The sequence below is a fragment of the Pseudoalteromonas sp. S3431 genome, from assembly GCF_000690035.1.
In the GTDB taxonomy this organism is placed as follows: Bacteria; Pseudomonadota; Gammaproteobacteria; order Enterobacterales; family Alteromonadaceae; genus Pseudoalteromonas; species Pseudoalteromonas fuliginea.
Map to the genome: position 1 here is coordinate 1 of NZ_JJNY01000059.1, position 57,671 is coordinate 57,671.

Sequence of the window (57,671 nt, forward strand, 5' to 3'; positions counted from 1 at the left end):
CCAAACATGCGCTGCCCAATGGGTTCTTTCTAGGGACGATTAACTCTTTGTTGCTCGATTCTTACTTAGCCCACTAGGTTACAAACCTCGCGCCGCGATTTAATCACCCCTAGATTGAACGAATTTCAATCTAAAAGGTCAGTAGGCCCTAGGCAAAGATATCTTGATTAGTATAATTAGTTAAACTCGAACTTATTTGGAAATAAAGATGTCTGTATTAGTTGCTATCACAGGGCGAGATAACAAAAAATTAATGGCGCAATTAAAAATACGGTTACCTAATGTATGTATAGAAGAGTGGCCAGATTGCCAGAGTTTGGATAAAGTCGACTTTGTACTTGCTTGGAAAGCCCCGCAAACAATGTGGTCACAACTTCCTAATTTAAAAGTTGTCTCGTCTTTTGGTGCTGGAGTTGACAGTATCGATTTAGCATTATTACCTAGTAATGTTGAGGTTGTGCGCATTGTTGATACTCAGTTGGCAGAGGATATGGCTGAATATGTACTTGCTCATGTTTTAGCGCAAAAGTTACGTTTTAAAGAGTATTTTATTAAACAAAACCAGCAAAGTTGGCAGCCAAAGCGTGCTTATAGCTATAAAAATGTTGGTATTTTAGGGTTTGGTGAGTTGGGCAAGGCGTGTGCAAAAAAGCTTGTTAGTAATGGCTTTCTTGTAAGTGCATGGGCGCAAAGAGAGAAAAAGGAAGTTAATGTTGAAATGTTTTATGCTAAACAAGGCCTTAATAAAATGCTTCCTAATATCGATTATCTAATTTGTTTATTGCCACTTACACAAGAAACTACCGGTATAATTGATCGCACATTATTATCAAAGCTTCCAGTCCATGCAGGACTCATTAATGTTGCCCGTGGGGAGCATGTTATTGAGCAAGATTTATTAGATGCTTTAAATACAGATAGCTTACGAGTAGCTACTTTAGATGTTTTTGAGCAAGAGCCACTCGCAATCGACCACCCATATTGGCAGCACCCAAAAATAACACTGACGCCTCACTGTGCCGCATTATCTGATTTAAGAAGTGTTATTGAGCAAATAGCAGAAAATATTGAATGTTTAAGGCAGGGTAGTAAACTTAATAATCTAATAGATAGAACGAAAGGTTATTAATGGATAGTTAAATAATTTAACAAACTACTTGTTAACACTTGTAATTTTTATTATTGTTGTTAGGTATTCTCATTAATAAAAACAATAAAGAGGGTGTTATGAAGACGAATCAAGGTGGTGTGAAGTTAAGTTTAATTGTTATTTCGATTATTGTATTGGGTGTATCTGCTTGGTTTAATCAACCGACTGTTCTGTAATTACACAATGCCACAGTCAATTATTTAATTTTGCTGTGGTTATTTCTAAATTTTTGCTTTTTTATCGTTTCCATAAATACTATTTAACCTAAACTTTGGTTAAGAGATTACTTAATCGACTGAAACCTTCGGGCCTATTGCAAGTAAATCCAACGCAGTTAGCGCTGAAAATAGCTGCCTGAGATCGATTTATTATCCAGAGCCAAGTTATTTCCTTAGAATTACCCACTCACATCTAGGTAGTACCAATCCGCAATAATACTTAATCAATTTGAGGGATTAAATCTGACCTAACTGCGTTAAATATTTCTGATATACGACTGCACGGATGCAGGAGCAATTAGTGATAACAACTAAATAACGAAATTATTGCCTTGTTATTGGCACGGTTTTCTTACCTCAAAATACATCACTTAATTAAGCTAATAGGTATAAGAATAAAAAATTCATCGTCTAATTTTTGTATCGAGCGTTGGATGTGGGCGAGCAAGCAATCCATTATACAAATTCAGCCTTAAAAGAGTAAACACGGCCTTACTCACCCAAAATTTCGCTAATGACAATAATTTTTCTAAATTTATGATGTTTCCGAGAACCTTTCTATTTTTGCAATAAAAAGCCCAGCAATGCTGGGCTATAAAATAATCTAAGGGAAAGTTGTTAACTTTGAGTTACATTGAACTCTCCAAATGTATAAACTTTGAACAAGTAAAAAGTATTTATCAGCACCAAACTCATATTTGAAATAACACTCGACGACATAAGATCTAAGCTAAAAGATAAAAATAACAAACCACATGCACTAATCGCGGCAACGCGTAGCAGTGTTATCTGGTTAATAAAGAATGCACCTAAACCTAGTGCAAGTAGTATCGTGTTTAAAAGCCAATCTAGCTCGTTTAGCATGGTCGTTTCAATAGTTCAGTTGTAGAAAAAAGGAGCGCCATTATGTTGATATTTTGCGCACCTTTCAACCAAGTAATTTTAAATTTTCAGATTAGTTTTTTTAATGCTAAAAATAACTTCCAATCGCTGCAAATAAACCATGATCTGCTATGACTTGATACTTTTGACAGTTATTTAAACTTTCTGGATTAGTACATAAATAAAGGGACTTTCGTCTAGAATCTAATTGTGGGTGCAAGTTTGAATCTATAATGGTAGCTCCGTAGCCAAATACACCAGGCCAATAAATGCTTTCGCTTACCATCCCTAATTTTTTATAGGTGAGTAATGTCGGCTTTGGAAACGTTATTATTATTAATAGAGCAATGCTTAAAGTTATTATTAAACCTTTTTTTGACTTAGTTTCTTTGCCACCTTGGCTAGAAATAGTCGGACTTTGAGTTTCACTTATTGCGCCTTGCGATGCTGTACGAGGCCTACGTTGTTGTACTTGCTTTTTTTTGGCAGGCGTTTTTCCAAGTAGTGTTTGTTTTTTTTGTGTTTTTGACATAAAGCAGATCTGGCCTTTTTGGTGTAGGTCTCTATAATTAAATGAATAAATTTATATACCAATATAATAACGTAAATTTGGCTTGTAGCCTATGAGGAATGAAGATGAATACGCAGCTATCAATTTTAATTGTAGATGACGTTAGCACTGTACGCAGCTTTTTAAGTCAAACGCTGATGCATTTAGGGATAGATAACGTAAAGGAAGCATCTACCGCCTCACAGTGTATTAGCGAGTGCCGCGCTGCAAAATATAATATCATCTTTTTAGATATTGAATTACCTGATGGTGATGGTAAAGAATTAATTGCACAAATAAATGAATTAAGCCCTGAGACTAATGTTGTTATGGTATCGGCTCATTCGGGTATAGAGAATGTAAAAGATGCGATAGATAAAGGCGCTAAAGGTTTTGTGGTTAAGCCATTCACTCCTAAAAAAATAGCGGCAATGCTTAAGAAGTTCTATCCAGATTTAGAAAACGTGTAATTATGTAATTAAATTTTAAATAAAAAAAAACCGGCAAAAGCCGGTTTTTTATATTCTATCAAAAACAAATTATAGAGCTTTAATCTTAGCTGCTATACGGCTCTTATGACGAGCTGCTTTGTTTTTGTGAATTAGACCCTTAGTTGCGTAACGGTCTAGGATAGGTGTAGCAACAGAAAAAGCTTGCTGTGCAGCTTCTTTATCGCCCGCTTCAATAGCAACAATTACTTTTTTGAAGTAAGTGCGCATCATTGAACGACGGCTTGCGTTGTGCTGACGGTTTTTTTCGCTTGTGATAGCGCGTTTTTTTGCAGACTTGATGTTAGCCAAGGTTTGCTCCTAACAATCTTAAAATAAAGCTTAAATTAAAGGCCGTGGAATATGCCTGTTTCAATCATGAATGTCAATTTAAATTTAACAATCCAAGAAAAACTGCACCATATAACGAGCATCAATTTGCCGCTTTAGCAGTTAATACAGACATTGTAACAAAGCACAGACCCCCAGCCTAGTGCTTTAAAGCGATTTATAAAAAAGACTGTGGCATAATCGCCTCTCTTAGGGATTTTTGAGTAGGTTTAAGGTGTCAAAAGGTTTATTTCGCTCCGGTATGATAGTTAGTTGTATGACTATGATATCGCGTATTTTAGGGCTCGTTCGAGATGCTGTCGTTGCCAATTTATTAGGTGCAAGTGCAGCGGCTGATGTTTTTTTATTTGCTAACCGTATTCCTAATTTTCTACGTCGTTTATTTGCAGAAGGGGCGTTTGCACAAGCATTTGTACCCGTGTTGAGTGAAATTAAAGAGCAACAAGGTGACGACAAAGTCAGGCTTTTTGTTGCACAAGCGGCAGGTACATTAGGAACCATTTTATTGATTGTCACTATTATTGGTGTTGTTGCCTCCCCTGTTATTGCAGCATTATTTGGTACAGGTTGGTTTATAGATTGGTGGCAGGGAGGGCCTAATGCCGAAAAATTTGAACTTGCAAGTTCATTACTTAAATTTACATTCCCTTATTTATTTTTTGTAAGTTTAGTGGCGCTTAGTGGTGCAGTCATGAATGTGTATAACCGTTTTGCTGTTGCTGCATTTACACCTGTTTTACTCAATGTTTCTATCATTACGTGTGCCATTTTTTTACATGATAAATTTAGCGTCGGGGCTTATTCTCTCGCAATTGGCGTATTTATTGGTGGCGTTGTACAGCTTTTGTTTCAACTTCCATTTTTATACCGTGCAAAAATGTTGGCGCGTCCGCGTTGGGCATGGCAAGACGAAAACGTAAAAAAAGTACGAAAACTTATGCTACCGGCTTTGTTTGGTGTCTCTATTAGTCAAATTAATCTGTTGCTAGATACCATGATTGCGTCATTACTGATGACGGGCTCAATTGCATGGCTTTATTATTCAGACCGCTTAATTGAATTTCCGCTGGGTTTATTTGGTATTGGTATTGCGACAGTTATTTTACCGGCGCTTTCTAAACTACATAGCAGTAAAAAAAGTAGCGACTTTCAGCATACTCTCGATTGGGGAGTGCGTTTTGTTATCTTTTTAGGCCTACCAGCAATGATAGGTTTAATGATCATCAGTCCACTTATTATTACTGTATTGTTCGATCACGGTGCATTTAAAGAAGACAGTATTGATCATGTCAAAGCAGTAAGCCTAGGCGTAGTCGCATATTCAGTAGGGCTTGTAAGTTTTATGCTAATTAAAGTACTGGCTCCTGGCTTTTACGCTCGCCAAGACACTAAAACGCCGGTGCGTATTGGTATTATCACCTTAGTACTTAATATGGTGTTTAACATTATGCTGGCTCCTTTCATTGGTTATTTAGGGTTAGCACTTGCTACTTCGTTATCGGCTAGCTGCAATGCATTTTTATTATACAGGCAGCTTAAAAAAGAAAATGTATACCAGTTTTCATCAACGAGCATGCGCTTTACACTTAAGTGTGTTGTTGCAAGTGCGTTTATGGGAGCTGTTACATGGTTTGTGAGCAGTTACTATTATTGGGCTACATGGAGCTTTACACATCAGGTAATGTTATTAATAGCATTAGTGGCTTTGGCAGGTATTAGTTACTTTGCAATGCTATTTTTGATGGGCGTTAGACTAAATACGATAAAAAGTGTAGCAATTACTGAATCAAATTAAAAAAAAGATTATAATCGGCAACTCTGCGACTTTAATTAATTTTTAGTCGTAATTAATAACTCGCTAAACAAGGCATTAGGTGGCATGGAGTTAATTAGAGGTATACACAATATTCGCCCGCACCATTTTGGTTGTGTGTTAACTATTGGTAATTTTGACGGTGTTCATTTAGGCCACGCAGAAGTATTAAAAGGTTTACTTATTGATGCTAAAGCACATAGTTTGCCAAGCACTGTAATGCTGTTTGAGCCTCAGCCACAAGAGTTTTTTGCTAAAAATAATGCCCCAGCACGGCTAACGCGCTTGCGAGATAAGCTACGTTTGCTAAGTGATTTAGGTATTGAGCGAGTTATTTGCATTAGCTTTAATCAGCAATTTGCAAACATGCATGCTGAGCAATTCGTTAATGAGATTTTGATTAAAAAGTTAGGTGTTAAAGCACTTACTGTTGGTGATGATTTTAAGTTTGGTAAACAGCGCCAAGGTAACTTTGCTTTGCTTGCTAGCATAGGAACGCAAGCCGGCATGGACGTAAAAAGCACCGCGAGCTTTCGTCAATTAAATGCTAGAGTGAGCAGCACTTTAATACGAGATGCTTTAGCATCTGGTGACTTAGCGAGTGCTAAAATAATGCTTGGTCACGATTATGCTATTTCTGGGCGTGTTATACATGGCTGGAAAAGAGGACGCGAACTCGGTTTTAGAACAGCAAATATTGCCCTAAAACGCCAAGTGTGTCCTGTTAACGGAGTGTTTGCAGTGCAAGCAACGATTGCAGGAAAACAGATTTTTGGAGTTGCAAATGTAGGTAATAAGCCGACATTCAATGGAACTCGTGCATTATTAGAAGTTCACCTTTTTGATTTTGCACAGGATATTTACGGACAATTTATGCATGTGGAGTTAATAAAAAAACTTCGCGATGAGAAAAAATTCGAGACATTAACACAATTAACGGCGCAAATAGCAACTGATGTTGCTGCCGCTAAGCAGTGTTTTGGTTTAAATCAGGTAGCCGATAGAGACGGAATGTAGGATAAATGAGCGACTATAAACATACTTTGAACTTACCGGAAACACCGTTTCCAATGCGTGGCAATTTGGCACAACGTGAACCAAAAATGCTTAAAGCATGGTATGAAGACGACCTATACGGTCAAATTCGCAGCGCTAAGAAAGGTAAAAAGACCTTTATTTTGCATGACGGCCCTCCGTATGCAAATGGCGACATCCATTTAGGCCACTCAGTTAATAAAATATTAAAAGACATTATTGTTAAGTCTAAAACATTATCTGACTTTGATTCACCATTAGTTCCTGGTTGGGATTGTCATGGTTTACCAATCGAGTTAATGGTTGAGAAAAAAGTAGGCAAGCCGGGCGTAAAAGTAACCGCGAGCGAGTTTCGTGAAAAATGCCGTGCATACGCTAAAAAACAAGTTGAAGGTCAAAAAGTTGATTTTAAACGTTTAGGCGTATTTGCAGATTGGGATAAGCCTTACTTAACAATGAACTTTGACTTTGAAGCGAATGCAATTCGTGTACTTGGTCGTATTATTGAAAAAGGTCATTTGCATAAAGGTGCTAAGCCTGTGCATTGGTGTACAGATTGTGGTTCTGCATTAGCAGAAGCAGAAGTTGAATACCAAGATAAGCAATCTCCAGCGATTGATGTGCGTTTTACATTTGTTGATCAAGATGCTGTTGTGAGTGCATTTGATTTGGCTGATGGTCATAAAGGTGAAGGCAGTGTTGGTACTGTTATTTGGACAACAACACCGTGGACGCTTCCTGCAAACCGCGCTGTGGCTGTGCATGCCGATTTAGAGTATGCGTTGGTACAGGTTGAAGATGAAGGCGTACAACAACGTCTAATTTTAGGCTCTGAGCTCGTTAAAGATGCTATGGACCGCTTTGGTTTTAATCACTTTCACGTACTAGGGTATGTAAAAGGTGCTGCGCTTGAAAACTTGCAAGTAGCCCATCCTTTTTATGATTTTAATGTACCAGTGATTGTTGCTGAACACGTAACGACTGATTCAGGTACTGGTGTTGTACATACCGCACCTGGGCATGGTCAAGAAGATTTCGTGGCTGGTTTAAATTACAACCTTGAAGTGGCTAACCCTGTTGGTGCAAATGGTGTTTATTTACCAGATACCGAACTTTTTGCAGGTCAGCACGTATTTAAGGCGAATGCGAGCGTAATTGAAGTATTAAAAGAGCACGGTGCGCTTATGCATCATCATGCGCTTACGCATAGTTACCCACACTGTTGGCGTCATAAAACACCAATCATTTTCCGTGCTACACCACAATGGTTTGTAAGCATGGATCAGGCTAACTTACGTCAAGATTCTTTAAAAGAAATTAAAAACACGCAATGGTTACCAGAGTGGGGCGAAAGCCGTATTTCTAACATGGTTGAAAGCCGCCCAGATTGGTGTATTTCTCGCCAGCGTACTTGGGGCGTGCCAATCGCGTTGTTCGTTGACAAAGACACTGGGGCACTTCACCCAAATACACAAGAGCTAATTGCTCAAGCAGCAGCGCTTGTTGAAAAGTCTGGTATTCAAGCATGGTACGATTTAGAACCAGCTACATTACTTGGTGAAGAAGACGCCAAGCAATACATGAAAGTGCAAGATACGCTAGATGTATGGTTTGACTCAGGTGTATCGCACGCTTGTGTTGTAGACGCACGTGAAGACCTAGTTGGTCCAGCTGATTTATACCTTGAGGGGTCTGATCAGCATCGTGGTTGGTTTATGTCATCAATGATGACATCTGTTGCTATTAATGGTCATGCGCCATACCGCCAAGTATTGACTCATGGTTTTACTGTTGATGAAAATGGCCGCAAAATGTCTAAGTCACTAGGCAATGTTATTTCACCACAAAATGTGATGAATAAACTAGGTGCCGACATTCTACGTTTATGGGTTGCCTCTACCGATTACACGGCAGAAATGACTGTGTCGGATGAAATATTTAAACGTTCAGCCGATCGTTACCGTCGCATTCGTAACACCAGCCGTTACTTGCTTGCTAACCTAAATGGTTTTGATCCAAAAACTGATCAAGTAGCTGTTGATGATATGGTTGAGCTTGATAAGTGGATTGTTGGCCGTGCTGCTCAGTTACAAGACGAGATTTTAGCCGCGTACGACAGCTACCAAATGCTATTAGTAACGCAAAAGCTAATGAACTTCTGTACGGGTGAACTTGGTTCGTTCTATTTAGATGTTATTAAAGATCGTCAATACACAGCTAAGAGCGACAGCCATGCACGTCGTTCTTGTCAAACAGCGCTTTATCATATAGCAGAAGCAATGACGCGTTGGATGGCCCCTATTATGAGCTTTACCGCACAAGAAATTTGGGAAGCTTTACCGGGTGAGCGTAGTGACTACGTATTTACATCAGTTTGGTATGATGGCTTACAAGCACCAACAAATAGCCAATTTAGTAACGATGACTGGTTAGAAATTCTAACAGTACGTGACGAAGTAAACCGCTTATTAGAAGCTGCACGTAAAGAAGAAGTCATTGGTGCAACACTTCAAGCAACGGTTAATTTATTTACGAGTAAAGAGCTTGCCGCTAAGTTAAATGCGCTTGGTGATGAACTGCGTTTTGTATTGTTAACATCAGCGGTAAATGTTACTGAAGTTGATAGCCAGCCTGCTGATACACAAGCTACCGAAATTGAAGGTTTGTTCATTAGTGTTGCTGCAACAGATGCTGCTAAATGTGAGCGTTGTTGGCATTACAGTGAAGATGTAGGTGTTGAGCCTGCTCATCCTGAAATTTGTGGTCGCTGTGTAAGTAATGTTGATGGCGAAGGTGAAAAGCGTCAATTCGCTTAGGAGTTATTCTTAGTGAGCAAACTAGCCCAAAAAAGTGGTTTAGTGTGGCTTTGGTTGAGTCTATTACTTTTAGTAATAGACTTTGCCAGTAAAACACTTGTTGTAGGGACAATGGCTTATCAAAAGTCGATAAATTTACTCCCTGTTTTTAGTATTACTTATGTGCATAATTATGGTGCTGCTTATAGCTTTTTAAGTGAAGCGGGTGGTTGGCAGCGTTGGTTTTTAAGTGCAATTGCCATTGCTATTAGTGCTTTGCTTGTGTGGTGGCTAAAACGTTTACCTGCAACAAACAAAGTACTATGCGGTGCCTATGCGTTGGTACTTGCAGGCGCTATTGGTAATTTATACGATCGTATTGCGTATGGTTATGTAATCGACTTTATTCACGTATTTTATAAAGACTCACATTTTCCTGTATTCAATATTGCTGATTGCGCTATTTGTATTGGCGCAGCATTATTGTTATTTGACGCCTTTACCGGTGAGAGTCCGAAGGAGCATAAAGCATGAGCCAAGCTGTAATTGGTGAAAACTCGCAAGTTATTTTCCATTTTTCTATTAAATTAGAAGATGGCTCTGCCGCCGACTCTACCAAGGTGCACAATAAACCTGCTAAGTTAACAATGGGCGATGGCAGCTTAACGGCAAACTTCGAAAAGTGTTTATTAGGGCTAACTGCAGGCGAAAGTAAAACGTTTGAATTAGAACCTGAAGATGCGTTTGGCCAGCCAAACCCTGATAATATTTACTACGTTGATCGCAGTAAGTTTGGCCCAGAAACACCAGCTAAGGTAGGTGCAATTATTGCGTTTACTCAACCTGATGGGACTGAACTTCCAGGTTTAGTACGTGAAGTGCAAGGCGAGTCGGTAACGATTGATTTTAATCACCCTTTATCTGGTCAGCGTTTAACGTTTGAAGTTGATATTATTGAGGTAGAAGGTTAATGGAAATATTATTAGCTAATCCACGCGGCTTTTGCGCTGGTGTTGACCGTGCTATTAGTATTGTTGAGCGCGCTCTCGATATTTTTGAAAAGCCAATTTATGTTCGCCACGAAGTAGTTCATAACCGCTATGTAGTTGATGGGTTAAAAAGCCGTGGTGCGGTTTTTGTTGAAGAGCTTGATCAAGTACCTGACGACAGCATTGTTATTTTTAGCGCACATGGCGTATCGCAAGCTGTTCGCAGCGAGGCTAAACGCCGTGACTTAAAAGTATTTGATGCAACGTGTCCGCTTGTAACTAAAGTACATATGGAAGTTACACGTGCCAGTCGAAAAGGTATTGAGTGTATTTTAATTGGACACCATGGTCACCCTGAAGTAGAGGGAACAATGGGACAATATGATAACTCAGCCGGTGGTATTTACCTTGTTGAAACTGTTGACGATGTAATTGCGCTTAATGTAAAAAATGCTGAAAACCTTTTTTATTGCAGCCAAACGACGCTTTCTGTTGATGATACCGCTGATGTTATTGATGCACTACGCAATAAGTTTCCATCAATTGACGGACCTCGTAAAGATGATATTTGCTATGCAACGCAAAATCGTCAGGATGCTGTTCGTGACTTAGCAGACAAAGTTGATGTGCTATTAGTTGTTGGCGCTAAAAACAGCTCTAACTCTAATCGCTTACGTGAACTTGCAGATAAAATGGGCACAGTTGCTTATTTAATTGATGATGCAACTGATGTGCAAGAACAGTGGGTTTCGGGTTCTAAATCAGTGGGTGTTACTGCGGGAGCCTCTGCGCCAGAAGTACTTGTACAACAAGTTATAAGCCGATTAAAAGATCTTGGTGGTACGCAGGTTGTTGAAAATCCAGGCGAAGAAGAGAATATAGTATTTGCTGTTCCTGTAGAGCTACGTTAATTTAAAATTTAGATTATAGGAGAGTCGTTATGAGCAAGTCACTTCAAAATGATGGTTTGCTTTTTTCGGCTCTTTTTAATGAGCGAGGCGTACTAGCTTCGCTTATTGTTTCTCAAGTTATTGCTATTGTTTTAGCCTTTGCACCCAATGTAGAAGGCGATATTTGGCTTCGACTTGGGATCATTAGTTTATTTTTACATTTAATTGTTTTAGTCGGCACTTCTTCTTTATATTTTTGTCGTTTTTTTTTACAGAACCGTACTCAAGCTTTTCAGTTAAGTCTATTTTTTGCCTCTTTTTTATTATCTACATGCATTTTTAGTATCTTATTTTCCCATTTTGCTTTTGATATAGATGATACAAAGAACCTAATTTATTTTACACTTCGCAATTGCATTATAGTGGCTTTGCTGGCGGCTTTATTCGTCCAATTTTTATTAATTCATTTTGAAAAAGAGCAGCAAACTAAAGCGCTTTCTCGAGCTGAGCTTGATGCCTTGCAAGCTAGAATACGTCCTCATTTTTTATATAATAGTTTAAACACTGCTGCAGAGCTTACTCATCATGATGCCGATGCGGCAGAGCAGGCTATTTTAGCATTAGCCGCCTTATCGCAGGCTGCAATGCACTCAGGAAAAAATGTATCTCTTGACGATGAAATAACACTGAGTAAGCAATATATAGCACTTGAAACATGGCGTTTTGGTAACCGCTTAAGAGTTGATTGGCAAATACCCAATGAACTACCTGCATTGAGTATTCCTTGTTTAACACTGCAGCCATTAATTGAAAATGCGGTATGCCACGGCGTTGAAACAAGTGAGCATGGTGCAGAAATAAAAGTAGAGCTGCATATTACTACCGGCTATATAACCATGATTGTATCTAACCCCATAGTAATTTCTAATACTCAAACTAGGCCTAATAACGGCATGGCGCTTGAAAATATTCGCCAGCGATTAAATATTTATTATAAAAATAAAGCGCAGCTAACAATTACTAGTAAAAATGATGTGTTTAGGGTCAAGGTCGTGATCCCTAAGCTAATTGAGGGCAGTGTATGAATGTACTCATTGTTGATGATGAACCTCTTGCGAGATCGCGCTTAATTCGTTTGTTAGCACACGACAAAAGTATAGTTGTACAAGGTGAGGCAAGTAATGGTAATGAAGCCCTAATACTTGCTAAAAAGCAAACGCCAGATTTAATTTTTTTAGATGTTGATATGCCTGGAATGAATGGTTTACAAGTTGCTAATGAGCTCAATAGTTTAATTCTACCTCCAGCAATTGTTTTTATAACTGCTCACCCTGAGCATGCCTTCGATGCTTTACAATTAAGCGCAGCGGGTTATTTAGTTAAACCTATTTCAGAGCAATCATTGCAAAAGGTGCTTAAGCAAGTCGGGCGTTTAAACAAAGTGCATATTCAAAAACAGCAAAATGTAAAAATTTCTTATCAGCTAGCTGGTACTCTACGTAGCGTTGATATAAAAGATGTTTTGTACTTTAGTGCAGAAGAAAAATACACCAAAATGGTATTTTTAACTGGAGAAGCTTTACTAGAACAAAGTTTAAAGCAGTTAGAATTACTCTATCCAGCGTATGTTTTACGAATTCATCGTAATACATTAGTTAATAAAAAAAGGGTTATTGCTTTGCATTCGCAAGGGAGTAGTCATCACATGATTGAACTTAAAGGGAGTCGCGAGTTACTGCCTGTTAGTCGTCGTGAGCTCAAGGCTGTCAAAAGCGCGCTTTGATTTTATACCTCTTAAATATATTCTGTTAACCGCTTATCAACAAATTTAACCGCCTATCGTAGTATTGATTGAACATTACCATTTAGCAGATAAACTAATAATTAGATAATTTTCATTTGGTTTTTTTATGCAATCTTACTCTCCTTCTTCCAAAAAAGGTTTTACACTGATAGAAGTGCTTATTGCATTTATTATTCTCAGCTTTGGTTTGTTAGGTGCTATCGCACTACAAGCTAAAGCAAAGCAAGCAAGTTTTGATTCAATGCAGCGCGCTGCGGCTGTAGCGCTTGGCAACGATATTATTCAACGTATTCGTGCTAATGATACGTCTCAATTAGGCACACTCTATAAACAAACGTTTAATAGCCAAACCGCTATGAAATCGACAACTACTTGTTTTAGTAATTCATGCAGTTCAGCACAAATTGCGCTGTTGGATATTGAACAGTGGAAACGAGCTATACGCGCTCGCGAAAATACAGGAACGCTGGATGGGGCCACTGTATGTATAAACCCTTCAGCTATTGGTGGCTCAGGCGGTAAAGCATTCAACTTAGAGGTTGTTGTCTCGTGGCAAGGCAGGCAAGAATTTACCGCTAATAAAGCGACGGGCGATATTAAATGCGGGACAGCAGATAAACGACGCCGTCTAGTTGTTTTGACCAGCTATATTTATCTTAGGAGCTAAGCATGAAACAAAAAGGGTTTACACTTATAGAAGTCATGATCTCTCTTTTTATTGGTGGTCTTGTACTTGGTGGTGTCATGTTTACCTACATAGGTATGAAAGTAACAACTCGAGATACTATGACAATAGGCGAGCTGCAAGAGTCAGGTCGCTTAGCTATAAATATAATGCAACGAGATATTGAGCAAATTGGGTTTTGGGGAACATTTTATGATGATTCATTTTCGTCAGCGAACACGACGACATTAGCAACACCTAATGCAGCAAACGATTGCCTTGAAGGCTTAAATAACGGCAGTTTCCCAGATCTTTCCAGTACCACTAACTTTCGCACTATTTATGCCAAAACAGCGGGAGCCGTAAAAGAGCTTAATTGCGTAACTAATCCAATAGGTGGAACGGATATCCTGCAGCTTAAGTTTTTACAGGGTGATCCAATTACAGTTAAAGCGGGCAGTAATGAAACACAAAATAAAGAAAATTACTTTATAGCAGAGCAAGAGCGTGCACAATTTGTGCGAAATATTGTTGATCCAGCGACGCTAAATGTTAATGCGACAGTGTGGCCGTATAGTCACCATGTTTATTATATTTCTAATCAAACCTATACGGTAAATAATAATAAGTTAACGGTTCCTGCATTAATGCGTAAACGTTTGGTTGACGATGCTATGAAAACCGAAACAATAATGGAAGGGGTCGAAAACATGCGTTTTGTTTTTGGCTTAGACACAACAAATGATAGTCGAATAGATATGTATAAGAGCATTGATAATATGGCTCCAGCCGATTGGGAAAATCGCAAAGGAATTTTAACTGTGCAAGTATTTTTATTGATACGGGCCCTGCAACCTGATGCAGACCTTAGCATTAAAAATCAAACATACACGTTAGGCGAAGATGCAGATAATAGAGAATTACAATTTACAGATAATTTTAGGCGAACTGTTTTTACAACGACTATTCGATTAAATAACGTTGGGGAAAATTTATGGCGCATTTAATGAAATCACAAATCAAGCAACAAGGTGTTGTACTGATTACTGCTTTGATAATGGTAATTGCTGTCACGGGTATTGCGGTAACATTAATGAGCAGTAGCAGTATTGATATTAAAATTACGAATGCAGCACAAGAGCGCGAAGTAGCTGAAAATGAATTGATAGGCGAAGTACTTCGCGTGATTGCTGAGGAAGCAAATAAAGGTGCGGCTAATCAGTTCTTCTTGTCACCCGAGGAAGTCACTAAAATAGCTGACGAAAGCACCGATGGAATGCTTATTGCTGAACATAATGGTATGCCAAGTAAAATGATTAACTTAAATAAAGGCGCACTTAATCTGGAGTGTCCCAGGTGCTATAGCTGCACAAAAGGGGTTGCTTGCAATATGATGCAAGTATCAACAACAATAGAGTATGGCTCTAAAAGCAAACATCAGTTAACCATTGTTACCGGTATTGCTCAACAAATGGCTAGTACAGGCAAAGGAATTTAAAATGAGACTTAAATTAAATAAATTATTTGCTGCATCTCTAGGGTTAACAATGAGTGTACCGGCTACCGCTGAGGATATAGAGCTCTACGTGAATCATAATATTAACGTGGATGAAAAACCACGTGTGCTGCTTATATTTGATACATCGGGAAGTATGGCGTTTTCATCAAGTTCGGGTAATGATTGTGGGTACAGTAATAATCTAAGACGCTATATATTATGCTCGGATAGTCGCCTAGGTGCGGCACAATATGCGATGAATAAAGTTATAGAAGATAACGATAATATTGACTTTGGTTTAATGCGTTTTAAAGAGACTGATGGCGGTTATATTATAAATGGCTTGGGGAAAGACCCCTCTGTGGTTAAATCGTCAATCGCAAATTTACCAGCGGATGGTGGAACGCCGCTAACAGAGACACTCTGGGAAGCCTATTTATATATTACAGGGCAAAGTGTGAGCTATGGTTTGGGAGCAAGCGAAGTTGAAAGAGATACCAGTGTTGAAGATATTGTAACGACTCAGATAGAAAAAGAGCATTGCTATTGGACTGGTTGGGGGCGAAATCGCAGAGAGGTTTGTTATAACTATTATGATACACAAACTACTTATACGTATGTTTCTCCATTTAATGACAGCGTAGAGGAAGCGAAGCGTTGTGATAACTCAGTAAATATTATTTATATGACTGATGGTGATCCGTCAGGAGATAATGATAGTGATAGCGTAATTAGTGATGAGCATAAGAAGTACTTTGGGCAAGGCCTAAATTGGAGTACTGATAGTTATTACAGTAGCTATTTACATCAGTTGGCTAAAGTTATTCATGGTACGAGTAATGTAAAAGTAGATTTGTATCCAGCGACTCCTGATATTCACGAGACAGGGCGTCTATACACAATAGGTTTTGGTTCTGGAATGAGTGCTAAGGGGCAAGAGCTTTTAGTTAAAGCTTCGTCATTAGGTGGTGGCGAAAACTTTCCAGCCAGTACCCCAGATGAATTATCTAAGTCACTAAATAAAGCAATTTCTAAAATTCGAGAAGTAAATGATAGCTTTTCATCGCCATCTGTAGCGAGTAATAACGTCGATCAAACTCGTAGTCGAAATGCTATTTATTTCGCTATGTTTTATCCTGAAATAGGTACTAGGTGGAAAGGAAACTTAAAAAAATTAAAAGTTTCTGGTAGCCGTATTATTGATTCAACGAATAAAGCGGCGCTTGATTCGGATGGTTTGATTGATGATGATGCAAAAACCTATTGGTTACCAAGTGATCAGTCAGCTGATGGAAGTTTGGTTGCAGAAGGTGGTGTAAATTATCACTTAAGTTCACTCACTGGCAGTGATGCTTTAAAAAGGCGGAATCTTTATACAAATAAGCAAGGAAGTATTGTTGAATTTAACACCACGATTGTAAGCGAGATACTTGATTCATTAGATGACAATCCGATTACTTTAAGTAGCTCTGATATTAAATGGTCTATGGGCATTGATGTTGATGATGAAAACGGTGATGGCGATAGAACAGATCAAAGAGGTAATATTTTTGGTGACCCCCTGCATTCTAAACCGATAGCGATAGATTACGGCAATGATGATATTCGTATTCTAATAGGCACTAATGCTGGATTTCTGCATATGTTCAAAGATGATGATGTTAATAATGAAGTGAGCGAAAGTTGGGCATTTATACCTTCTGATCTATATGACATTATTAAACCTCTTCGCAATAATGAAACCGGTAAACTGTATGGTATGGATGGGCCGATTAGTGTTTATTTTAATAATAAAAACCTAAATGATAATGGCTTAAATGATGGTGTTATTGATGCAAGTCAAGGTGATCAAGTCTGGGCTGTAGCAGGTATGCGACGTGGTGGTAAAAACTATTATGCACTTGATATTTCAGACCCCAGTGAGCCAAAAAAGTTGTGGGCACAGCCGATCGAAGGTGGTAAAGGTGATTTTAAAGAATTAGCTCAAACGTGGTCAAAGCCACAGATTGCTTACATAAAAGCATTTGGTGATAAGCCGTTACTTGTGTTTGGTGCAGGGTATGATACGAATAAGGATGCGGCTATTCGAAGTAAAGATAATATAGGTAGAGGTATTTATATTGTTGAAGCTGAAACAGGAAAAAGAGTATGGGCGCTCACCCCTGATATTAATGGATTTGAGGGCGAACACAGTATTGCTGCTAATGTTTCTTTACTTGATTCTGATTACGATGGATACATTGATAGAATTTACGCATCTGATACTGGAGGAGATATATGGCGTATTGATATGCCAGGAGACGATGTAAATAAATTTAGTCACTTTAAGTTTGCTGAATTGGGGAGTAGTCAAGCAACAGAAGATAGACGCTTTTTTTATAACCCATTAATAGTAAGAACGATGTTTAGCAAAGTTTCTGAAGTGACTGTAAATGGTAAAAAAGTTATAACTCGGCTAGATACACCCTTTGATGCTGTGGTATTGGGGAGCGGTAATCGTTCGAAACCGAATGATACCAATGAAAAAGATCAATTGTTAATGATTCGAGATGAAAACACGGTAACACGAACGTTTACAACAAATACACCAGATGCGATTAAACTAGCTGATTTAATGCCGATGAATTTAGACCCTTTTGGTAATGCATTAAATGATGTTGATAAATTTGTCGACTTAGAAGTAGATTTAGCTGGATTCAAGGGCTGGCACTATGAATTAGGCACAGGTGAAAAGTCATTAGCTGCAGCTGCCGTTGTAGGTGGTGTTGCTTATTTTTCATCATTTAAGCCAGCTTCAGATACGTCAACTGAAAACCAATGCTCGCTTAGTGGGGGAGGAGGTTCTTTATATGCATTCCATTTACACTACGGGACGAAAGTGTATGACGAATTAAAATTTTCCACGAGTTATGATGTACCCGATACAGCACAGCTTTATTTTGGCGAAGGAGAATCTTGTGTGGATGAAAATAATAATGGTAAATGTGATGCAGAGCCTATTCTGGATGAAAATGACCCTACACCACCAGATATCATTGATACAGACATAGATGTTAAAATGGAAAGTCAGTTCTATTTAATTGGCCCTGGCATCAAAGGCGAAAATGCTGAAAATCCAATGAAACCAGTCGAGATTGTAGGGCCTGGGTTAAATGTTGTTGATGGTAAGATTAAGTTAGTTAATGATGTTCAACCTATCGGCTTTGGCTTCAAAACGCAGCAAACTTATATTTATAAGCGTGAAGAAAATGACGAAATCAAAAATTAAGGAAAAATAGATGAGCAATAAACAAGGTGGATTTACGTTAATTGAGCTAATGATAGCTGTTGCTATCGTTGGTATATTAGCTTCAATAGCATTACCTAATTACACTGAGTATGTTAAGCGCACTTCGCGTGCTGAAGCCGCTGCGGCATTATTGGATGCGGCAAATAAAGAAGAGCAGTTTTTTGTTGATAATAGGGAATACACAGAATCGTTTGATAACCTTGGTATTAATAATAAAACAGAAAGTAAACATTTTGAACTCAGTATCGAAGTTAAACAAACGAATACGTTTACCATTAAAGCAAAGCCCATAGGTGGCGCAGTAAAAGGTGATGGTGATTGTACTGAACTATCTATTACTGATATTGGCTTAAAGGGTGCAAAAGGTACTAAAGGAGCTACTGACGTTGACTATTGTTGGGGTCGGTAATTATTAGTTAACCTGAACTTTGGATAATAAATCTATCTCAAGCAGCTATTTTCAGTACTGACTGCGTTGAATTTACTTGCAATAGCCCAGCTATTGCAAGTAAGTTAGCCTTGTTTTCACTGAAAATCTCTGGCTAGAGAAAATAGATTTAAACATCACTATGATTAAATACGTTAGTAAACCTCTTAACCAGAGTTCAGGTTAGTTACTTTTTTGACATATATCGGTTGATTTAATTCGTATTCGACCCGTTTGACTTACTGACAAGGCAAGCCCTTCAAGATTTGCCTTGTCGCTATTTGGACAATAGATAAAAGTGCCATTTTGAAAGCCATTTAGTGAACCGTCAGGCCTAAAAGTTATTGCATCACGAGGGTATTTTAAGCTATCTGCATCATGAGTATGTTCAAATGTACTCAAAAGTAGTTCATCGTTATTTAGTGTAGTGGATTTATCATTATCGATAAATAAAGAGATTCGACCGTCCCAATCATCTTTCACACATTCCTTTTCTTTTAACGTACATAGCGTAACGTAGGTGCTATTTTCGATTGCATACAGCCGTGCGTAGTTAATATTACGATGTAATAGGTTAACTTGATTGTCGGCACGATTTAAGGCTAAAAAATCTGAAAAGAACCATATTGAAAGCTGACTGATGATAGCAATGATTGATAAAGCCACCATTAACTCTATGAGAATTATCCCTAATATTTTGTTTGAACGTGTTTTAAACCTCATCCCTGAAGCCTTAAATCAATCTAAATGATTAATTTAGTCTAGTAAATAATCAGAATATGACAAATTTAATTAGTGTGTTTTTTAATCACATTTTTCTGTGGTATCTCCTAGATAAAAGGCTGTTCCTGATTGAGAAACTCTGAGCGCTTTATTGTTTTCAGTACCGTTATTGGGGCAAAAGATAAAGTCGCCTGGATTAGTCGTGATACGACCGCTGGTATTAAAGCGCAGCATTTTTTCATTTCCAGTGTATTTTAATTTATCTGTAGAACTAATTTTTTCCATTGCTCTAAAAATAGTGTCTGTTTTTCTATTAAATTTACCATTGTTATTTTTATCAACAAATAATGCTATTACCGAATCGCCTTGCCATGTGTTTTGACAATTAAAGAATTTATTTTCGCTTATCTTATTTAATGGTCCAGGGCATAGCACCATTATTTCATCAGTACTTGCTGCTTGAGAACGTGCATAGCTAATATTTCTTTTCAACTCTAACAAAAAATTTTCAGCCCTATTTTCTTCAAGCATGTCGCTACTGTTCCAAAAGGCAATAGAAGCAATAATACCCACAATAGAAACAGTGACCATTAATTCTAGAAGGGTGAATCCGTTTTGTTTATTGTTCATATTAATCTCATTACTGCGAGTTGTTTAAGTATAGCTATTTTTATTTGGTAAATTATACCATGGTTGATTGTTTTATCACCGTCATTCAATTGCTTTGTTTGCTATGAACTCTATGATTGTCTAAAATCGAAGCATCTGAAGCTTTAAAAAAGTAGTTAACATGAAAAAAATAGAAGCAATTATTAAGCCTTTTAAACTCGATGATGTACGTGAAGCATTGTCTGAAGTAGGTATCAATGGAATGACCGTAAGTGAAGTTAAAGGTTTTGGTCGCCAAAAAGGGCACACTGAGCTGTATCGTGGTGCGGAGTATATGGTTGATTTTTTGCCAAAAGTAAAATTAGACATCGTACTTGGTGATGATGATGTTGAACGTGCTATAGAAGTTATCGTTAAAACAGCGCAAACAGGAAAAATAGGTGACGGTAAAATATTTGTCACTGATGTTGAACGTGTCGTACGGATCCGAACAGCAGAAGAAGATGAAGACGCGATTTAACGTTTTAATTAATACAGGGCCTGTTTATACCAACCTGCATAAATCTTTGATCAATTTAACGAATTAAATTGCACTATAACGTCGTTAAAAATTTTTTATTTACGACTGCATGGATGCAGGAGGTAGAGCAATGCAGGGAGCAATTGCCGAGAACAACTAGATACAAAAATTTTTGCCTAGTTCTAGCGTAATTTTCTTAACGTTAAATAGACCCCATATATAAGCAGATTGGTATTACCTTTCAGGTTTAAAATTTGTTCTATTTAGGGGGTTTAATCGCGGCGCGAGGTTTGTAACTTAGTGGGCTTGGTAACTGCCCCTGTTTGATGCTATTGGCTTACATCCGTGAGAAAACAAGTCAAAATTGAGCAAAGATCCCGTGTCCTGCACACACCCCTAATAAAAAACCCCAGCTAATTACTTAGCAGGGGTTTGTGTATAAGAGGCAGCTTACAAGCGCTTTTTCTATTTGGTTCTATTATTCAGTTTTCGCGTTTGCTTTGCATGTTTGCTAAGTTCAGTTAACCCTAGTTTGTCGTAACTTTTTTCCATCATTTCAAGTGCAGGGTCTAAATAGCTGCTTTGTGAATAATGCTCAACAACAAATTTACCACGATTAGCTGCTGCTAAATAAGCTTCACGTTCGTAATAGTAAGTCGCTACTTTTAATTCGTAACGTGCCATGCGGTTTAACAGCCACACCAAACGACGTTTAGCTTCTGGTGCATAATCACTATCTGGAAAACGTTTAACCAATGTTGATAAATCGGTAAATGCAACACGTGTTCGGTTTGCATCACGGTCAGCTCTATCTACACCAAAGTATTCTTGAAATGCATTTTTGTCTGCTTTGATGTTTACCAAACCACGCATGTAATACATGTAATCTAAATCTTTATGATTTGGGTTGAGGCGTATAAAGCGATCGACTGTTGCTAATGCTTGCTCTGTATTACCCGATTGATAATGCGCATACACTAAATCCATTTGTACTTGCTTAGAAAACGGGCCAAATGGATAACGAGAATCTATTGCACTTAGAAGCTCAATTGCACGTGCATATAAACCAGAATCTAGTGTTTCTTTTGCATCTTCATACAAAGCTTGTGCTGATCTGTTTGGTACACGTTGAATATCTTCTTGGTCAGGCGCAGACGAACAAGCGCCTAAACTAAGTACAGAAACTGAAAAAACAATGGCAAATGCACGTTTCCCTATTTTATTTATCATTTTATTTGTTACCTTCGATGTCTTCGGCTAGGCCAAGTCGGTAAAACCGAGTAAACTATACGTATTATATTATGCTTTTATTAAAAGCGATTCTAACCCAGTCGAGCAAAGCTTGCACTGGTAAATTGGGTAAAGTTACTAATGACAGAGCAAATTTCTCTTCAAGCCGAGGTTCCAACTGACTTAGGTGGTAAACGTCTAGACCAAGTATTAGCGCAATTGTTCCCTGATTATTCACGTTCACGTATAAAAACATGGATTTTGGATGATAAAATTACTGTTGATGGCGAAATATTAAACACACCACGTACTAAGTTATTAGGTGGTGAGCTTCTTAATGTTGAAACAACTATTGAAGCACCGCGAGAATACCTTGCACAAAACATCGATTTGAACATAGTTTATGAAGACGATCATATTTTGGTAATTAATAAACCAATGGGGCTTGTGGTTCACCCTGGGGCGGGTAATCCTGATGGCACAGTATTAAATGCGCTATTACATCACTACCCGGAAATTATCAATGTTCCGCGAGCTGGTATTGTGCACAGGTTAGATAAGGATACGACCGGATTAATGGTTGTGGCTAAGACGATCCCTGCACAAACGCATTTAGTGACAGCACTACAAAAACGTGAAAACTTCACGCGTGAATATGAAGCACTTTGTAATGGAACCATGACCGCTGGTGGCATGATTGAAAAGCCTATTGGTCGCCATGCGACACAGCGTACACACATGGCTGTTCATGAAATGGGCAAACCTGCTATTACGCATTACCGTGTGGCTGAAAAGTTTCGCGCACATACTCGCTTACGTTTGCGCTTAGAAACCGGTCGTACACACCAAATTCGTGTTCATATGGCTTACTTAAATCACCCATTAATAGGTGATCAGTCTTATGGCGGCCGTCCGCGTCCACCAAAAGGTGCAACTCCTGAGTTATTTGAGCTACTTCGTAGTTTTAGACGCCAAGCTCTCCACGCGGTTAAATTAAGCATTGCTCATCCTATTACGGGTGAAATGATGACATGGCAAGCGCCTATACCTGATGATATGGTTGCTATGACGCTAGCCCTACGCGAAGACACCAAAGCTAATCCTGATATAGATAGATAGTGCATTTATTATCAGCGACATGGCAAAACCTTCATAATGTAGGTACGTTAAGTACTACATGTGAAGGTGGTGTTTCTCAAGTCCCATTTAAAAGTTTAAACCTTGGACTTCATGTTGGTGATAATAAAGAGTACGTATTAAAAAATCGCGCATTGTTAAATACGCATATTCCAAAACCAGCGGTATGGCTAAATCAAGTTCACAGTAACAATGTTGTTATTGTTGATGAGCATTTTGACTTCACTGAGTTACATAATGCTGATGCTCTTTATACACAACTAATTGATCAACCACTTGCTATTATGACTGCTGATTGCCTTCCCATATTATTAAGTAGTAATGATGGCAATGAAGTTGCGGCCATTCACGGAGGGTGGCGAGGGTTAGAGCAGGGTATAATTAAAAGTACTCTTGATTGTTTTGATGCAAAGCATGAGGATATCAATGCATGGTTAGGTCCTGCTATTGGTCCAAATAAATTCGAAGTTGGCTCAGACGTTTTTGAGCTATTTCAAGCACAATCATCTCTTTTTGTTGAAGCGTTTAAACTACATACTAACCACAAATACCTTGCCGATATTTATAATATTGCTCGTATATTACTAAATAAATCAGGTATAAAAAAAATTACAGGGGGAGAGTACTGCACTGTTTCTCGCAAAGACCTGTTTTTTTCTTATCGTCGTGATGGCCAAACTGGACGCATGGCAAGTTTGATCTGGCGCAAGTAATTTATCATTGTTGTGATTATATTTTCTGCTACACCTTGAACAAACGCCTAAACATACCCATTAATTAAGCAATTAGATTATTTGATAGGTAAACCCTTATGCGTTTAGATCGATTTACAAGTAAATTTCAATCTGCGCTTTCTGATGCGCAATCGCTGGCACTTGGCCGCGATCATCAATTTATTGAACCTGTACACTTAATGTACTCATTGCTTCAGCAAAGCGGGTCAAGTGTTCGAGCGCTATTTGCCCAAATAGGCATAAGTGCAGACGAACTCAATACCAAGCTCTCCCAAGAAATAGAAAAGCTATTTAAAGTAGAAGGGGTCGGCGGTGATGTTCAACTGTCCAATAACATGGTGTCGCTTATCAACTTATGCGATAAATATGCGCAAAAGCGTAAAGATAAATACATCTCTAGTGAATTATTTGTACTTGTTGCATGTGATGATAAAGGCCCGCTTGGGACTATTTTTAAAGCGTTAAATATAACTGCCACCAAAGTTGAGAGTGCGATTAAGGCGATTCGTGGAGGTCAAAAAGTTGATGATCCAAATGCAGAAGAAACACGCCAAGCATTAGAAAAGTTCACCATTGATTTAACTGAACGCGCTGAGCAGGGTAAGCTTGACCCTGTTATAGGCCGTGATGATGAGATTCGCCGTACGATTCAGGTTCTGCAGCGCAGGACTAAAAACAACCCTGTACTAATAGGTGAGCCTGGCGTTGGTAAAACAGCAATCGCTGAGGGCTTAGCGCAGCGTATTATTAATGGTGAAGTACCAGAAGGATTAAAAAATAAACGCGTACTATCACTTGATTTAGGCGCGTTAGTTGCGGGTGCTAAATACCGTGGCGAATTTGAAGAACGTTTAAAATCAGTATTAAATGAATTGGCTAAAGAAGAAGGCCAAGTCATTTTATTTATTGATGAAATACACACCATTGTGGGGGCAGGTAAAAGTGACGGCGCCATGGATGCGGGCAATATGCTAAAACCAGCATTAGCGCGAGGTGAATTACACTGTGTTGGCGCAACCACGCTTGATGAATACCGTAAATACATAGAGAAAGACGCAGCGCTTGAACGTCGCTTCCAAAAAGTACTCATTGAAGAGCCTTCAGTCGAGGATACCATTGCTATATTACGCGGCTTAAAAGAGCGATATGAGTTACATCATTCAGTAGAAATTACAGATCCCGCGATTGTTGCTGCGGCGCAGTTATCTCACCGCTATATTAGTGATCGTCAATTACCAGATAAAGCGATTGATTTAATAGATGAAGCGGGTTCTTCAATTCGTTTGCAAATTGATTCAAAACCAGAGTCATTAGATAAACTCGAACGTCGTATTATCCAACTAAAGTTAGAAGATAATGCACTAGCGAAAGAAAAAGACGAAGCAAGCCAAAAACGCCGAGCTGAAATGCAAGAGTTGATCACCGACCTTGATGGGCAATATCGTGAGCTAGACGAGATATGGAATGCTGAAAAAGCATCACTTCAAGGCACGCAAGTAATTAAAGCAGAGCTTGAACAAGCGAGATTAGATTTAGACGTAGCGCGAAGGGCAAGTGACTTACAGCGTATGTCAGAGCTGCAATACGGGCGTATCCCTGAACTTGAACGAAAACTTGATTTAGCCTCACAAGCCGAAATGCAAGAAATGACTCTGCTTAAAAACCAAGTCGGTGAGGATGAAATAGCAGAAATACTCTCTCGCTGGACCGGTATACCGGTATCGAGAATGCTACAAGGTGAGCGTGAAAAGCTACTGCAAATGGAAGATAAGTTACACAGTAAGGTAATAGGCCAAGATGAAGCTGTTGTTGCTGTTTCTAACGCAATACGCCGCTCTCGTGCCGGACTTGCTGATCCTAACCGTCCGATTGGCTCATTTTTATTTTTAGGCCCAACGGGGGTTGGTAAAACAGAGCTAACTAAAGCACTGGCTGGTTTTATGTTTGATACCGAAGATGCCATGGTGCGTATCGATATGTCTGAGTTTATGGAAAAACATTCAGTTGCGCGTTTAGTTGGAGCACCTCCTGGTTACGTGGGTTACGAAGAGGGCGGTTATTTAACAGAAGCTGTTCGTCGTAAACCTTACTCAGTTATATTGCTTGATGAAATAGAAAAAGCACACCCTGATGTATTTAATATCTTACTGCAAGTATTAGATGATGGTCGTCTAACCGACGGACAAGGTAGAACCGTTGATTTTAAAAATACCGTTATTATTATGACTTCAAACCTAGGCTCAGATATTATTCAAGAGCAGGCTGGAAATAATGATTACACAACACTTAAAGCTAAAGTGATGGATGTATTAATAAATGAATTTAGGCCTGAATTTATAAACCGTATAGACGAGACGGTGGTATTTCATCCATTAGCTAACGAACATATCAAAGAGATTGCTGATATTCAGTTAATGAAATTACGTGAGCGTTTAACTGAAATGGGTTACTTACTGGAAATAACAGACACTGCGCTTGAACGCATTGCAGCAAGTGGTTTTGATCCCGTTTATGGCGCGCGTCCACTTAAACGTGCGATTCAACAAACCATTGAAAATCCACTCGCGCAAAAGTTACTCAGTGGTGATTATCTACCTGGCAGTGTTATCATTATTGATGCAACCGATGAAGGTCTAGTATTTACAAATCGCTAATCAATAGAAGTTAAATATATAAAGCCGCTACCTAAAGTGACACCCAATAGTTGGACATTCCAATTATTGTGGGCCACTTCAATCAGCGGCTTTTTTATAGGTGCTAATTTAAACTTTAAACGTAAGTAAAAGGTCATTTACTTTACGAGAACCTTCAACCAGCTCTGCTGCACCTTTTGCGACATTAAAACTTAAATTGAGATTTTCGTCACCAAACCCCTTAATCTGCGATACATTATTACCAATATCATTACTAACTACCTGTTGCTCTTCTGCTGCAGTCGATATTTGAATTGCTAGCTGAGAAATCTCACTTATTTGAACAAAAATACCATCAAGTTCGATCTGAGTTTTAGCGGTTGTATCTACGCAAGTATCGGCTTGAGTTTTAGTGCTCTGCATTACTTTAGACCAGCTAAATAAGGTATCTTGTATTTCTTTAATTGAGCTATGGATTTGTGTTGTTGCATTTTGAGTCCTTGACGACAGGGTTCTTACTTCATCTGCTACAACGGCAAAGCCTCGGCCATGTTCGCCTGCTCTTGCTGCTTCTATTGCTGCATTTAATGCCAGTAAGTTTGTTTGATCCGCAATCCCTTCAATTTCACTCATCACTTGACCTATTTTATCAGCCTCAGAAGCTAAGCTGCTTGCGGTTGTCGCGGCTTGTTCCACCTGTGTTGCTAAATCAGACACCATGATACTGTTTTCGGCAATATGATTTTTAATATCAGAGCAGCTTTGGTGAGTGAGGTTTACTTTATCTGCTGTTTCTGTGGTGCTATTTGATATTTCACCAATTGTTGAGCTCATTTGTGCCATAGCTGATGCTATTTGTTCTAAACGCTCACCTTGTGCCGCAATACCTTTTTCAGTCATCGCGGATTGTTTATCTAAGTCGGTCGCAATGTTATTAAAGCTTAATGTTGAATCTTTCATACGACCCAATACAGTACGTAATTTTGCACTGATCATTTGTTCTCTGTAATCACTTATACTATGCGGGTTATAGCCGCTATAAATATAACGAGATACCGAATCAGACTTAGCTTTTTGATCACGTAATATTTTAGGTGTCACAATTAGCTCTTCATAATTAAGAGCAATGACTAAACAGCAAATAAATAAGTTTATTAAGGCAATGCTTAGCGAACCAAATAGAGCAATATAAATTAGCCATAGTAATACGCATACAAAGCTGATGCTTTGTCTTCTTGTTGTTTGTTCTTTGAGGCTAAATAGTGACTTACCCGCATTTATTTTATTATATAAGTCTTGTGCTTGTTGTTTTAGTTGTTGGCTTGGTTTTGTTCTTACAGATTGATAGCCAATAAGCTGACCATGTTCAAAAATAGGCGTTACAAATGCATCAACCCAATAGTAGCGGCCATCTTTACAGCGATTTTTTACCATACCTCGCCAAGAATGGCCTTGTTTTAAGATCTCCCACATTTCTTTAAATGCTGCTTTAGGCATATCAGGATGACGTACTATATTATGATTTTTTCCTATGAGTTCTTCTGAGGTGTATCCAGCGATGATACAAAATTCTTGATTAACATAAGTTATTACTCCCCTTAGGTCAGTCGTAGAAACAAGTTCTTGTGACTCATCAAAATGGACTTCTTCATTTTTTAAGCTTTTATTATTGCGCATTGTATTTTTTATCATCCTTTATCGTTGGCGTCATTATATTGCTTGTTAACTACAAAGCAAAAAAACAAAGTATTTCTTTAGTACTTATAATTTAAATTTCATATTTTTATGATCTACATCAAGTAATTGAATTGTTAGGCTGATTATTAAAAGTTAGGTGAGCCAATATCGTGTAAGTGCCGGTCTATTTATTGATGAAATTTAATCTTTACTCTGAACGCAGATTAAAATGAATCGACTGCAAGTAGATTCAACACCGTAAGTACTGCAATGAGAGATTTTGAGTCGTGTGAGTCTTCCGTTTTTTAGGTTAAATACCCATGCAAAAAAATTGTATAATACTAAGAGCGGTGGCAATATTAGGGTTTACTGTATGATGCCTGCCATATCAAACGCATATCCAAATTGGATAAATGATAATTAATTTTGAGAAATTGTTTTGTTCTTAGCAATTTAATCTTGAGTCTAGGTAATTAGCCCCCATAACCCTATGATTAAGCCACGTGGCCCGAGGAAGCATTTTTGACAACACATGATTTAACAAATACGCTAAACGCGTTATCAGCAAATGAGCATAAACACGCAGTTAAAGGCATTAAGCGTGGTATTGAGCGAGAGTCGTTAAGAATAAAAAACGATGGTGTTATATCAGCTCAAGGGCATCCTAAAGGGGTTGGAAGTGCATTAACTAATGGGCATATCACCACTGATTTTTCTGAGTCTTTGCTTGAGTTCATTACCCCTGTTAGCGAATCGTCTATACAGACACTTAAGCAATTAAAAGATTTGCAAAAATTCACTTTAGAAAAAATGGGCGATGAATTGCTGTGGCCTATTAGCATGCCGTGCTTTATTGAACATCAAGATGATATTGTATTAGCACAATTTGGCAGCTCAAATACTGGTCAAATGAAAACATTATACCGTGAAGGGTTAAAAAATCGTTACGGTAGTATGATGCAAGCAATTGCAGGCGTACATTTTAATATTTCTTTTCCTGACACACTTTGGCAATCAATTCATTCACTAAAACAAAGTAACGCCAGTTTACAAGATTTTATCTCTGATGGTTATTTAGCACTGATCCGTAATTTTAAACGCGAGCTGTGGTTAATAAGTTATATGTTCGGTGCATCTCCGGCGCTATGTAATTCATTTTTACAAGGTCGCAAAACCGACTTGCCATTTAAAAAATTAGGGAAAGGTACACTTTATTTAGAAGTCGGTACTGCACTTCGTTTAGGTAATCTGGGGTATACAAATAGCGCACAGTCATCATTGCGCGTAATGTATAATTCACTAGATGAATATGTAGCGGGTTTGAAAAAAGCGATCAATACCCCATCTGAAATCTATAGCGATATTGACGATTATACGAGTGAAGCTCCTAAGCAGCTTAATAAAAATATTTTGCAAATAGAAAATGAATTTTACTCACCAATTCGCCCTAAACGAAATGCTAAAAATGGTGAAACGCCGACAGACTCGCTGCTTAGAGCTGGCATTGAGTATGTAGAAATTCGCGCATTAGACGTAAACCCTTTTAGCGAAGTGGGTATTGATATAGAGCAAATTCACTTTTTAGATGTATTTTTAACATATTGTTTATTAAAAGATTCAGCTCCAATGGATTGGAAAGAACAAGCACGTAGTACTGAAAACCTCGACACAGTAGTAAATCAAGGTCGAGAAGAAGGACTAATGCTTAACTTTAATAACGAAGAACGAAGCCTGCAGTCGTGGGGGGGCGAAATATTTACCCAGCTAACGGATGTTGCTAAATGGATGGATAATGCTTACGGTGTTAATTATTACTCAGATACTATAAAGCGTATGGCAACGTGGATTGATAACCCCGCACTAACTTACTCGGGACGTTACGTTTCACAACTAAAAGAATCTGGTTTAGATAACGGGCACTTCGCATTAGCATTAGCTAATAAGTATAAAAAAAGTCATGCTGAAACTGACTATAGTGAGTTTTTAAAGCCTTGGCTGGAACAACAAGTTATAGAGTCTAATGAGGCACAAGTGGCAATTGAGCAAGCGGATACGCAATCGTTTAAAGCATTCTTAGATGCATATTTTGCCAGTAAGTAAGTTTAATGCCCACTATTTTTAGACAAAAAAACGCAGCCCAAGTTGGCTGCGTAAATACTTTTCAGGGATGAAACAATGCTGTACTGCTGCATTATAAAATCAGACCCACACTTTTTATAAAAGTTCAGTGAGATCTAAAAACATGAAAAAAAATGCACTAATGTTATCTCTAGCTATTACTCTTGCGGGGTGCGCTACAGCACCACCAAAGCAACCGAATGATATTTGTAAGATTTTTAAGGAAAAATCCGATTGGTATTTCGATGCAAGAGACGCTCAAGAAAAGTGGGGTTCACCTAAGCATGTATTAATGAGCATGATGTATCAAGAAAGCTCATTTAAACACGATGCAGCGCCACCAATGGAATACTTTTTGTGGATAATTCCAACTGGGCGTGCCAGTGACGCTTATGGTTATTCGCAAGCAAAGACTCCTACATGGGCAGATTATATTCGCGAAACAGGTAATAATGGTGCTGATAGAGATGACTTTGATGATGCAATAGATTTTATGGCATGGTTTGTTTATAAAACGCATAAAGTGAATGGTATTTCTAAATGGGATGCTTATGCGCAATATCTTAATTATCACGAAGGCTGGGGCGGATATAAGCGTGGTACTTATAAAAAGAAAAAATGGCTAATGGGCGTCGCAAATAAAGTTAAACACCGAGCTAGTCGCTATGGCGCGCAATTAAAGCGTTGTGAAGAAGAGCTTGATAAAGGATGGTTAGAGCGATTATTTAGCTAATTAATCTGAATTCTGGATAATAAATCTATCTCGAGTAGCTATTTTCAGCGTTAACTGCATTGAATTTACTGAAAATCCCCTAACCAGAGTTTAGGTTAATTATTTTCATTACTAAAAAAGGAGCCAATTTGGCTCCTTTTTACTTTAACGAGTTCGTTTATTGGGATGTATTTTTACCTGTTTAATCATGTTCTCTTTTACTTCAAGTACTTCAACAGGGTATCCCGCAATACGTAAACTAATATTTGCATCAGGAATATCTTCTAAATATTCAACAATTAAACCACTCAATGTTTTAGGACCGTCAAGTGGGAAATCCCAACCCATTTCTTTATTTAAATCGCGTACGTTAGCACCGCCATCCACAATACAAGAACCATCAGTTTGGGTTGTTACTTCTTCGCTCGGAGTGCGTGTTTGTGTTGTTGTAAAATCGCCAACCACTTCTTCTAAAATATCTTCAAGGGTTACTAGGCCTTGAATATCACCGTACTCATCAACGACGAGGCCAATACGTTCTTTAGATAATTGGAATTTTAAAAGTTGAGTATTAAGGGACGTACCTTCAGGAATAAAGTAAATTTCACGTACAGCACGTAGCAGCGAAGGTTTATCAAACTGCTCTTTTGTAAGAAGCCTAAGCGCATCGCGTGAGTGAATAAAACCGACGGCATCATCTATGTTATCTCTGTATAACAACACACGGGTATGTTGTGCATGAGTTAACTGGCGGCTAATTAGTTTCCAATCATCATTTATATCTATCGCCACAATTTCGTTACGTGGGATCATGATATCTTCAACGGTTACTTGTTCTAAGTCTAAAATTGAGGTGAGCATGCTTTGGTGGCGTGCAGGAATAAGTGCGCCTGACTCATTGAGTACGGTTTTTAATTCTTCTTTACTCATACTGTGTTCGTCTATTTGAGCGGCGCTAATACCAAATAATCGCAGTATTCCGTTGGTCATCCAGTTAATAACAACGACAAAAGGGAATAGAATTTTTAGTAACCCTTTAAGTATTATTGAGCTTGGAAAGGCCACTTTTTCAGGATAGAGGGCAGCAAGGGTTTTCGGAGTTACTTCGGCAAATATAAGCACGACTAAAGTTAACACACCCGTTGCTATAGCAATACCAAGGTCACCGTAAAGGCGAATGCCTATAATCGTAGCCACTTGGGCTGCTGCTATATTAACAAGATTATTACCGATTAAGATTAAACCGATGAGCCTATCTGGACGGCTAAGTAATTTACTGACTCGTTTAGCTGCACGATGATCCTCTTTAGCGAGGTGTCGCAAGCGTATACGATTGATTGACATAATTCCGGTTTCAGAGCCGGAAAAGTAAGCAGAAAAAAGCACCAAAAAACCTAAAATGATAAATAGGGTACTTGTCGATATGTCGTCCAACGATGGATCCTTTTCTTATAAATCAATGCGTATTAAGCTAGAGTGAGCAAGCAGAGTCAAGTTAAAACTTATTTAGTATTACTTCTTGTATGAAACGGCTGCCAAAATAAGCAAGTGTGAGGATAAATGCAGCAATCATAATTGTAATAACGACCGGTTTTCCTCGCCAACCTTTTTTCATATGACCTAATGCAACAACAGCAAAAATTACCCACGCGATTAACGACAGTATCGTTTTATGGATAAACTCTTTAGCAAACATCCCATCAAGAAATAAAAACCCTGACAATAATGCAAAAGTAAGAAGGATTGTCCCTAAGTTTAAAAGTTGGTAGAGCTGGCGCTCAACAACCATCAGAGGGGGTAAATGACTGTGTACAATTGCTAAATCTTTTCGTTTTAATCGTTTATCGATAAAGTAAAACTGTACGCCATATAGGGTAGCAATAATCAAAATACAGTATGCGAGTAAAGAAATAGAGATATGTGTCACTAAACCTATTTCAACATTTATACTTTGCAACAAAAGATGGTGCGGTATAAATAAACTAGCGATAGTTAGAAGTGCTGCGAAACCGTAAACAACCGGAAGTAATAGGGTCGCCGGAAACTTTAATGACACGGCTGTGACAGATACAACAATAACCCAACAGGTAAGTAAAGAGACATTAACGATACTTAAATCTTGACCATCGGATCGAAACACTGAATTCACTAACAGCAGCATGTGCGCCAATATAGCAACCGTACTTAATATTACAGTTACTTTCTGGCTAGGGCCTTGTTGATGAAACAGTCGTGATAGCACGTGAGACGTTGCTAACACATAAAATAAACTGGCAATAATAGTTAAACTAATAATCAGCATTGTGCTTGGGCCACTTAATTTGAGTCAAAAAATCCTTGTTGTTATATTGGCATTGTATTTTATAGCAAAGCAAATGGATAGACCTTAAAAAAAGAAACTCAACTAGCGGCACTTGAACACTGTATTGTCCGGCACCATTTACGGTATACTGTTTTTAATTCAAATTTAATAATATCAATATCCTTAATTGGATGGCTAAATAAAAAAGCTGTGTAATTAGATTGATATAACGTCTTATCGGAACCGATACATGTTTGAGAACCTCCAAGAACGATTAGGTAAAACCTTAAAAAATATCAGTGGTCGTGGCCGCCTAACTGAAGACAACATTAAAGACACTCTTCGTGAAGTGCGTATGGCTTTTTTAGAAGCCGATGTGGCGTTGCCAGTTGTTCGTGACTTTGTAAAGCAAGTAAAGGAACGTGCAGTCGGTGTTGAAGTTACAAAAAGCTTAAGCCCAGGCCAAGTATTTGTAAAAATAGTACGCGAAGAGCTTGAAAAAGCGATGGGTGAAGCAAACGAAGAGCTAAGCTTAAACGCGCAACCGCCTGCGGTTGTAATGATGGCTGGTCTTCAAGGTGCAGGTAAAACAACCAGTGTCGCAAAGCTTGCAAAATTTTTAAAAGAGCGTAAGAAAAAATCTGTACTAGTAGTGAGTGCCGACGTATACCGTCCTGCGGCAATTAAGCAGTTAGAAACGCTTGCTGCTGAAGTTGATGTTGATTTTTTCCCAAGTGATATCTCGCAAAAACCTGTAGATATTGCAACAGCAGCTATTTCTCATGCAAAAAAGAAATTCATCGATGTAGTACTTGTTGATACCGCAGGGCGTTTACATGTCGATAGTGACATGATGGACGAAATTAAAGACCTTCATAAAGCAATCAACCCAATTGAAACATTATTTGTTGTTGATGCAATGACAGGTCAAGATGCGGCAAATACAGCTAAAGCATTTGACGAGGCATTACCACTTACCGGTGTTATATTAACAAAGACTGATGGTGATGCACGTGGTGGTGCGGCTTTATCTATTCGTCATATCACAGGTAAGCCTATTAAGTTTATGGGTGTTGGTGAGCGCACTGACGCACTTGAACCTTTTCATCCTGACCGTATAGCGTCACGTATTTTAGGCATGGGTGATGTACTTTCATTAATCGAAGAAGTCGAGATGAAAGTAGATAAAGAGCAAGCTGCCAGAGTTGCTGAAAAAGTATTTAAAGGCGCAGGCTTTACCCTTGATGATTTTGCGGATCAACTAAAGCAAATGAAAAATATGGGTGGCATGATGTCGATGCTCGATAAGCTCCCTGGTATGTCTAACTTACCAGATGCAGTTAAAGGTCAAATGGGTGATAAAACATTTATCCAAATGGAAGCTATTATTAGCTCGATGACTAAAAAAGAGCGTGCACGCCCAGAAATTATTAAAGGTTCGCGTAAAAAACGTATTGCAGCTGGCTCAGGTACACAGGTACAAGAAATTAATAAGTTGCTTAAGCAATTTACGCAAATGCAAAAAATGATGAAAAAAATGAAAGGCAAAGGCGGCATGACCAAAATGATGCGCGGTATGAAAGGCATGTTACCTCCTGGAATGATGGGCGGCGGCGGCCCTAAATTTTAAATATTAGCCTTTAGCTATTTTTGAAAGAATAAATAAACGACAAAAAAGGAGCAAATAGCTCCTTTTTTATTGAATAAATTATGCGTGTAATACCTCATAAGCTCTAATTTTCAGTTGAGATCACGGTTTAACCTACTAAACTGCCTTTTTGCTGCACTTCTTACTTGCGTTATTGCCAAAAACTCGTACAATTCCCCAGCTCCCCATTCTGGGGAGTAAATCTTATTAATGAAAACAGTCAATCTTTATAGAGGACGGTATGGTAACTATTCGTTTGCAACGTGGTGGCGCTAAAAAACGCCCTTTCTATCAAATTGTGGTTGCGGATAGCCGTTTCTCGCGTGACGGTCGCTTCATCGAGAAAGTAGGCTTTTTTAACCCAATTGCTTCAGGTCAAGAAGAAAAAATTCGTTTAGATTTACCACGTGTTGAACACTGGGTAGGTCAGGGCGCATCTCTTTCAGATCGCGTAGCTAAGTTAGTAAAAGACGCTCGTAAAGCGGCTTAATAGGCGTAAGTGTAACCATGAGTCAAGAGAACACCTCATCAATAATTGTCGTAGGAAAGCTCGGTGCCCCATATGGTATAAAGGGCTGGCTTAAGGTACATTCATTTACTGATGATCCCATAGGGATCTTCGATTTCAGCCCGTGGTTGATAGGGCAGCAAGGTAAATGGCAGTCCTTAGAAGTGGTCGACTGGCGTCGCCACAACAAAGGCTTTATCGCTAAATTTGCGCAAATAAACGATCGAGACGAAGCAATGGCTTATACCCATGCAGAAATTTCGATGGATTCAGTGCAATTACCTGAACTCCCGCAAGGTGAGTTCTATTGGCGAGATCTCATTGGCATGTCGGTTGTAACTGATAAAGGTTATAGCTTAGGCATTGTTGATGACCTGATGGAGACAGGATCAAATGACGTACTAGTTGTGAAAGCAAATAGTAAAGATGCATTTGGTCAAGCTGAGCGTTTGATTCCTTTTTTAACTGATTCAGTTATTAAAGAAGTTAAATACGACGCAAGAGAAATTACCGTAGACTGGGATCCTGGGTTTTAATGACGCAAACTAGTTCATTATGGGTAGGGGTGATAAGCCTTTTTCCAGACATGTTTGACGCTATTACAGACCAAGGTGTTACCGGTCGCGCAGTAAAAAATGGCTTAATTGATTTTAACTGCTGGAATCCGCGAGACTACGCTTTAGATAAGCATAGAACCGTAGATGACCGTCCTTACGGGGGCGGACCGGGTATGTTAATGATGGTTGAACCATTAAAAAAAGCGATTGCCGAAGCTAAAAAAGCTGCTGGTGATGGTGCTAAAGTAATTTATATGTCCCCGCAAGGGCGCAAACTTGATCAGCAAGGCGCTAGCGAACTCGCTAACGCTAAAAAACTGATTTTGATTGCCGGTCGCTATGAAGGTATAGATGAGAGAATAATAGAATCATATGTTGACGAAGAATGGTCGATTGGTGATTTTATTTTGAGTGGAGGTGAACTACCTGCCATGACATTAATTGACGCAGTAGCGCGATTAGTGCCGGGTGTGTTAGGTCATAACCAGTCAGCGGAACAAGATTCATTTTCGGATGGCTTGTTAGATTGTCCACACTATACACGACCAGAAACATTGGACGACAAACAGGTTCCTGCTGTATTACTCAGTGGTAACCACCAAGAGATAGCAAAATGGCGGCTTATGCAGTCATTAGGCAGAACTTGGTTACGACGTCCTGACTTGTTGCATAACCTAGCTCTGACTGAGGAGCAAGCGGTATTACTCGCGAAATTTCAGCAAGAGTACCAAAAAGCTTGTGGCTAGAAGACAGTTACACCTAGGAAAGTGAGAAACATAATGGCAAAAGTAAACCAAAATATTATTAAAGCGCTTGAAGATGAGCAGCTTAAAACAGACGTACCTGCATTTGGCCCTGGTGATACAGTGGTTGTACAGGTAAAAGTAAAAGAAGGTGCTAAAGAGCGTCTACAGGCCTTTGAAGGTGTTGTAATCGCTAAGCGTAATCGTGGTCTTCACTCAGCATTCACAGTTCGTAAAATCTCGAACGGTGAAGGCGTTGAGCGTGTATTCCAAACGCACAGCCCTCTTATTGATAGCGTAACAGTTAAGCGTCGCGGTGCAGTTCGCCGTGCTAAGCTTTACTATCTACGTGAGCGTTCTGGTAAATCTGCACGTATTAGAGAAAAACTTAACTAATACGCGCTGTTTATCAACGCAAAAAAACGGGTTGCATCCTTCGGGTTGCAACCCGTTTTGGTTTTAGAATATTATTTTCTCAATTCTTAATTCTCAATTCTTCATTAGTAAAATTTCCGCTTTAGCCTTTTCTCAGTTACCTGATCCTGTTAGTATTTATCGTATTGATTAGTTTACTTTTATGTAAATTTATATTTACGTTATTTGTTTTTTTAAGGTGGGATGAACGTGGCTGACATAAGTGATTTAGCACAGCTAAGAGAGGGTATAGATGAATGCGACGCACAACTTGTTGCCTTACTTGCTAAACGTAACGGTATTACGCAAAAGATTGGTGAGATAAAACAACAAACAGGCGCGCCTTTACATGCACCTGAACGTGAAGCAGAGCTATTAGCAGCAAGACGACAAGAAGCAATCAATCAAAATGTAAGCCCAGATCTCGTTGAAGATATACTAAGACGCATGATGCGAGAAGCCTATCAAAACCAACAAGCAAAACTTGCATGTGCTGCGCCAGAGCTTTCACCTATTGTTATTGTGGGCGGCCAAGGTGCCATGGGTCAGTTATTTGCTCAGCAGTTTATTCGCTCAGGTTACAACGTTAAAATTTTAGATAAAGATCAGCAAAACGAAGCGCAAGATATTTTAAAGGGTGCCAAGCTAGTAATGATCAGTGTGCCAATTAACGCATTGGGCGCTGTAGTAGCTAAGTTACCTAAACTAGATGATGATTGCTTACTCGTTGATATTACATCGGTAAAGCAATCACCTATTAAAGCACTAAAAGCCGCGCACAGTGGCCCTGTAGTTGGTTTGCATCCTATGTTTGGCCCTGACATATCACACTGGGTAAAACAAACAGTCGTTGTATGTGAAGGGCGAGATCACCAAGCCGCAAAAGGATTATTAGAGCAATTACAGGTTTGGGGTTGTCAGCTTGTTGAGCTTGACGCAAAAAAACACGATGAAGCAATGCAAATTATTCAAGTAATGCGTCATTTAACAACCTTTGTCTACGGACAGTTTTTAGCAAAACAAAGCCATACACTTGAGGAACTACGTAGTTGTTCATCACCTATTTATCAACTTGAATTAATGATGGTAGGGCGTTTATTTGCTCAATCACCTGAGCTTTACTCTGATATTATGCTAGCGCAGTTTGATGATGTAGAGACTTTACTCGCGCAGTATCAAGATACCTTTGCTAACACATTAGAAAAATTAAAGGCGGGAGATAAAGCAGCACTTATTGATTCTTTTGCGCAGGCTAAAGTTTACTTTTCTGACTCGACAGAACACTTTTTAACGCAAAGCAGAAGCTTATTAAATAAAGCGAATGATTCAAAAGTGCTAGATTAATATTTGTTATACCGTTTGCTTAGATATGGGGGGGGGAATCCCTCAAATTGATTAAGTATTATTGCGGGTTGGTATTATACAGATTAGCACTGGTTAACTAAAAGGGCCTATATCGGCCCTTTTTGATTTATAAAATTGCTTATTGAGTATTCACGCTTACTGCCTGCAATGACTCGCTTTGGTAGCATCCTAAAATACGTACATATTGGGTGTGCTCTTTAAGTTCTTCTAGCGCTTCTTTTACTTGGCTATCCGCTAAATTTGCTTCTAAATCGACATAAAACACCTCTTCCCATGGGTTACCAGGCATTGGGCGAGACTCCAGTTTAACTAAATTAATCTTATGCTGTTTAAAAATCATTAACGCGTCAGCAAGCGACCCCGCTTGTTGTTTTGTAGACATGATCAAACTGGTCTTAGTTGGAATTTGATTCGAAACTTGCAGTGGTTTGCGAGCAACGACAATAAAGCGGCTATGGTTTTCACTTTGATTAGCAAGATTAGTTTTAATAACTTCTAACCCTACGTTTTTCCCTGCTTGCGCTGAACCAATTGCAGCACTCATTGGCGTATTTAGTGCCGACTGCAGCGCGCTTGACGTTGAGTCACAGGTTTCGTGTTGTAACTCACCTAAGCCTTGTAAAAAACGACTGCACTGCGCAAATGGTTGAGGGTGGGCGAATATTTTTGTTAATTGGCTTAGTTCTGTATTAGGTGTCGCTAATAAACAATGTTCAACGCTGTGTGTTACTTCACCAACAATAGATACTTGTGCGTGTTGGAGTAAATCAAACACCTCATTTATACTACCCGAACTGGTATTTTCAATAGGTAATAAACCAAAATCAGCTTGGCCGTTTTCTACTTTACCTGTTATTTCGTCAAACGATGTACAACCAATTTCAACTAATTTACCAGGGCGGCGGCTAAAGTATTTATGACATGCTAGCTGGCTATAAGAACCCTGACCACCTAAGTAAGTTACACGATGTGTTTCACTAAGGGCATCTGGATTAAGGTTTTTTTGTAGCATAGCTTGTTGGTGTAAAACAGAATCTTCCAAAATAGTTTGAAAAACATTATTTACGTAATAAGCATCTAAACCTAGTGATTTACCATAACCAATCAGTTTCTCTAAAAGTGCGAGTTCACGTGCTTCATCGCGAATTGGTTTATTATTAGCAATTTTGTATTCAACCACACCATGGCTAATGCGGCGGCGCTTGGCGAGCAACACAAGTAAATCTGAATCTATTTCATTTATGTCGTGTCTTAATGTATTTAATACATCATTGGTCATTTTGGTTTCCTCATTCCAAAAAACAAGCTGTTATTATGCAGCAGAAATAAAAAAGCCTCCCGGTTGGGAGGCTTTACTATTCGATTGATTTTATCTCACAAACAGGTCAGCCTCTTTTATATAAAGAAGCTAAAAAACGAAAAGGTAGTGTGAGAACAAATAATATTCATCATTACAATGTATGGAGAGTTACCATTAATGTCAACAGACAGTTATGCGAAATAATGAGTTAACTATAAATTTAATATTTATCGTTCTATTTTTTTAGAGATAAACTATAAAAAATTTATAATTACGAAGCGGATCTGGTATATTTCGGCTACTGGTTAAAAATAATAACAATTACTAATAAGGTTGACCTGTGGTGTATCGACGCCCTCCATCGCGTTTTGGTGTTAACTCACTAAGTGTAAAATTATCATTGCTAATATCTGCAATTTGTTTAATTGCGGGCGTGTGTGCGGCTGCCTTAATGCTCAAGTCAGAAGAAAAGCAACTTGTTTTTGAAGAGCACGAAGTACTTAAAGGTTCAACAGAGTTACTTGTTAAGCAATTTGATGGATTGATTAAAAGCAAAGTTAATACCGCAGAGCAGGCCAATAAAGTTGTTGCAGAGCAGCTGTTCTCTACACAAGTTTCAATTGATCTTAAAAACAGGTCTCAGTTACAGTTTAACAGTGATGGTACAATCCGAAGTGCGTCTGCTGATGGTTTATCAGCAGCTTATTTACCGCAAGAGAGTTACTCACCTTTTTATAAGCAATTAATTAACGACTCAGAATCATTATGGCGAATTATCTCCCCAACAATTATTAATGATTTTTTTAATTTTTACTTAATTACTAAAGATAACTTTATACGGATATCTCCGCCTAATTGGGCACTAAATGCACCCGCCGGATTTAAGTTCACTAAAGGGCCTACATTTAATTATGTTCAAGGAAAAACTAACCCAAGCCGTGAACCAACGTGGTCAAATGTTTACTACGATAAAGTTTGGCATAAATGGGTTATTAGTTTATTAGTTCCGATTTATGTCGATAATGAGTTTTTAGGTGTAACAGGCAATGATATTGCGCTTGATACGCTTATATTTCAGTTGCCTGTGGGCGACAAAGAAAAACATTTATTAGTATTTGATAGCAAAGGGCAGTTGTTAGCGCACCCAGAAGTAAGTTCGAGCTTATTAGCCAGTTACGGGAGTAAAGGTAAAGTACTTAAAACCTACGACTTTGTTAACCAAGAACTACAATCGATTATTAGTGATGCAACTAAAAGGAAGTTACCTGAATACGCGAATTCATTTAAGCAAAATGGTGAAGCGCATATTATTAATATCCGTAAAGTAGAAGGTTTAGATTGGTATATTGGTGTCTATAAAAAACGTTCATCGACGCTCTCAGCTCTTCAAGAACTGAAGCTTAAGTTTTTTGGGTTATTCATTCTATATGCGATTTTAGTTGCTTTATTGCTACATCAAGCACTTTATCAGCTTGTTCTTCGTCGCCTTCATACTTTAGTTTATGCAGTGACAAACTTTGGCCAAGGGAAGTTAACAACTGAATTTCCTGAAGAAAATAAAGATGAAATTGGCACATTGAACGGCTCATTTAGAGATATGGCAGTAGAAATACGCAAACTCATTGATGGCCTCAATATGCGTATTACAGAAAAAGAAATAGCAGAAAAAGCAGCTAATCGTTTATCCAAAGCGGTTGCATTTTCTGGGACTGGTGTTGTGATCACCGATGAAAACTTCTTTATAGAATATGTAAACCCTAAAATGCTTGAGATGACAGGGTATCAAGAAAGCCACTTTAGTAGAGCGCCATTGTTAAGTATTATTGCCTCCGAAATGGCCATTTTGGTTGAAGACATAGACATTGATCTGAGAAGTCGTAACTATTGGCGTGGTGATACACTTATTCAAGCTTTAGATAAACAACCCATTTGGGTTTCGCTAAGTGTTTCTCCAATTCGCGAGGACGGTGGAAAAATAACAAGTTATGTTGCGTCTGCGCAAGATATTTCATTTGTAAAAGAAAGTCAGCGTAAAATGGAGCAGTTAGCTTATTTTGACACGTTGACTGGCTTAGCAAATAGAACGTTTTTTAGAATGCAGTTACGCAAATCGATGGCACTTGCAGAAAGAGGGCATTATGCCTTTGCACTATTTTACTTCGATTTAGATGAGTTTAAACGTATTAACGACACACTAGGGCACGATGCTGGGGATCAGTTGTTAATAGAGGTGGCAAATAGGCTCAAAAAACGTTTAAGAGCAGAAGATACCATTGCTCGATTAGGCGGAGATGAGTTTGCGGTTTTACTCAGTGGTATTGAGCATCAAGAGCATGCTACCGATGTTGCGAATACGATTCAAAAAACGTTAAATGTGCCTATAAAACTTGGCAGTAATGAAGTTATTATTAGTGCCAGTATAGGTATTACAATGGCCCCTTACGACAGCCTTGAAGAAGATCAGTTGTTAAAACATGCCGACTTGGCCATGTATGAAGCCAAAGCAAAAGGGCGTAATACATTTCACTTTTATAGCCAAGAATTGGACTCTGCGGCAAATGAGCGATTATTTATAGAAAACGAACTACGACAAGCATTGAAAGAAAAACAATTTGCTGTTTACTATCAACCACAAGTCGATAGCCGAAATCAGCATGTTGTTGGCTATGAAGCTTTGCTTAGGTGGTTTCACCCAACAGAGGGGCTTATTCCTCCTACCAAGTTTATACCAATTGCCGAGGCAACAGGTTTAATTGTTGAGTTGGGTGCTTGGGTACTTCAAGAAGCATGCGATTTTGCAGTTAGATTACAAGAGAAAGGCCGAAGTAATAATATTTCGATTAACTTATCTGCTCGTCAATTTAAAGATGCTAGCTTAGTACCAATGCTTAGTAAAATGATTATTAAATCAGGGGTGTCTGCTAAGCATCTGCATTTAGAATTAACCGAAAGCATGCTAATGGGAAATGTCGAAGCAGCAATAACGCAGTTGCATGAGCTTAAGGCATTAGGTGTTTCGATTTCTATAGATGATTTTGGTACAGGTTACTCGTCTTTAAGTTATTTAAAACGATTCCCGGTCGACATATTAAAAATTGATCGTTCATTCGTAAAAGACATTCCAGAGGATAGCAATGATATGGAAATCACGGCTGCAATTATTGCAATGGCGCAAAAGTTAAAACTTAATGTGGTTGCTGAAGGTGTCGAGACGATAGAACAAATACAATTTTTGCAAAATAATAATTGTTTTATAGTGCAAGGGTATTATTTTAGCCCACCAATTACTGAGGCTGAGTTACCAAAATTGTTTGATAGGTTAAAGGATATACCTGACTTTGAAGCGTTACAAAGTGAGTAGTAAAATGCGGGTTTAGCCACCCGCAATTTTCACTTTAAATTTTAAGCCTTCGAGAATCGCTTTTAGCTTGTCTCGATCATCACCTTGAACTTCAATAGTGCCATCTTTAACTGCCCCACCTTGGCCCATTTTGCTTTTAATTGTTTTGGCCAGCTTTTTTAAATCATGATCTTTTGCATCTATTCCAACAACCAGCATAACTCCTTTGCCTTTACGTCCTTTTGTTTGACGTTCAATACGCAAAAAACCATCTTTAAAAATTTTTCCGGTACTTTCTTTTTCTGGTTTAGGCTGACTAATGCGCCCAGAATCCGTCGAATATACTAAGTGATTATCACTCATACCTAACCTACATAGATAAAATGAATTAAACAATGGCTCAAATGATAACAAATTTGCGCTAGTGTGTTTTTCTTTTTGCTAATTAGTTTTAACAGGTTATATTTAGTTTAAAGGAAATATTATTGGAACCCATATATGAACTTAACTAAGAGCACATCAGCAGATGGAACGACCTTAACAATACAAATTAAGGGTAAGTTTGACTTTAATTTAGTGCAATCTTTTCGACAAGCTTACGCTCAAATAAATGCAAATATAGTAAAAGTAATTGTTGATTTAAGAGAAACAGAGTACATGGATAGCTCGGCATTAGGCATGTTACTTAATATGAAAAAAACAATAGAAAGCCAAGTAGGTACAATTGAGATAAGTAATTGTCAGCCACAGTTACGAAAAATATTACAAATTTCGCGCTTTGATAAAAAGTTTGATATTTGCTGATGATCCATGTGCTTATTGTTGATGATCAGGCGCTTAACCGAATCTTATTAAGTAAGATGCTTGAGGAGGACGGCTACAAAATATCGATGGCGTATAACGGTCTTGAAGCATTAAAAGTGCTTGAAACACAAGATATAGATATTATTTTACTTGATGTAATAATGCCTGTAATGGATGGCTTTGAAGCAGCTCAAAAAATAAAACAACGCTTTGATGAAGTTTACCTACCGATTATTTTTATTACTTCTTTGGATGATCAAGGTAGTTTTGAGCGCTGTTTAGAAGTTGGCGGAGATGACTTTATTCAAAAGCCTTTTGAAAAAGTTATTTTGCATGCAAAAATTAAAGCGCACAGCCGCACTCGCCAACTGAGTAAAAAAGCCAATCAACAAAAAGAACTTCTTCAATATCATCACAACCAAAACGAAAGAGAGCATGAGATTATTGAACATATTTTTAATAACTCACTCGAAAATCAAGATAAATTTAAAGACCACCTCGATTTCAACCTATCACCTGCATCTATGTTTAATGGAGACATGTTTTTAGTTGCACAAAGCCCCATTGGTAACCTTTACTGTATGCTTGGCGATTTTACGGGGCATGGTTTAGCTGCTGCTATTGGTGCATTACCTGCCTCGCGTGCCTTTTATAGAATGGTAAGTAAAGGTATGGCTGTGAACGACGTCGCCTCTGAAATTAATACGTTACTTTATAACTTACTACCTGGTCATATGTTTTGTGCGGCAACAATTATAGAGCTTAGTTCTTCTGGGAAAAGCATATCGGCATGGTTAGGCGGATTACCAGATGCGTATTTAATTGATCAAAATGGTGATGTTAAGCAAGTTCTTGAATCTCAACATATGGCATTAGGTATTTTAGATGAAGATGAGTTTGAGCACGAAGTTATTCATTTTGAAACAGATCATGAAACTCGTTTAGCATTTGCAACAGATGGGATTATAGAAACAACTAATAAAAATGATGTTTTTTTTGGTGAAGAACGCTTTTTAGAAACGTTAAAAAGCAAACCCATGGTTAGCTGTGAAAACATAGTTGGATATGTGAGTGAGTTTGCGGATGGGAGCGAGCAACAAGATGATGTCAGTATTGTTTTACTTAATTGTTTGCCTCTTGCTTCGCAAGAGCAGGTTAGAGAGACGTTTTCAACGTTAGCATTTAATTTGTCGCTAAGTTTAAATGCTAAGCAAATAAAGCAAACCGATCCCGTATACGATTTAGTTAATATTTTAAGCGGGGTAGGCGGATTAAAAGATCATCGTTCAAATATATTTTTATTACTTTCTGAAGCTTATAATAATTCACTTGACCATGGCGTATTGGGTTTAGACTCAAACATTAAACTACAAGAAGATGGTTTTTTTAAATACTATGAGATGAGAGAAAAAGCCCTCGCAGCGTTGTCAGATGCGATGATTATTATAGATATGCGTTATTGCCCAGATACATTAAGTTTATATTTTATTATTTGCGACTCGGGTCGAGGTTTTAATCGTGGTGAAAGTGCACTTTCTGCGACGAATAGTGAATTTGGCCGAGGTTTGTCATTACTTAAAGAGATAGCCGAGAAAGTAACTTACAATGCCAGTGGTAATCAGGTAGAAATGTGTTACAAGTTGAGCTAGCTCTGTAAAAATATCCATGCTATTATCCTGAAAACTTTAGATGTATGGATGGCTAAATGATTTCTTCTTACCTAAAACAAGCACAACTAAGTGCAAATCCTACTTTGATTTCAACAGAGCTTGAAAAGCTTGAGTTGCATCTTACAAACACAATTTTGCCTGATGTGCGTTGGGAGTATCAAATACCTGAGCTTGGCGAGGGCGGTGCGTGTAGTTTATTTGGTTACCTACAAGATGAGCCATTCAAATTAACTGACTACCTTAAAAGTGATGAGCAAACACAGTTTAAGCTAGCTAGTCTACAAAGTATTGTAAGCTATATTGAGCAGCAAACAGGTGTCGACTGGTATGGTATTTATCAATCAACCAATACCAGTGAAGGTAAGCAATTACTCAAATTGGCTTATCATGGGGTGCCAAGTCGTCCGTTGTTTCCATTAACAGAAGCTTTTGCTGCTGGTAGCAACAATGTACAGGTAGCGTTATCTCACCATGGTCGTATTATCAATAACGTCGAGGCGTATTTATCACAAGGTGGTGAATACTACACATGCGACCCTAAAGTTAAATCAGAAACCTGCTTACCTCTATTTAACGCGCAAAATGAATGCGTTGGGATTATAGATGCAGAAGCCTTTAAAAATGACTTTTTTGATGACAAGACACTTGCCGTTTTAATTGCGTGTTGTATTAAAATTCCTCACTTTCTAGTGTAAATAACACTAGTCAATGTGATGTGCTTTTATGTTAAGCTTAGGCTAACAGCTAACCCCTAAATAACGATAAGAGATAGCCAATGTTCTCAGTATTAAAACCATTACCAACAGATCCTATTCTTGGCCTTATGGCGGCCTATAAACAAGATACAAACCCTAATAAAATTGATTTAGGGGTAGGTGTCTACAAAGATGAGCAAGGCAATACACCGGTTCTTAAAGCGGTTAAAAAAGCTGAAGCGTTTCGTCTTGAAAACGAAATGAGCAAATCTTACATTGGTTTAGCGGGTAACTTAGATTACTGCCAAAAAATGGAGCAGTTACTATTAGGTGAGCATCAAGTATTACTAGCTAACCGCGTACGTACCGCGCAAGCTCCTGGTGGTACGGGTGCACTTCGTGTTGCAGCTGAATTTATTAAGCGTTGTAATACAGACGCGACTGTTTGGGTAACTAATCCAACATGGGCTAACCATATTAGCTTGTTTGAAGCGGCAGGCTTAACAGTAAAAGAATACCCGTATTACGATTACGAAAATAAAGACTTACTGTTTGATGAAATGATCAACACACTTAAACAAGTGCCTAAAGGTGATGTGGTTTTAGTGCATGCATGTTGTCATAACCCAAGCGGTATGGACTTAAACGAAACACAGTGGAACACAGTTGCTGAACTTGCAAAAGAAGTTGGCTTTACACCACTTGTTGATATTGCATATCAAGGCTTTGGTGCTTCACTTGAAGAAGATGCACGTGGCTTACGTATTTTAGCTGATGCAGTAGAAGAGCTAATTATTTGTTCTTCATGTTCTAAAAACTTTGGCTTATACCGCGAGCGTATTGGTGCATGTTCACTAGTTGCAAAAGACAGCGCAACAGCAGATATTTCCAACTCTGTAATGCTAAGCGTTGTGCGTAGTATTTACTCAATGCCGCCAGCACACGGTGCTGATATTGTTAATACTATTTTAAGCAGTACAGAGCTTACACAATTATGGCACTCTGAGCTTGATGAAATGCGTAGCCGCATAAACGGTTTACGTAGCTTAATTAAACAAAGCTTAGCAACTAAAGATATTGCGCAAGACTTCTCATTTATTGAACGTCAAAACGGTATGTTTTCTTTCTTAGGTATTAATAAAGAGCAAATTGCTCGCCTACAAAAAGAATACGGTATTTACATTGTTGGTTCAAGCCGCGTAAATGTTGCGGGTATTAGCCAGTCAAATATTGAATACTTTTCAAATGCTGTAGCTGACGTTTGTAAATAAACGCAGTTAATATAAAAAACCGCACATCATAATGATGTGCGGTTTTTTATTATCTAAATTTAAACAAAAAGCAGTAACCTTTAACCGATAACAGGAATAAGCCCCGCCATTTGCATAAACTGCGCAGTAATAATAGTAACTCCGCACACTGCTGCAATTCCAAGTCCTACATTTCCGCTACGGACTTTATAACCCGCTTTGACTGAAGAAGAACGGCGTTGTTTATAAACCATTGCCACGGGTAAAAATACAGCAAGAACAACAAGTGCAATTGCCGCATAACCTAAAGCCATAATAAAGCCTTGAGGATAGAATAATGCAAAGCCAAGTGGTGGCATAAACGTAATTAAGGCTGTTTTAATTCGGTCTGTTTTATTGTCACCTTTTTTAAATGCATCGGCAAAAAAGTCGAATAAACCTAAACTCACCCCTAAAAATGATGTTGCAAGGGCTAAATCAGCAAATAACTTAACGGCGGTCGCTACGCTTGGATTATGCGCAATACCTGCCACGCTAGATACAAACCCATTAAGGCCTTGGCTGTTGAGTAAATCAGTTTGGCTCATAATACCTTGGCTCAGTAATTGCCAAAAAATATAAATCACCAAGGGCAGAGCAGCACCCGCGATCATTACTTTGCGCAGTACTTTTATTTCAAGGCCTACGTATTTAACAATAGAAGGAATAGAGCCATGAAAGCCAAATGAGGTAAATATAACGGGGATCGCTGACAATATTAAGCCTTGTTCTACTGGCATCTCTAATAAGTGCTTACCTTGAACGTAGGGCGTTAACATATAGAACAAGCTAGCAAGTACAATGATTTTTATTGTAAATAACACCCTGTTTAATTTATCTACTTTACTGGTGCCTAGTGTTACAACGCTCGCAATTATGACCGCCAATACAATTGAACCAAGTTGTGGTGCTATATTCACACTTAAACCTATATTTATACGCTCTTGGAGCTGTGCTCCGCCACCTGCAATATAAGCGGCACAAAGTGCATAAAATAAGAAAATCATTGAAAAATTAGCCACATACTGCCCGCGTTTTCCAAGCCAAAGTTTAGCTAAAGTATTTAAAGTAGCATCACGTGGTGCGTACTGATGAAGCTCTAACATAAGCAACGCTGTGTAAGTCATTAACATCCAGCTCGCGACTATTAGCACTAATGCGGTATTAAAACCAAGACCGGCAGAAGCAATCGGTAATGCTAGCATTCCGGCACCAATAGTGGTTCCTGCAACAATTAACATGCTCCCTATTGTTTTATTTTTAAGCACTTAATTACCTTAATTATTATTAATATACATGCACGATATAACTAGTTACCTAAAACTCAAATAGTTTTATAATAAAACGCTGCAATTAAAATGTAACTTACAATTTACAGCTGTATTTATTAAGGCGTTTAGTGTTTAAAAAGTACTAAAACACAGTAGTGAGCGTATAATTTATTCTTTAATATATTCATTTATAAAAAGCATAGGGATGGCACGTGCCTGTTAAAGCCTCGTATTTTTTAATGGTTCTCATATGGTCTACAACGCCGCTAGGGATAGTGTGGAGCAGCGAAAGCGTATCGCCAACACTTGCAGTCCTCATGCGTATGCTTGTGGGATTGTTTATAGGCGGCTTAATAGTTGCTATTACGAATATTAGAGTACCTTGGAGTAAAAATGCGTGCTTACTTTATTTTTATTCGAGCATTGGTATTTTTGGTGGCATGTTACTTAGCTATATGGCAGCTAAAACGGTTCCCTCAGGAATTATCTCACTCATGTTTGGCCTAGCGCCGATTTTGTCGGGATTACTCGCTCAGCAACTACTAAACGAACCCAAATTTAGCCCAATTAAGTTAACGGCACTGGCATGTGCATTAATCGGTTTATATTTTGTTAGTTACAATCAAGTGCAGCACTCACAAACCCAAGGTATAGGCCTACTTTATGTGTTTATGGCTGTGTGTTTTTTTAGCTTAAGTGGGGTAATGATAAAGCGAGTACAAATAGCAATTCACCCAATGGCGACCACCTTTGGTGCTTTAGTTTTTGTAACGCCACTATTTTTTATAGCGTGGTGGTTACTCGATGGAGAGTTGAATACTGCAAATTGGAGCGCAAAATCACTTTGGGCTATTGGGTATTTAGGCGTGTTTGGATCACTGATCGGTGCGCTTGCCTACTTTCATGTTTTACAAAACTTAAATGCAAGTACAGTAGCACTTACTACCTTAATTACCCCCAGTTTTGCTTTAGGGTTAGGTGCATGGCTAAATAATGAAATGCTTAGTCGAGAGTTGCTGATAGGCGCTGTTATTATTTTGATTAGTTTAGGTTTTTTTCAATTTGGAGACAAATTTTTGAAATCGACAAATTAAAAACCCAAGACTAAAAGCGCCCTCAGTGTGATCACATTTTAGCTATTTGGATAACTAAACGACGGTTTTTATTACGCCCTAAAATATTTTCGTTTGTATCCACAAAGCGTTTTTCACCTAAACCAGTTGTTTGCACTTTTGCTTCATCAACACCTAAACTAACCATGTAATCTTTAATTGATTTTGCACGTTTGCGTGAAAGGTCAAGGTTATTCCAACGTCCACCATAGCTATCGGTATACGAATCAATGCTAATGGATTCAATACTCGGATCGTTTTTTAAATACTCGGCAATCTTATCTAAACGCTGCTGCGAAGATTTAGTTAACTTACTGCTATTTGATTGATAATTCATAATGGTAAATGAAATGTCTTCAAAGCTATAAGGGAGTAATTCATCTCGACACTGTAAAAATGCCCAATACGCCTGTTTAAAATTAACACTTGAAATACCAACGGCAATTTTATCGGCACTGTTTTGCCAGTCTTGATAGTAAAAGGTAGGGTAAAAGCCCTTTTCAAGTTCGGTTAGCATCTCCCATGATGTTTTATTGTCTAGCTCACCGTCAAACTTTTTGAGTAACTTCATATTGGCAATATCGCGTGTAGGTAAGCCCGCACGCCAAGTAGGGGGGACTGCTTTTAAACCCGCTATGTCATAATTTTCAGGCCTGACAACCATATCTAAATGAAAGCTGAGATTTTTGTTTTTACTTGCTGAAGCTTTAAAAATAGCCTCTCCATAGTAAGGAACTTCATGATTTAATTGGCATTGTAGCCTTGTTGTTTTAACCACTTCCCAGTTAGAGTTATCTTGATTAGCTGTATATTGGCGCATAGCAGCATAGGCACTACTGTGGCATAGTGCGCTGGTGATACTCAGGCTAATTAATAGCAACTTAAACTTCATGGGGCATGCTCCAACACATCTTTCATGCCAATAATTTGGCAAAATACAGAGTAATTATATTTCAAGGTCAATAACACCTAGCTAGCTTAAACTTTAAAGCAAATTACATGCCTACAATTTAAGGCGCAATTAATCTAGCAATGCACTAGCCGAAAGGTACTCACTTTTGACATAATAGTGGGCTTATACCTATAAACCAAGAATACTATGGCAAATACTGAGCAAACACTTTTCGCAAAACGCTTTCGTGGCTTTTTTCCGGTTGTAATTGATGTTGAAACAGCGGGCTTCAATAAAAATACAGACGCTTTACTAGAAATTGCCGTTTCAGTTTTAAAAATGGATGACGAAGGATTGCTCAGCATAGATCATACCGTGCACTTTCATGTAGAGCCATTTGAAGGCGCAAACATAGAGCAAGCTGCAATTGAGTTTAATGGTATCGACCCCTTTTCGCCATTACGCGGCGCAGTGCCAGAAGAAGACGTTATTAAAGAAGTTTGCAAAGTGGTACGCAAAGCTCAAAAAGCAGCAGGGTGTCAACGCTCTGTTATTGTGGCGCACAACGCAGCGTTTGATCATGGCTTTTTAAATGCAGCTATAGAGCGTAATAATATAAAACGAACACCATTTCATCCCTTTGTAAGTTTTGATACAACCACTCTTGCAGGACTTGCGTTAGGGCAAACTGTATTGGCTAAAGCATGCCGCGCTGCCGGTATTGAATTTGATAACAGCCAAGCACATTCAGCACTTTATGATACCGAGCGTACCGCTGAGCTGTATTGTTTAATTGTAAATCGTTGGCAGCAACTAGGTGGTTGGCCGTTAGCGCCACTAGATGATAGTGACGCCGAAGTGGATACACAAGATGGCACCGAAACTAAAATGACTGAGTAATTTTTCCTTCATTTAGTTTTAATAAATGGGGTGGATAAATACGCGAAAACTGTTTTGAATCTTTTGCTATTTTAAGTTCTACCCCTGGGTGCATTAACTCATTCACTTTTAAGCGGCAACTTGAAAGCAATTGCGTGATTTTTCGCTTAATCAACAATTTTTGACGATTAACATGCTCTGTACGTGCTTTTATATGTTGTTCATTTTCGGTTATTTTATTCAATAACTGCTGACGCTGAGTGGGCTCTGCAACTTGTCCCGCTTTTTTACGAGCTTGTTTTAAAGCAGTTACTTTAGTTGCAAGCACTTTTTCAAAATCAGCAATCTGGATCTGCTTGTCACGAAGTTCAAACCAGTTTTGTGCTAAAAGCACACGAGTTTTTGTTCCCGCTGGTGCACCGAGTTCGCCGGTTTCAATACGCATAGCGTCTAAAATATTGCCACCAATAATTTTACCGCGAGGTTTATCTGCTTTACCAACGCGTATTAACCGCCTTGCACTCATATCACAATGCAGTGCTTGGCGTTCAATAAATAAATCTTGTTCTGTTTTTATATTACAATATTGAGCGTAGCCAATTGAAATAGTACGCAAAGCTGTAATATGGCATGTAAATGCTTCATTGTTTTCGCGTTTTCGACCAATAGCCCCCTGCATAATTGTTACTGCACTTTTGCTCTCAACAATACCTGATTCTACAAACCCTATAACGGTAATATCGCCGTTTGCTTTAACATGCATACCGTCTTTTATATCACCGCTGATTATTACGCTACCATCAAAATCGACATGGCCAGTACTTACATCAATGTTATCAAAGCATAAAACATCATCTACACGCATACCGCGAGGCAAAGCAACGGGTACACCTTTACAATCTGCAATAAGTATATCTGGGTTGTTGGGGTCTATTTTAGTCCCTTCGAAAGGTTGTAATTGGTGCTCTTTTCCTGGTGTTGCAGGAATAATTTCACCAAATATAGTGTAGCCATCTTCACCGCGAGTGGCGGGTATGCGCTGCATAAGAGGTGTACCAGGTTTTACCGTGATGATTGCGCCAAGGTTTTTCATATCAACCTTACCGCCTTGAGTTGCTTGAGGGCTAAGCACACGATCTTGGGCTGTTGAGCATAAACGAACAAATCTAGCATCTTTGCCATCTTTAGGGTTACGTCCGTGAGCAATTATTGCACTGTAAGAGCTTCCAGCTGGTTGTTCAAACTGTTGACCTAAAAAGGAATCAAGCGCGCGAGGGCTTATTCCTTTTTTAACACCGGCATCAGCCAGTGCTTTTTGCGCACCTTCCATCGATAATAATAAACCACCTTTTGTAGTGGTAATGGTTGCTTCTGCTACCATGCCTTTTTCATCGATATTAATAACAACAGTTGCATTTACAGCCTGAGCAATAATTAACGACTCTTCTTTATAATCTTTGCTTTGAGAAAAAAGTTTACCAATGTTGGCCGAAATAACGTCAAAATCACAGTAGTCAGATTGTTCTAGCAGTTCAATTAACTGCGTTGCAGTTATTGGAAAACCACTATCAACAGGGTGTGCTATTAAAGATAAGTACCCCGTTTCTTCATTAAATGAAAAAACCGACATTTATTTATTCCCTACTTAATGTGCCTGTTATTATAATTGTTATATTTTTTATTGCTTTAAGGTGCATTTTTAATCCGATCAAAAAAGCCAGCACTCTATTGGAGCACAACTAGAGTCTCGTGTTAAGTAAATGTTGTTTAACTATGCAGCTATTTATAAAAATATGATTATTTAATAGGCAGTTAGTATGAGGGCCTGCTTATTTTTTGAAGTTAAATTTGCCGAAGTGTATTTGGTTTTTATGCAAGGCAAAGCCTAAGCTGTGCGGTTGTTCCCCATAGATAGGCGATAACGTAGCATAAATGCCAAACACGCTGCCCTTTGGGCTCGCTCCAAGGGCTATTTACTCATTGTTGCTCGATTTTTACTTAGCCTACTACCTACTGCTAGGCTACAAACCTCGCGCCGCAATTAAATCACCTCTATATAGAACAAATTTCAACCTAAAAGGTCAGCGAGTCCTAACAGATAAAATAAAAGCGAGTTAGTTCTTGAGTATCAGCGCCTTACTCAGTTATACTGCTCGCACGCTCTGAATGAGTTTACTGATTCAGGGGCTGATTAGGATTCGACGGAATTCAAGACGCCCAAGGTGCATGTCGAGGTGCGGTTTGCCTCGTTAAACAGCCGCAACCTAAAGTAATCGCAAACGACGATAACTACTCTCTAGCAGCTTAGGCTAGCTAGCGCTCCTTCCATGTATTCTTGTGGACTGGATTTTGGAGTGTCACCCTAACACCTGATCGCGACGGAAACCCTGGCCGGGGTTGAAGCGTTAAAACTAAGCGGCCTCGCCTTTATCTATCGTGTTCGTCCGAGATTTAAAGGTTAATTAAATGACGATACTAAACATGTAGTACCGACGGTTGAGGCTTTTCGGACGGGGGTTCAAATCCCCCCAGCTCCACCAATAAAGGTTTTTGAACTCGTTATTCGAAAACCATAAAAAACCCGCAAATTTGTTAATCCAAATTTGCGGGTTTTTTTATGCTTATAATTTAATTAAAGCAATTGATTTGTTTTCTAGTCTCAGGAGTTAATAATACGATATTGCATGACGGCTTAAAATTAACGGCTTTAGATAGTTAATTTATTAGATAGTAACCAAAAATATCTATATCACACAGTTGCAATTGGCAGGTTAATTAAACTTTTTAATATTAAGAAAGTGCATTATTCAATATAAATCGTGCCAATCACCTCAAAGCCTTTTTGCCTTAACAGCTAAATTTATATAATATCATTTGTTAAATAACGGATTAGCTGAGCCTTACAAAAAATGGAATTATATGTCACTCCCTAACAGACCAAAATCCCTCCATAATTTAGACTTAAAAATCAAGCATGTATTTGAAGGAAAAGCATTCAATTGCGATTACTGCTTCAAAGGTTAAATCTACTTACTTTTAGGATGAAATGTATGGCGTTAACAGATGCTGTTATTAACAAAAATGATAAACGACATAATAGCGGTCCTATAGATGACGATGTAGCTATAGATGAAATTGACTTTTATATTGCTGAATACACTAAAAGGGTGACTAATTTCGCAGCTAAAAAAAAGATTAATGAAAGGTTTACGTTTGTATCGCTTGTAATTGTCTTGCTATCAGCTGGTTTAATCTACTCACCATTCTTATTTGGTATTGATGTTTTAGAGTATGGCTACTCAAGGTTGATTGTCAGTTTGTTTTTCAGTATTGCAGGTATGATTTTATTTGTTAGCTACTTGGTTAATAGACTTAAAGGCTATACCAGAGCATGGAGCAGAAACCGCCTAATGAAAGAGCAACTTGAAATCTTAGCACGAGAATATCGTTTAAGTATTCGAGGCAAAAAACGCCCCACAGATCGTAAATACATAAATACCGAGCAAGAAAACATCTTATCTAAGTTATTCGAACTTGAATCAAAAAATAGAACCGAAACTCACGCAGATATAGTTGGTGATTACATCGCAGCACATGAAGGTGTGTTCAGTTGGTTTAAAGGATTAAGGAAATAATAAAAATGACAACAAAATACATATTTGATATCAGTAAGTCTGAATTTAAAGATGACTATTCTGGTGGGGAAAAGGGGGAGCTTTGGCAGGATTATGCTAAAGAGCAGTTACTACTCAATTTAAAGAGTATTTTAAGTGATGCTAAAGAGTATGCAAGGTTTCGAAACTCTGAAGGTGATTTAAGAGATAGCAGTGATGAAACATGGTTATCTCACAATGCAATTCTAGTAACAAGTCAGCGTGGTTCGGGCAAAACTGTATTTCTACGTAATAGTAAATCTATGTGGGCTGAAAGTAAGAATGAGACAAGCGAGCTGTTCTTTCTAAAAGTCATTGACCCCACTATGCTGATGGCTAATGATTCCTTTGCTAATGTTATTGTCGCTCAGATATATGATGCTGTAAGTAAAAGGCTTAGTAAATTAACTTGCTGCGATGATAAAAGCAAAAGAGATCGGGACACATTCCATCGTTATTTAAAAAAGCTTGCTGACTCAATGGGAAAAACATCTGAGTTTAATGGCTCAGTCGGGATAGATAAGATTTTGAAATATAGCTCAGGTATTCATTTAGAAGCTAACTTTCATAACTTTGTTGAGTCGGCAATTGAGATCTTAGGGTGTAAAGCAATTGCGGTATTAATTGATGATGTTGATATGGCTTTAGATAAAGCTTTTGAGGTTGTGGATGATGTCCGGCGTTTTTTAGGTTGTCCCTATATTATTCCAGTAGTAAGTGGTGAATTAAAACTCTTTGAACATATGACACAAAATCACTTTGATGAAAAAGCATATGATAACAAATGTGATAACCATCGACTCCGGGAAGCGGGACAGGAAATGAGTGAGGAGTTAACTGACGCCTATTTAACCAAGGTTTTTCCTGCACCCATGCGAATTTCTTTGTTTTCTGTAGACCGTTTGTTGGCGCAAATGACTATTGTAGATCAAGATAAAAAACATATGTCTTTTTATGAGTACCGAGAAAGTATTTTTAACCAGTTCTATCATTTAAGACATAATGCTGAAGCCCGCCGAAACTGGCCTGAACTTTCTTCTGCACGAGAATTTACGCAATTAGTGCGCACCTTAAGGCCTGAATACCTTAACCAGCATAACTTAACTATTTCAGGGGAAATAGCACTTTATAACCGTTTAAAGAACTGGGCAATACAAAAGAAAAGTGGTGAAGTATTGGCGCTTGCCGAGACTGTTATAACTTTACTTCAGAATACTCATAAGTATTTTGATATCACTGAGCTATTAGTATTCAATATTAAGGCGCAAATAGATGCAAATCTTTATCATTGGGCTGAATTTGAGGCTATTCAAAGTCAGGAGGAGTCATTAAGCTTTAAATCAGATAGCGGTAATAATTTAAAAACACTAAAAAGCGTATTTAAAGGTGATGATCGGTGTTTACAGTCAATGCCCCCACTTGAATTTATCTATCAAGGTTTGTTTATAGCTCAATATAGAGAAGATAAAGAAAGTACAATAGAGTTATCTGTTGATAATCTAGGCAGTATAAGTTCTTCATGGATATATAAAAAATCTTTGAACGGTAATGGCGAAATGCCAAATAATTACCGTATAGATACTATATTGAAAGATATATATACAGAGTCTAAGATTTATTCGACGCTAAATAATGAACGTCAGTTTATATTTTTTAGCCGAGCATTTGAATTGATTTTGCTCTCATTTTTCCAGCCAAAGGACGACATTGCTCAAGTCGAAAGCATATATCAAATACTTTCGCGCAAACCATTTTATAGCTTAATTAAATTGACTGAAACTAAAGTTGCTGTTGAAGGTGAGGCTGAGTCGAACTCCAACTCTAAAGGTACTCAAGCGGACACAACAAGTACGACTTCTATAGCATTATTTAGCCTGATTGTTGAGTGGCAAAAAGAACATGCTTATCTTTTGCATAATAGTTCAAAAACGCAATACATAGCTGTTTTCTCATACGCTTTTAATGGTGTATTTACTGCGCTAAATATCATAAAAGGGAATTTATCGAGTAAGCACGACGATGAGTATTTAACAGATATGATATTGAGGTTTAAGTATAATTTATTAAATGCAATTGTTAGGGCTGGAATATATGGGGAGGCAATACAAGCAAATGTATTAGTTGGTGCTAAGACTAGTACAGTTCGAACTATAACTGGTACAGACACTCCTGAACGAACATACACTCGAAATTATAAAAAATTAGATGAGCAAATTAAAAATGCTAAGTTGACAAATGAGACAGAGCTGGAAGCGAAATTAGAACTAGTAAAAAACTTACATGATGCAGTATC

General features: G+C 38.3%; 50 protein-coding genes and 1 other RNA gene (1 of these 51 running past the window's edge). 37 read left to right on the forward strand and 14 right to left on the reverse strand.

From position 1 onward, the window contains the following. Positions 1-208 precede the first annotated feature (208 nt). A complete protein-coding gene (locus tag DO88_RS05100; protein WP_033040240.1) occupies positions 209-1,129 on the forward strand; it encodes a 2-hydroxyacid dehydrogenase in 921 nt (306 codons plus the stop codon). Positions 1,130-1,986: 857 nt separating this feature from the next. Here DO88_RS05100 and DO88_RS05095 read toward each other — a convergent pair. Then, positions 1,987-2,232: a hypothetical protein gene (locus DO88_RS05095; RefSeq protein WP_033040241.1), complete on the reverse strand. Its 246-nt coding sequence runs from the start codon at positions 2,230-2,232 to the stop codon at positions 1,987-1,989. A gap of 106 nt (positions 2,233-2,338) precedes the next feature. Continuing rightward, entirely contained in the window at positions 2,339-2,782 is a 444-nt protein-coding gene (locus tag DO88_RS05090; protein WP_033040243.1) for a hypothetical protein, read from the reverse strand. A gap of 104 nt (positions 2,783-2,886) precedes the next feature. Here DO88_RS05090 and DO88_RS05085 point away from each other — a divergent pair, with 104 nt between their 5' ends. Further along, entirely contained in the window at positions 2,887-3,270 is a 384-nt protein-coding gene (locus DO88_RS05085) for a response regulator (RefSeq protein WP_007376916.1), read from the forward strand. A 69-nt stretch (positions 3,271-3,339) separates the two neighbouring features. Here the strand turns inward: DO88_RS05085 and rpsT are convergent, their stop codons facing one another. Next, the gene (gene rpsT, locus DO88_RS05080; RefSeq protein WP_002958225.1) at positions 3,340-3,600 is read right to left on the reverse strand and encodes a 30S ribosomal protein S20; all 261 of its coding nucleotides are present in this window, start codon (positions 3,598-3,600) and stop codon (positions 3,340-3,342) included. Between the two features lie 295 nt (positions 3,601-3,895). Here rpsT and murJ point away from each other — a divergent pair, with 295 nt between their 5' ends. The 13 genes from murJ to DO88_RS05015 all read left to right on the forward strand — a co-directional run bounded on the left by murJ (position 3,896) and on the right by DO88_RS05015 (position 18,825). Continuing rightward, positions 3,896-5,434: a murein biosynthesis integral membrane protein MurJ gene (gene murJ, locus DO88_RS05075; protein WP_033040246.1), complete on the forward strand. Its 1,539-nt coding sequence runs from the start codon at positions 3,896-3,898 to the stop codon at positions 5,432-5,434. An 84-nt stretch (positions 5,435-5,518) separates the two neighbouring features. Beyond that, on the forward strand, positions 5,519-6,469 hold the full coding sequence (gene ribF, locus DO88_RS05070) for a bifunctional riboflavin kinase/FAD synthetase (protein ID WP_007376918.1): 951 nt from the start codon (positions 5,519-5,521) through the stop codon (positions 6,467-6,469). A 5-nt stretch (positions 6,470-6,474) separates the two neighbouring features. Next, on the forward strand, positions 6,475-9,303 hold the full coding sequence (gene ileS, locus DO88_RS05065) for an isoleucine--tRNA ligase (protein ID WP_033040248.1): 2,829 nt from the start codon (positions 6,475-6,477) through the stop codon (positions 9,301-9,303). A 12-nt stretch (positions 9,304-9,315) separates the two neighbouring features. Beyond that, entirely contained in the window at positions 9,316-9,816 is a 501-nt protein-coding gene (gene lspA / locus DO88_RS05060; protein ID WP_033040250.1) for a signal peptidase II, read from the forward strand. After that, positions 9,813-10,253 (forward strand): FKBP-type peptidyl-prolyl cis-trans isomerase, encoded by a 441-nt coding sequence (gene fkpB, locus DO88_RS05055; RefSeq protein WP_002958231.1) that lies wholly within the window; start codon positions 9,813-9,815, stop codon positions 10,251-10,253. Before lspA ends, fkpB begins: the two co-directional genes overlap by 4 nt. After that, positions 10,253-11,182, forward strand: a complete 930-nt coding sequence (ispH, locus tag DO88_RS05050) for a 4-hydroxy-3-methylbut-2-enyl diphosphate reductase (protein ID WP_033040252.1) — start codon at positions 10,253-10,255, stop codon at positions 11,180-11,182. Before fkpB ends, ispH begins: the two co-directional genes overlap by 1 nt. Positions 11,183-11,211: 29 nt before the next feature. After that, positions 11,212-12,246 carry a sensor histidine kinase gene (locus DO88_RS05045; protein WP_033040255.1) on the forward strand — a complete coding sequence of 345 codons (1,035 nt, stop codon included), beginning with the start codon at positions 11,212-11,214 and terminating at the stop codon, positions 12,244-12,246. Further along, a complete protein-coding gene (locus tag DO88_RS05040; protein ID WP_033032062.1) occupies positions 12,243-12,944 on the forward strand; it encodes a LytR/AlgR family response regulator transcription factor in 702 nt (233 codons plus the stop codon). The genes DO88_RS05045 and DO88_RS05040 overlap by 4 nt, the downstream gene beginning before the upstream one ends. A gap of 127 nt (positions 12,945-13,071) precedes the next feature. Beyond that, on the forward strand, positions 13,072-13,632 hold the full coding sequence (pilV, locus tag DO88_RS05035; RefSeq protein WP_007378375.1) for a type IV pilus modification protein PilV: 561 nt from the start codon (positions 13,072-13,074) through the stop codon (positions 13,630-13,632). A 2-nt stretch (positions 13,633-13,634) separates the two neighbouring features. Beyond that, complete coding sequence (locus DO88_RS05030; protein WP_007378374.1) at positions 13,635-14,636, forward strand: PilW family protein; 1,002 nt, start codon at positions 13,635-13,637, stop codon at positions 14,634-14,636. Beyond that, complete coding sequence (locus tag DO88_RS05025) at positions 14,624-15,127, forward strand: hypothetical protein (protein ID WP_007378373.1); 504 nt, start codon at positions 14,624-14,626, stop codon at positions 15,125-15,127. Before DO88_RS05030 ends, DO88_RS05025 begins: the two co-directional genes overlap by 13 nt. A 1-nt stretch (position 15,128) precedes the next feature. Next, on the forward strand, positions 15,129-18,395 hold the full coding sequence (locus DO88_RS05020; RefSeq protein WP_033040257.1) for a pilus assembly protein: 3,267 nt from the start codon (positions 15,129-15,131) through the stop codon (positions 18,393-18,395). A 10-nt stretch (positions 18,396-18,405) separates the two neighbouring features. Further along, a complete protein-coding gene (locus DO88_RS05015; RefSeq protein WP_007378371.1) occupies positions 18,406-18,825 on the forward strand; it encodes a type IV pilin protein in 420 nt (139 codons plus the stop codon). A gap of 201 nt (positions 18,826-19,026) precedes the next feature. Here DO88_RS05015 and DO88_RS05010 read toward each other — a convergent pair whose 3' ends face one another. Together DO88_RS05010 and DO88_RS05005 are read right to left on the reverse strand one after the other, a co-directional pair. Then, complete coding sequence (locus DO88_RS05010; RefSeq protein WP_007378370.1) at positions 19,027-19,566, reverse strand: GspH/FimT family pseudopilin; 540 nt, start codon at positions 19,564-19,566, stop codon at positions 19,027-19,029. Between the two features lie 81 nt (positions 19,567-19,647). Next, on the reverse strand, positions 19,648-20,196 hold the full coding sequence (locus tag DO88_RS05005; protein WP_007378369.1) for a GspH/FimT family pseudopilin: 549 nt from the start codon (positions 20,194-20,196) through the stop codon (positions 19,648-19,650). Positions 20,197-20,356: 160 nt separating this feature from the next. Between DO88_RS05005 and DO88_RS05000 the strand changes: the two genes are divergently transcribed. After that, the gene (locus DO88_RS05000) at positions 20,357-20,695 is read left to right on the forward strand and encodes a P-II family nitrogen regulator (protein ID WP_008135742.1); all 339 of its coding nucleotides are present in this window, start codon (positions 20,357-20,359) and stop codon (positions 20,693-20,695) included. Positions 20,696-21,160: 465 nt separating this feature from the next. Here DO88_RS05000 and DO88_RS04995 read toward each other — a convergent pair whose 3' ends face one another. Next, positions 21,161-21,925 (reverse strand): outer membrane protein assembly factor BamD, encoded by a 765-nt coding sequence (locus DO88_RS04995; protein ID WP_007378367.1) that lies wholly within the window; start codon positions 21,923-21,925, stop codon positions 21,161-21,163. Positions 21,926-22,066: 141 nt separating this feature from the next. On the opposite strand from DO88_RS04995, the gene rluD reads away from it, so the two are divergent. The 3 genes from rluD (at position 22,067) to clpB (ending at position 26,450) form a co-directional block, all read left to right on the forward strand. Further along, positions 22,067-23,044, forward strand: a complete 978-nt coding sequence (gene rluD, locus DO88_RS04990; RefSeq protein WP_007378366.1) for a 23S rRNA pseudouridine(1911/1915/1917) synthase RluD — start codon at positions 22,067-22,069, stop codon at positions 23,042-23,044. Then, a complete protein-coding gene (gene pgeF / locus DO88_RS04985) occupies positions 23,044-23,775 on the forward strand; it encodes a peptidoglycan editing factor PgeF (RefSeq protein WP_033040259.1) in 732 nt (243 codons plus the stop codon). Before rluD ends, pgeF begins: the two co-directional genes overlap by 1 nt. Before the next feature lie 98 nt (positions 23,776-23,873). After that, positions 23,874-26,450 carry an ATP-dependent chaperone ClpB gene (clpB, locus tag DO88_RS04980; RefSeq protein ID WP_007378364.1) on the forward strand — a complete coding sequence of 859 codons (2,577 nt, stop codon included), beginning with the start codon at positions 23,874-23,876 and terminating at the stop codon, positions 26,448-26,450. Positions 26,451-26,558: 108 nt separating this feature from the next. On the opposite strand, the gene DO88_RS04975 is transcribed toward clpB, so the two are convergent. After that, positions 26,559-28,106 (reverse strand): methyl-accepting chemotaxis protein, encoded by a 1,548-nt coding sequence (locus DO88_RS04975; protein WP_033040261.1) that lies wholly within the window; start codon positions 28,104-28,106, stop codon positions 26,559-26,561. A gap of 522 nt (positions 28,107-28,628) precedes the next feature. On the opposite strand from DO88_RS04975, the gene gshA reads away from it, so the two are divergent. Both gshA and DO88_RS04965 read left to right on the forward strand, forming a co-directional pair. After that, the gene (gene gshA / locus DO88_RS04970) at positions 28,629-30,206 is read left to right on the forward strand and encodes a glutamate--cysteine ligase (protein WP_033040263.1); all 1,578 of its coding nucleotides are present in this window, start codon (positions 28,629-28,631) and stop codon (positions 30,204-30,206) included. A gap of 142 nt (positions 30,207-30,348) precedes the next feature. Next, positions 30,349-30,957, forward strand: coding sequence for a transglycosylase SLT domain-containing protein (locus DO88_RS04965; RefSeq protein WP_007378361.1), 609 nt, complete (start codon positions 30,349-30,351; stop codon positions 30,955-30,957). Positions 30,958-31,101: 144 nt separating this feature from the next. On the opposite strand, the gene DO88_RS04960 is transcribed toward DO88_RS04965, so the two are convergent. Both DO88_RS04960 and DO88_RS04955 read right to left on the reverse strand, forming a co-directional pair. Further along, positions 31,102-32,370, reverse strand: a complete 1,269-nt coding sequence (locus DO88_RS04960) for an HlyC/CorC family transporter (RefSeq protein WP_008135726.1) — start codon at positions 32,368-32,370, stop codon at positions 31,102-31,104. Positions 32,371-32,431: 61 nt separating this feature from the next. After that, on the reverse strand, positions 32,432-33,238 hold the full coding sequence (locus tag DO88_RS04955) for a cytochrome C assembly family protein (RefSeq protein WP_007378359.1): 807 nt from the start codon (positions 33,236-33,238) through the stop codon (positions 32,432-32,434). Positions 33,239-33,488: 250 nt separating this feature from the next. On the opposite strand from DO88_RS04955, the gene ffh reads away from it, so the two are divergent. The 6 genes from ffh to tyrA all read left to right on the forward strand — a co-directional run bounded on the left by ffh (position 33,489) and on the right by tyrA (position 38,452). Then, positions 33,489-34,868 carry a signal recognition particle protein gene (ffh, locus tag DO88_RS04950; RefSeq protein ID WP_008135724.1) on the forward strand — a complete coding sequence of 460 codons (1,380 nt, stop codon included), beginning with the start codon at positions 33,489-33,491 and terminating at the stop codon, positions 34,866-34,868. A 259-nt stretch (positions 34,869-35,127) separates the two neighbouring features. Beyond that, complete coding sequence (gene rpsP, locus DO88_RS04945; protein WP_002962192.1) at positions 35,128-35,376, forward strand: 30S ribosomal protein S16; 249 nt, start codon at positions 35,128-35,130, stop codon at positions 35,374-35,376. A gap of 17 nt (positions 35,377-35,393) precedes the next feature. Continuing rightward, positions 35,394-35,930: a ribosome maturation factor RimM gene (gene rimM, locus DO88_RS04940; RefSeq protein WP_033040265.1), complete on the forward strand. Its 537-nt coding sequence runs from the start codon at positions 35,394-35,396 to the stop codon at positions 35,928-35,930. After that, positions 35,930-36,697 carry a tRNA (guanosine(37)-N1)-methyltransferase TrmD gene (gene trmD, locus DO88_RS04935; RefSeq protein ID WP_008135721.1) on the forward strand — a complete coding sequence of 256 codons (768 nt, stop codon included), beginning with the start codon at positions 35,930-35,932 and terminating at the stop codon, positions 36,695-36,697. Before rimM ends, trmD begins: the two co-directional genes overlap by 1 nt. 33 nt (positions 36,698-36,730) lie before the next feature. After that, positions 36,731-37,090 (forward strand): 50S ribosomal protein L19, encoded by a 360-nt coding sequence (rplS, locus tag DO88_RS04930; protein ID WP_007581406.1) that lies wholly within the window; start codon positions 36,731-36,733, stop codon positions 37,088-37,090. A 228-nt stretch (positions 37,091-37,318) separates the two neighbouring features. Continuing rightward, on the forward strand, positions 37,319-38,452 hold the full coding sequence (tyrA, locus tag DO88_RS04925; protein ID WP_033040283.1) for a bifunctional chorismate mutase/prephenate dehydrogenase: 1,134 nt from the start codon (positions 37,319-37,321) through the stop codon (positions 38,450-38,452). Positions 38,453-38,591: 139 nt separating this feature from the next. Here the strand turns inward: tyrA and DO88_RS04920 are convergent, their stop codons facing one another. After that, entirely contained in the window at positions 38,592-39,752 is a 1,161-nt protein-coding gene (locus tag DO88_RS04920) for a chorismate mutase (RefSeq protein ID WP_007378353.1), read from the reverse strand. 361 nt (positions 39,753-40,113) lie between these two features. On the opposite strand from DO88_RS04920, the gene DO88_RS04915 reads away from it, so the two are divergent. Then, positions 40,114-43,134 carry a bifunctional diguanylate cyclase/phosphodiesterase gene (locus DO88_RS04915; RefSeq protein ID WP_007378352.1) on the forward strand — a complete coding sequence of 1,007 codons (3,021 nt, stop codon included), beginning with the start codon at positions 40,114-40,116 and terminating at the stop codon, positions 43,132-43,134. Positions 43,135-43,146: 12 nt separating this feature from the next. Here the strand turns inward: DO88_RS04915 and DO88_RS04910 are convergent, their stop codons facing one another. Further along, positions 43,147-43,476: a translation initiation factor gene (locus DO88_RS04910; protein WP_007378351.1), complete on the reverse strand. Its 330-nt coding sequence runs from the start codon at positions 43,474-43,476 to the stop codon at positions 43,147-43,149. Between the two features lie 135 nt (positions 43,477-43,611). On the opposite strand from DO88_RS04910, the gene DO88_RS04905 reads away from it, so the two are divergent. From DO88_RS04905 to DO88_RS04890, 4 genes are all read left to right on the forward strand, one after another. After that, a complete protein-coding gene (locus DO88_RS04905; RefSeq protein WP_007378350.1) occupies positions 43,612-43,917 on the forward strand; it encodes an STAS domain-containing protein in 306 nt (101 codons plus the stop codon). Further along, positions 43,917-45,566: a fused response regulator/phosphatase gene (locus DO88_RS04900; RefSeq protein ID WP_007378349.1), complete on the forward strand. Its 1,650-nt coding sequence runs from the start codon at positions 43,917-43,919 to the stop codon at positions 45,564-45,566. Before DO88_RS04905 ends, DO88_RS04900 begins: the two co-directional genes overlap by 1 nt. Positions 45,567-45,622: 56 nt before the next feature. Beyond that, positions 45,623-46,282 carry a GAF domain-containing protein gene (locus DO88_RS04895; protein WP_008135709.1) on the forward strand — a complete coding sequence of 220 codons (660 nt, stop codon included), beginning with the start codon at positions 45,623-45,625 and terminating at the stop codon, positions 46,280-46,282. A gap of 80 nt (positions 46,283-46,362) precedes the next feature. Further along, positions 46,363-47,553 (forward strand): amino acid aminotransferase, encoded by a 1,191-nt coding sequence (locus tag DO88_RS04890; RefSeq protein ID WP_033040268.1) that lies wholly within the window; start codon positions 46,363-46,365, stop codon positions 47,551-47,553. A gap of 80 nt (positions 47,554-47,633) precedes the next feature. Here the strand turns inward: DO88_RS04890 and DO88_RS04885 are convergent, their stop codons facing one another. Continuing rightward, a complete protein-coding gene (locus DO88_RS04885; protein WP_084166033.1) occupies positions 47,634-48,839 on the reverse strand; it encodes an aromatic amino acid transport family protein in 1,206 nt (401 codons plus the stop codon). A 215-nt stretch (positions 48,840-49,054) separates the two neighbouring features. Between DO88_RS04885 and DO88_RS04880 the strand changes: the two genes are divergently transcribed. Further along, positions 49,055-49,936, forward strand: a complete 882-nt coding sequence (locus DO88_RS04880) for a DMT family transporter (RefSeq protein ID WP_033016020.1) — start codon at positions 49,055-49,057, stop codon at positions 49,934-49,936. 31 nt (positions 49,937-49,967) lie between these two features. Here DO88_RS04880 and DO88_RS04875 read toward each other — a convergent pair whose 3' ends face one another. After that, on the reverse strand, positions 49,968-50,846 hold the full coding sequence (locus DO88_RS04875) for a flagellar protein MotY (protein ID WP_007379022.1): 879 nt from the start codon (positions 50,844-50,846) through the stop codon (positions 49,968-49,970). 207 nt (positions 50,847-51,053) lie between these two features. Here DO88_RS04875 and rnt point away from each other — a divergent pair, with 207 nt between their 5' ends. Continuing rightward, on the forward strand, positions 51,054-51,746 hold the full coding sequence (rnt, locus tag DO88_RS04870) for a ribonuclease T (RefSeq protein ID WP_008137071.1): 693 nt from the start codon (positions 51,054-51,056) through the stop codon (positions 51,744-51,746). Here rnt and DO88_RS04865 read toward each other — a convergent pair. After that, positions 51,730-53,355: a DUF342 domain-containing protein gene (locus DO88_RS04865; RefSeq protein ID WP_007379024.1), complete on the reverse strand. Its 1,626-nt coding sequence runs from the start codon at positions 53,353-53,355 to the stop codon at positions 51,730-51,732. The two genes, rnt and DO88_RS04865, sit on opposite strands and share 17 nt — an antisense overlap. A gap of 553 nt (positions 53,356-53,908) precedes the next feature. On the opposite strand from DO88_RS04865, the gene ssrA reads away from it, so the two are divergent. The 3 genes from ssrA to DO88_RS04855 all read left to right on the forward strand — a co-directional run. After that, positions 53,909-54,265, forward strand: a transfer-messenger RNA (tmRNA) gene (ssrA, locus tag DO88_RS18810). A 510-nt stretch (positions 54,266-54,775) separates the two neighbouring features. After that, complete coding sequence (locus DO88_RS04860) at positions 54,776-55,360, forward strand: hypothetical protein (RefSeq protein WP_033040271.1); 585 nt, start codon at positions 54,776-54,778, stop codon at positions 55,358-55,360. A 5-nt stretch (positions 55,361-55,365) separates the two neighbouring features. Further along, positions 55,366-57,671, forward strand: the 5' portion of a protein-coding gene (locus DO88_RS04855; protein ID WP_033040273.1) for a hypothetical protein. The gene runs 427 nt beyond the window's last position; only the first 2,306 of its 2,733 coding nucleotides appear in the window; the start codon lies at positions 55,366-55,368; its stop codon lies off the right edge, out of view.

Bases quoted from the DNA above. Each gene is read 5' to 3' on its own strand.
- DO88_RS05100 (WP_033040240.1), top strand. From the start codon at position 209: ATGTCTGTATTAGTTGCTATCACAGGGCGAGATAACAAAAAATTAATG.
- DO88_RS05095 (WP_033040241.1), bottom strand. From the start codon at position 2,232: ATGCTAAACGAGCTAGATTGGCTTTTAAACACGATACTACTTGCACTA.
- DO88_RS05090 (WP_033040243.1), bottom strand. From the start codon at position 2,782: ATGTCAAAAACACAAAAAAAACAAACACTACTTGGAAAAACGCCTGCC.
- DO88_RS05085 (WP_007376916.1), top strand. From the start codon at position 2,887: ATGAATACGCAGCTATCAATTTTAATTGTAGATGACGTTAGCACTGTA.
- murJ (WP_033040246.1), top strand. From the start codon at position 3,896: ATGACTATGATATCGCGTATTTTAGGGCTCGTTCGAGATGCTGTCGTT.
- ribF (WP_007376918.1), top strand. From the start codon at position 5,519: ATGGAGTTAATTAGAGGTATACACAATATTCGCCCGCACCATTTTGGT.
- ileS (WP_033040248.1), top strand. From the start codon at position 6,475: ATGAGCGACTATAAACATACTTTGAACTTACCGGAAACACCGTTTCCA.
- fkpB (WP_002958231.1), top strand. From the start codon at position 9,813: ATGAGCCAAGCTGTAATTGGTGAAAACTCGCAAGTTATTTTCCATTTT.
- ispH (WP_033040252.1), top strand. From the start codon at position 10,253: ATGGAAATATTATTAGCTAATCCACGCGGCTTTTGCGCTGGTGTTGAC.
- DO88_RS05045 (WP_033040255.1), top strand. From the start codon at position 11,212: ATGAGCAAGTCACTTCAAAATGATGGTTTGCTTTTTTCGGCTCTTTTT.
- DO88_RS05040 (WP_033032062.1), top strand. From the start codon at position 12,243: ATGAATGTACTCATTGTTGATGATGAACCTCTTGCGAGATCGCGCTTA.
- pilV (WP_007378375.1), top strand. From the start codon at position 13,072: ATGCAATCTTACTCTCCTTCTTCCAAAAAAGGTTTTACACTGATAGAA.
- DO88_RS05030 (WP_007378374.1), top strand. From the start codon at position 13,635: ATGAAACAAAAAGGGTTTACACTTATAGAAGTCATGATCTCTCTTTTT.
- DO88_RS05025 (WP_007378373.1), top strand. From the start codon at position 14,624: ATGGCGCATTTAATGAAATCACAAATCAAGCAACAAGGTGTTGTACTG.
- DO88_RS05020 (WP_033040257.1), top strand. From the start codon at position 15,129: ATGAGACTTAAATTAAATAAATTATTTGCTGCATCTCTAGGGTTAACA.
- DO88_RS05015 (WP_007378371.1), top strand. From the start codon at position 18,406: ATGAGCAATAAACAAGGTGGATTTACGTTAATTGAGCTAATGATAGCT.
- DO88_RS05010 (WP_007378370.1), bottom strand. From the start codon at position 19,566: ATGAGGTTTAAAACACGTTCAAACAAAATATTAGGGATAATTCTCATA.
- DO88_RS05005 (WP_007378369.1), bottom strand. From the start codon at position 20,196: ATGAACAATAAACAAAACGGATTCACCCTTCTAGAATTAATGGTCACT.
- DO88_RS05000 (WP_008135742.1), top strand. From the start codon at position 20,357: ATGAAAAAAATAGAAGCAATTATTAAGCCTTTTAAACTCGATGATGTA.
- DO88_RS04995 (WP_007378367.1), bottom strand. From the start codon at position 21,925: ATGATAAATAAAATAGGGAAACGTGCATTTGCCATTGTTTTTTCAGTT.
- rluD (WP_007378366.1), top strand. From the start codon at position 22,067: ATGACAGAGCAAATTTCTCTTCAAGCCGAGGTTCCAACTGACTTAGGT.
- clpB (WP_007378364.1), top strand. From the start codon at position 23,874: ATGCGTTTAGATCGATTTACAAGTAAATTTCAATCTGCGCTTTCTGAT.
- DO88_RS04975 (WP_033040261.1), bottom strand. From the start codon at position 28,106: ATGCGCAATAATAAAAGCTTAAAAAATGAAGAAGTCCATTTTGATGAG.
- DO88_RS04965 (WP_007378361.1), top strand. From the start codon at position 30,349: ATGAAAAAAAATGCACTAATGTTATCTCTAGCTATTACTCTTGCGGGG.
- DO88_RS04955 (WP_007378359.1), bottom strand. From the start codon at position 33,238: ATGCTGATTATTAGTTTAACTATTATTGCCAGTTTATTTTATGTGTTA.
- ffh (WP_008135724.1), top strand. From the start codon at position 33,489: ATGTTTGAGAACCTCCAAGAACGATTAGGTAAAACCTTAAAAAATATC.
- rpsP (WP_002962192.1), top strand. From the start codon at position 35,128: ATGGTAACTATTCGTTTGCAACGTGGTGGCGCTAAAAAACGCCCTTTC.
- rimM (WP_033040265.1), top strand. From the start codon at position 35,394: ATGAGTCAAGAGAACACCTCATCAATAATTGTCGTAGGAAAGCTCGGT.
- trmD (WP_008135721.1), top strand. From the start codon at position 35,930: ATGACGCAAACTAGTTCATTATGGGTAGGGGTGATAAGCCTTTTTCCA.
- rplS (WP_007581406.1), top strand. From the start codon at position 36,731: ATGGCAAAAGTAAACCAAAATATTATTAAAGCGCTTGAAGATGAGCAG.
- DO88_RS04920 (WP_007378353.1), bottom strand. From the start codon at position 39,752: ATGACCAATGATGTATTAAATACATTAAGACACGACATAAATGAAATA.
- DO88_RS04910 (WP_007378351.1), bottom strand. From the start codon at position 43,476: ATGAGTGATAATCACTTAGTATATTCGACGGATTCTGGGCGCATTAGT.
- DO88_RS04905 (WP_007378350.1), top strand. From the start codon at position 43,612: ATGAACTTAACTAAGAGCACATCAGCAGATGGAACGACCTTAACAATA.
- DO88_RS04900 (WP_007378349.1), top strand. From the start codon at position 43,917: ATGATCCATGTGCTTATTGTTGATGATCAGGCGCTTAACCGAATCTTA.
- DO88_RS04895 (WP_008135709.1), top strand. From the start codon at position 45,623: ATGATTTCTTCTTACCTAAAACAAGCACAACTAAGTGCAAATCCTACT.
- DO88_RS04890 (WP_033040268.1), top strand. From the start codon at position 46,363: ATGTTCTCAGTATTAAAACCATTACCAACAGATCCTATTCTTGGCCTT.
- DO88_RS04875 (WP_007379022.1), bottom strand. From the start codon at position 50,846: ATGAAGTTTAAGTTGCTATTAATTAGCCTGAGTATCACCAGCGCACTA.
- rnt (WP_008137071.1), top strand. From the start codon at position 51,054: ATGGCAAATACTGAGCAAACACTTTTCGCAAAACGCTTTCGTGGCTTT.
- DO88_RS04865 (WP_007379024.1), bottom strand. From the start codon at position 53,355: ATGTCGGTTTTTTCATTTAATGAAGAAACGGGGTACTTATCTTTAATA.
- DO88_RS04860 (WP_033040271.1), top strand. From the start codon at position 54,776: ATGGCGTTAACAGATGCTGTTATTAACAAAAATGATAAACGACATAAT.